Annotated in this window: 46 protein-coding genes, 1 tRNA gene and 1 pseudogene (2 of these 48 running past the window's edge); 15 read left to right on the top strand and 33 right to left on the bottom strand. The window is 31.9% G+C overall.

What is annotated here, in order from left to right:
- The 7 genes from topA to OIU83_RS03270 all read left to right on the top strand — a co-directional run.
- Nucleotides 1–448, top strand: partial view of a type I DNA topoisomerase gene (topA, locus tag OIU83_RS03300; protein ID WP_264204844.1) — the 3' portion only. It extends 2,072 nt beyond the left edge of the window; the window shows 448 of its 2,520 coding nt (coding positions 2,073–2,520); its start codon lies beyond the left edge, outside the window; it ends in the stop codon at nucleotides 446–448.
- A gap of 3 nt (nucleotides 449–451) precedes the next feature.
- A complete protein-coding gene (locus OIU83_RS03295) occupies nucleotides 452–1,603 on the top strand; it encodes a formimidoylglutamase (protein ID WP_264204843.1) in 1,152 nt (383 codons plus the stop codon).
- Nucleotides 1,604–1,867: 264 nt separating this feature from the next.
- Nucleotides 1,868–3,265 carry a T9SS ring complex lipoprotein PorK/GldK gene (gene porK, locus OIU83_RS03290; protein ID WP_264204842.1) on the top strand — a complete coding sequence of 466 codons (1,398 nt, stop codon included), beginning with the start codon at nucleotides 1,868–1,870 and terminating at the stop codon, nucleotides 3,263–3,265.
- A gap of 72 nt (nucleotides 3,266–3,337) precedes the next feature.
- Nucleotides 3,338–3,985 carry a type IX secretion system motor protein PorL/GldL gene (gene porL, locus OIU83_RS03285; RefSeq protein ID WP_264204841.1) on the top strand — a complete coding sequence of 216 codons (648 nt, stop codon included), beginning with the start codon at nucleotides 3,338–3,340 and terminating at the stop codon, nucleotides 3,983–3,985.
- A 48-nt stretch (nucleotides 3,986–4,033) separates the two neighbouring features.
- Complete coding sequence (gene porM / locus OIU83_RS03280; protein ID WP_264204840.1) at nucleotides 4,034–5,575, top strand: type IX secretion system motor protein PorM/GldM; 1,542 nt, start codon at nucleotides 4,034–4,036, stop codon at nucleotides 5,573–5,575.
- 50 nt (nucleotides 5,576–5,625) lie between these two features.
- Nucleotides 5,626–6,615: a type IX secretion system ring subunit PorN/GldN gene (gene porN, locus OIU83_RS03275; RefSeq protein WP_264204930.1), complete on the top strand. Its 990-nt coding sequence runs from the start codon at nucleotides 5,626–5,628 to the stop codon at nucleotides 6,613–6,615.
- Nucleotides 6,616–6,705: 90 nt separating this feature from the next.
- On the top strand, nucleotides 6,706–7,758 hold the full coding sequence (locus OIU83_RS03270; RefSeq protein WP_264204839.1) for an NAD(P)/FAD-dependent oxidoreductase: 1,053 nt from the start codon (nucleotides 6,706–6,708) through the stop codon (nucleotides 7,756–7,758).
- 271 nt (nucleotides 7,759–8,029) lie between these two features.
- Here OIU83_RS03270 and OIU83_RS03265 read toward each other — a convergent pair whose 3' ends face one another.
- Nucleotides 8,030–8,413: a DUF983 domain-containing protein gene (locus tag OIU83_RS03265; RefSeq protein WP_264204838.1), complete on the bottom strand. Its 384-nt coding sequence runs from the start codon at nucleotides 8,411–8,413 to the stop codon at nucleotides 8,030–8,032.
- 320 nt (nucleotides 8,414–8,733) lie between these two features.
- Between OIU83_RS03265 and OIU83_RS03260 the strand changes: the two genes are divergently transcribed.
- Nucleotides 8,734–10,644: an ABC-F family ATP-binding cassette domain-containing protein gene (locus tag OIU83_RS03260; RefSeq protein ID WP_264204837.1), complete on the top strand. Its 1,911-nt coding sequence runs from the start codon at nucleotides 8,734–8,736 to the stop codon at nucleotides 10,642–10,644.
- A 250-nt stretch (nucleotides 10,645–10,894) separates the two neighbouring features.
- Here the strand turns inward: OIU83_RS03260 and OIU83_RS03255 are convergent, their stop codons facing one another.
- Nucleotides 10,895–11,863, bottom strand: coding sequence for an App1 family protein (locus tag OIU83_RS03255; protein WP_264204836.1), 969 nt, complete (start codon nucleotides 11,861–11,863; stop codon nucleotides 10,895–10,897).
- Between the two features lie 61 nt (nucleotides 11,864–11,924).
- Here OIU83_RS03255 and OIU83_RS03250 point away from each other — a divergent pair, with 61 nt between their 5' ends.
- A complete protein-coding gene (locus OIU83_RS03250) occupies nucleotides 11,925–12,794 on the top strand; it encodes a diacylglycerol/lipid kinase family protein (RefSeq protein WP_264204835.1) in 870 nt (289 codons plus the stop codon).
- 44 nt (nucleotides 12,795–12,838) lie between these two features.
- Here OIU83_RS03250 and OIU83_RS03245 read toward each other — a convergent pair whose 3' ends face one another.
- Nucleotides 12,839–13,984, bottom strand: a complete 1,146-nt coding sequence (locus OIU83_RS03245) for a GNAT family N-acetyltransferase (RefSeq protein WP_264204834.1) — start codon at nucleotides 13,982–13,984, stop codon at nucleotides 12,839–12,841.
- A gap of 137 nt (nucleotides 13,985–14,121) precedes the next feature.
- Nucleotides 14,122–14,610, bottom strand: coding sequence for a DUF1761 domain-containing protein (locus OIU83_RS03240; RefSeq protein WP_264204833.1), 489 nt, complete (start codon nucleotides 14,608–14,610; stop codon nucleotides 14,122–14,124).
- A 304-nt stretch (nucleotides 14,611–14,914) separates the two neighbouring features.
- Here OIU83_RS03240 and OIU83_RS03235 point away from each other — a divergent pair, with 304 nt between their 5' ends.
- The gene (locus OIU83_RS03235) at nucleotides 14,915–15,220 is read left to right on the top strand and encodes a hypothetical protein (RefSeq protein WP_264204832.1); all 306 of its coding nucleotides are present in this window, start codon (nucleotides 14,915–14,917) and stop codon (nucleotides 15,218–15,220) included.
- Between the two features lie 243 nt (nucleotides 15,221–15,463).
- Here OIU83_RS03235 and OIU83_RS03230 read toward each other — a convergent pair whose 3' ends face one another.
- Nucleotides 15,464–16,990, bottom strand: a complete 1,527-nt coding sequence (locus tag OIU83_RS03230) for an ArnT family glycosyltransferase (RefSeq protein ID WP_264204831.1) — start codon at nucleotides 16,988–16,990, stop codon at nucleotides 15,464–15,466.
- Between the two features lie 200 nt (nucleotides 16,991–17,190).
- Nucleotides 17,191–17,895: a S24 family peptidase gene (locus OIU83_RS03225; protein WP_264204830.1), complete on the bottom strand. Its 705-nt coding sequence runs from the start codon at nucleotides 17,893–17,895 to the stop codon at nucleotides 17,191–17,193.
- Nucleotides 17,896–18,169: 274 nt separating this feature from the next.
- On the opposite strand from OIU83_RS03225, the gene OIU83_RS03220 reads away from it, so the two are divergent.
- The 3 genes from OIU83_RS03220 to OIU83_RS03210 all read left to right on the top strand — a co-directional run bounded on the left by OIU83_RS03220 (nucleotide 18,170) and on the right by OIU83_RS03210 (nucleotide 21,892).
- Nucleotides 18,170–19,861, top strand: a complete 1,692-nt coding sequence (locus OIU83_RS03220) for a hypothetical protein (RefSeq protein WP_264204829.1) — start codon at nucleotides 18,170–18,172, stop codon at nucleotides 19,859–19,861.
- Between the two features lie 294 nt (nucleotides 19,862–20,155).
- On the top strand, nucleotides 20,156–21,265 hold the full coding sequence (locus OIU83_RS03215; RefSeq protein ID WP_264204828.1) for an acyltransferase family protein: 1,110 nt from the start codon (nucleotides 20,156–20,158) through the stop codon (nucleotides 21,263–21,265).
- 480 nt (nucleotides 21,266–21,745) lie between these two features.
- Entirely contained in the window at nucleotides 21,746–21,892 is a 147-nt protein-coding gene (locus OIU83_RS03210) for a hypothetical protein (protein ID WP_264204827.1), read from the top strand.
- A gap of 330 nt (nucleotides 21,893–22,222) precedes the next feature.
- Here OIU83_RS03210 and OIU83_RS03205 read toward each other — a convergent pair.
- The 25 genes and pseudogenes from OIU83_RS03205 to OIU83_RS03085 form a co-directional block, all read right to left on the bottom strand.
- Nucleotides 22,223–22,294: transfer RNA gene (locus tag OIU83_RS03205), tRNA-Glu, on the bottom strand.
- Nucleotides 22,295–22,906: 612 nt separating this feature from the next.
- Nucleotides 22,907–23,359, bottom strand: a complete 453-nt coding sequence (locus OIU83_RS03200) for a JAB domain-containing protein (RefSeq protein ID WP_264204826.1) — start codon at nucleotides 23,357–23,359, stop codon at nucleotides 22,907–22,909.
- A gap of 527 nt (nucleotides 23,360–23,886) precedes the next feature.
- Nucleotides 23,887–24,597, bottom strand: a complete 711-nt coding sequence (locus tag OIU83_RS03195) for a M48 family metallopeptidase (protein WP_264204825.1) — start codon at nucleotides 24,595–24,597, stop codon at nucleotides 23,887–23,889.
- The gene (locus tag OIU83_RS03190) at nucleotides 24,597–27,821 is read right to left on the bottom strand and encodes a type I restriction endonuclease subunit R (RefSeq protein ID WP_264204824.1); all 3,225 of its coding nucleotides are present in this window, start codon (nucleotides 27,819–27,821) and stop codon (nucleotides 24,597–24,599) included. The genes OIU83_RS03195 and OIU83_RS03190 overlap by 1 nt, the downstream gene beginning before the upstream one ends.
- Nucleotides 27,821–29,023 carry a PDDEXK nuclease domain-containing protein gene (locus OIU83_RS03185; RefSeq protein WP_264204823.1) on the bottom strand — a complete coding sequence of 401 codons (1,203 nt, stop codon included), beginning with the start codon at nucleotides 29,021–29,023 and terminating at the stop codon, nucleotides 27,821–27,823. The genes OIU83_RS03190 and OIU83_RS03185 overlap by 1 nt, the downstream gene beginning before the upstream one ends.
- Before the next feature lie 68 nt (nucleotides 29,024–29,091).
- Complete coding sequence (locus tag OIU83_RS03180; protein ID WP_264204822.1) at nucleotides 29,092–30,696, bottom strand: DUF6119 family protein; 1,605 nt, start codon at nucleotides 30,694–30,696, stop codon at nucleotides 29,092–29,094.
- A 323-nt stretch (nucleotides 30,697–31,019) separates the two neighbouring features.
- Nucleotides 31,020–31,253: a hypothetical protein gene (locus OIU83_RS03175; protein ID WP_264204821.1), complete on the bottom strand. Its 234-nt coding sequence runs from the start codon at nucleotides 31,251–31,253 to the stop codon at nucleotides 31,020–31,022.
- Nucleotides 31,254–31,299: 46 nt separating this feature from the next.
- On the bottom strand, nucleotides 31,300–31,857 hold the full coding sequence (locus OIU83_RS03170; protein WP_264204820.1) for an SLATT domain-containing protein: 558 nt from the start codon (nucleotides 31,855–31,857) through the stop codon (nucleotides 31,300–31,302).
- 22 nt (nucleotides 31,858–31,879) lie between these two features.
- Nucleotides 31,880–33,184 carry a nucleotide-binding domain-containing protein gene (locus OIU83_RS03165; RefSeq protein ID WP_264204819.1) on the bottom strand — a complete coding sequence of 435 codons (1,305 nt, stop codon included), beginning with the start codon at nucleotides 33,182–33,184 and terminating at the stop codon, nucleotides 31,880–31,882.
- 3 nt (nucleotides 33,185–33,187) lie between these two features.
- Nucleotides 33,188–34,450 carry a restriction endonuclease subunit S gene (locus tag OIU83_RS03160; RefSeq protein WP_264204818.1) on the bottom strand — a complete coding sequence of 421 codons (1,263 nt, stop codon included), beginning with the start codon at nucleotides 34,448–34,450 and terminating at the stop codon, nucleotides 33,188–33,190.
- Nucleotide 34,451: 1 nt separating this feature from the next.
- Nucleotides 34,452–35,984 carry a type I restriction-modification system subunit M gene (locus OIU83_RS03155; RefSeq protein ID WP_264204817.1) on the bottom strand — a complete coding sequence of 511 codons (1,533 nt, stop codon included), beginning with the start codon at nucleotides 35,982–35,984 and terminating at the stop codon, nucleotides 34,452–34,454.
- Between the two features lie 21 nt (nucleotides 35,985–36,005).
- Entirely contained in the window at nucleotides 36,006–36,224 is a 219-nt protein-coding gene (locus OIU83_RS03150) for a hypothetical protein (protein ID WP_264204816.1), read from the bottom strand.
- 7 nt (nucleotides 36,225–36,231) lie between these two features.
- Nucleotides 36,232–36,789: a restriction endonuclease subunit S gene (locus OIU83_RS03145; RefSeq protein ID WP_264204815.1), complete on the bottom strand. Its 558-nt coding sequence runs from the start codon at nucleotides 36,787–36,789 to the stop codon at nucleotides 36,232–36,234.
- Nucleotides 36,790–37,072: 283 nt separating this feature from the next.
- Nucleotides 37,073–38,344, bottom strand: a complete 1,272-nt coding sequence (locus OIU83_RS03140; protein ID WP_264204814.1) for a relaxase/mobilization nuclease domain-containing protein — start codon at nucleotides 38,342–38,344, stop codon at nucleotides 37,073–37,075.
- Nucleotides 38,329–38,724, bottom strand: a complete 396-nt coding sequence (locus OIU83_RS03135; protein ID WP_264204813.1) for a plasmid mobilization protein — start codon at nucleotides 38,722–38,724, stop codon at nucleotides 38,329–38,331. Before OIU83_RS03135 ends, OIU83_RS03140 begins: the two co-directional genes overlap by 16 nt.
- Nucleotides 38,725–38,950: 226 nt before the next feature.
- Complete coding sequence (locus OIU83_RS03130) at nucleotides 38,951–39,850, bottom strand: toprim domain-containing protein (protein WP_264204812.1); 900 nt, start codon at nucleotides 39,848–39,850, stop codon at nucleotides 38,951–38,953.
- Nucleotides 39,851–40,080: 230 nt separating this feature from the next.
- The gene (locus OIU83_RS03125; protein ID WP_264204811.1) at nucleotides 40,081–40,914 is read right to left on the bottom strand and encodes a WG repeat-containing protein; all 834 of its coding nucleotides are present in this window, start codon (nucleotides 40,912–40,914) and stop codon (nucleotides 40,081–40,083) included.
- Between the two features lie 105 nt (nucleotides 40,915–41,019).
- Nucleotides 41,020–41,799 (bottom strand): DUF7738 domain-containing protein, encoded by a 780-nt coding sequence (locus OIU83_RS03120; RefSeq protein WP_264204810.1) that lies wholly within the window; start codon nucleotides 41,797–41,799, stop codon nucleotides 41,020–41,022.
- Nucleotides 41,796–44,210 carry a Het-C domain-containing protein gene (locus tag OIU83_RS03115; RefSeq protein ID WP_264204809.1) on the bottom strand — a complete coding sequence of 805 codons (2,415 nt, stop codon included), beginning with the start codon at nucleotides 44,208–44,210 and terminating at the stop codon, nucleotides 41,796–41,798. The genes OIU83_RS03120 and OIU83_RS03115 overlap by 4 nt, the downstream gene beginning before the upstream one ends.
- On the bottom strand, nucleotides 44,207–44,551 hold the full coding sequence (locus tag OIU83_RS03110; protein WP_264204808.1) for a hypothetical protein: 345 nt from the start codon (nucleotides 44,549–44,551) through the stop codon (nucleotides 44,207–44,209). Before OIU83_RS03110 ends, OIU83_RS03115 begins: the two co-directional genes overlap by 4 nt.
- A gap of 3 nt (nucleotides 44,552–44,554) precedes the next feature.
- A complete protein-coding gene (locus OIU83_RS03105; protein WP_264204807.1) occupies nucleotides 44,555–46,363 on the bottom strand; it encodes a type VI secretion system Vgr family protein in 1,809 nt (602 codons plus the stop codon).
- A 34-nt stretch (nucleotides 46,364–46,397) separates the two neighbouring features.
- A pseudogene (gene tssD / locus OIU83_RS03100) lies at nucleotides 46,398–46,808 on the bottom strand (type VI secretion system tube protein TssD).
- Between the two features lie 738 nt (nucleotides 46,809–47,546).
- Nucleotides 47,547–48,002: a hypothetical protein gene (locus OIU83_RS03095; protein WP_264204806.1), complete on the bottom strand. Its 456-nt coding sequence runs from the start codon at nucleotides 48,000–48,002 to the stop codon at nucleotides 47,547–47,549.
- Between the two features lies 1 nt (nucleotide 48,003).
- Nucleotides 48,004–54,654, bottom strand: a complete 6,651-nt coding sequence (locus OIU83_RS03090; RefSeq protein WP_264204805.1) for an FG-GAP-like repeat-containing protein — start codon at nucleotides 54,652–54,654, stop codon at nucleotides 48,004–48,006.
- Between the two features lie 3 nt (nucleotides 54,655–54,657).
- Nucleotides 54,658–55,116, bottom strand: coding sequence for a T9SS type A sorting domain-containing protein (locus OIU83_RS03085; RefSeq protein WP_264204804.1), 459 nt, complete (start codon nucleotides 55,114–55,116; stop codon nucleotides 54,658–54,660).
- Between the two features lie 258 nt (nucleotides 55,117–55,374).
- Here OIU83_RS03085 and OIU83_RS03080 point away from each other — a divergent pair, with 258 nt between their 5' ends.
- Nucleotides 55,375–55,551 carry a histone H1 gene (locus tag OIU83_RS03080; RefSeq protein WP_264204803.1) on the top strand — a complete coding sequence of 59 codons (177 nt, stop codon included), beginning with the start codon at nucleotides 55,375–55,377 and terminating at the stop codon, nucleotides 55,549–55,551.
- 203 nt (nucleotides 55,552–55,754) lie between these two features.
- Here OIU83_RS03080 and OIU83_RS03075 read toward each other — a convergent pair whose 3' ends face one another.
- Entirely contained in the window at nucleotides 55,755–55,982 is a 228-nt protein-coding gene (locus OIU83_RS03075; protein ID WP_264204802.1) for a DUF3781 domain-containing protein, read from the bottom strand.
- A 139-nt stretch (nucleotides 55,983–56,121) separates the two neighbouring features.
- Nucleotides 56,122–56,379, bottom strand: a complete 258-nt coding sequence (locus OIU83_RS03070; protein WP_264204801.1) for a helix-turn-helix transcriptional regulator — start codon at nucleotides 56,377–56,379, stop codon at nucleotides 56,122–56,124.
- A 550-nt stretch (nucleotides 56,380–56,929) separates the two neighbouring features.
- Here OIU83_RS03070 and OIU83_RS03065 point away from each other — a divergent pair.
- Nucleotides 56,930–57,671: the 5' end (the start) of a SusC/RagA family TonB-linked outer membrane protein gene (locus tag OIU83_RS03065; protein WP_264204800.1), read on the top strand. It continues 2,282 nt past the right edge of the window; only the first 742 of its 3,024 coding nucleotides appear in the window; its start codon is at nucleotides 56,930–56,932; its stop codon lies beyond the right edge, outside the window.

Raw genomic sequence — 57,671 nt, 5'->3', positions numbered from 1 at the left:
GGAGTTAATAGATGAGAAAGCACTTGCCGATGCGCCTATTGCTGTATATAAAGGAGAAGGAGTGCAAAAAGGTGTAGGTCGTTTTGGTCCTTTTATCAAATGGAACGGATTGTTTATTAACGTAAGCAAAAAATACAATTTTGATGATTTATCACAATCAGATATCGAAGCTTTGATTGAAGATAAACTTCAGAAAAATATTGATAAAGTACTTCATAATTGGGAAGAAGAAGGGATTCTTGTAGAGAAAGCTCGTTGGGGACGTTCGGTTATTACAAAAGGTAAGATCAAAATTGAATTAAGCAAAGATGTTGATGCAACAAAATTAACGTTGGCCGAAGTTCAGGAAATGATAGCTAAGAAAACGCCAGTAAAAAAGACAGCTGCCAAGAAAGCACCAGCTGCTAAGAAAGCTGTAGCTAAAAAACCAGTAGCAAAAAAGAAATAAGAAATGGAATTTGATTTTCTACAACCAGTTGCCGAAGAAATTCTAAACTACATTGATACATTGTCTTCTCAGGAATTGGGAAGTAAGATTGTTTTGCATACGAAAGAGCAATTTCCGGATTTAGCTAAAATTAATATTGCTATAATAGGAGTTTTGGAAAATCGCGGAAATACTTCTGCGATTAGTGATGTGAATCTGAATCCTGTTCGTAAGAAATTATACGGGATGTTTCCTGGAAACTGGGAAATGTCTATTGCAGATTTAGGGGATATATTGCCTGGAGATTCGGTAGATGATACTTACTATGTTTTAAAGAAAATAACTGCAGCTTTAATAAAAAATAGAGTTATTCCTATTGTCATTGGAGGTTCTCAGGATTTAACTTATTCTTTGTATCGTGCTTACGATGAGTTGGAGCAAATGGTAAATTTGGTAGCAGTTGATAATAAATTTGACTTCGGGAAAGAAAGCGAAGATTCTTCGTCGACTTCCTACTTGACTAAAATTATAGTAGATGCACCTAATAATCTATTTAATTATTGCAATATAGGTTATCAGACTTATTACAATTCACAAGAGGAAATTGATTTAATCGAAAAGTTGTTTTTTGATGCTTATCGATTGGGGGAAATGTCTAATAATATTGCTCTTGCTGAGCCAGTTTTTAGAGATGCCGATTTGGTGAGTTTTGATTTGAATTCAATAAAGTCTGCAGATTCAGGAAATATGATTTCATTTGAACCTAATGGTTTTAATGGTAAAGAAATTTGTTCACTTGCAAGATATGCTGGGATTAGTGATAAAGTAACTGCTTTTGGATTATTTAATCATGATAATACTTTGCAGGAAGCTCCGATTGTCGCGCAAATTATTTGGTATTTCATCGAGGGATATCATTATCGTTCGAATGAATATCCTTATGGTAGTCGAAAAAACTATTTAAAGTATATTGTTCCGTTGGAAGAGGAAGAGCTGGTTTTTTACAAAAGTGATAAAACAGATCGTTGGTGGATCGAAATACCGTTTATTTCAAATGGCAGTAATAAATTGAAGAGAAATACGTTATTATCATGTTCTTATGACGAATATTTAACGGCTTGTAATCAGGAATTACCTGAAAGATGGTGGAAAGCACAACGCAAAAATACAGTGTAATCGTTTTCGTAATAACACGCGTGTATTTACAGGGTTTTTGAAATGTTTGTTTTTGTTTTTATTAATGAGTTAAGTCGTACAAATATTAAAATTTAACGTTTTATGTCGATTTTAAGCGGTAGTTTATCGACTAAATATTTTTTTTTTATTTTTTTTAACTTTAATTTTGAACCGTGAAATAAATTACAAAAAAGCTATTGTTTTTTAGAAAAATAATAAATAGGTTTACGGACTTATAATAATGAATAGATAATCCAAATATATATGAAGAAGTTTATTGCATTTGCAGCATTTTTAACACTAATGATTAGTTGTGGTAGGTCAAGTGACAAAGGAGAATTGGTAGGTGTTAAAGGTGGGAAATGGTATCCTGAAAAGCCTTATGGAATGACTTTAGTTCCAGGTGGATCTTTTATTATGGGTAAGTCTGATGATGACTTGGCTCAAGTAGAAGATGCTCCAACTAAGACTGTTACTGTTCGTTCTTTTTATATGGATGAAACTGAAATAACAAATAGTGAGTACCGTCAATTTGTGGAGTGGGTAAAAGATTCTACAATGAGAGTTCGTTTGGCTATTATGGCAGATGAAATGGGACAAAAACCAGGTGCTGATGGTAAAGGTAAAAAAGGCGGAAGTATAGGTGATTATGCTTTTAATGATTCTGATCCAGAAAAGATGACAGCTTACGATAAATACATGTATGATAATTATTATAGTGTAGGTACAGCAGATGATCCTTATGCAGGAAGAAAATTAAACAAAAAAATTAAACTGGTAAAAGATACAAAAGGGTACCCAGATGAGTATTATACAGAAGTAATGGATTCTATGTATGTTCCTATTGCTGAGTCATATAATGGTTTGAGAACTGTAGATGTTAATAAATTGAAATTTAGATATTCTTGGATGGATATTCAAGCTGCAGCTAAAGCTAAAGTTGGAAAAAGAAAAGATTTTGTTAAGACTGAAGAAGTAGCGGTTTATCCTGATACAACAGTTTGGATTAAGGATTTTACTTATTCATATAATGAGCCAATGCATAATGATTATTTTTGGCATAAAGCATATGGGGATTATCCGGTTGTAGGTGTAAAATGGACTCAGGCAAAAGCTTTTTGTGCTTGGAGAACATTAAATAAAAACTCTTACATAAAAGCCAAAAAGAAAGGTCGTGATTTAGTGAACTCTTTCAGATTGCCTACAGAGGCAGAATGGGAGTATGCTGCAAGAGGTGGTCTAGAGTCTGGAACTTACCCTTGGGGAGGTCCTTATATTAGAAATGATAGAGGTTGTTTTATGGCTAACTTTAAGCCAAATAGAGGGGATTATGCTGCAGATAATGCTTTGTATACTGTAGAAGCAAAATCGTATGATCCAAATGGTTATAATTTGTATAATATGGCAGGTAACGTTGCCGAGTGGACAGATTCTTCATACAGTCCAAATGCTTACGAATATGTATCTACGATGAATCCTAATGTACAGGATGGTTCGAACAAACGTAAAGTTGTTCGAGGAGGTTCGTGGAAAGATGTTGCTTATTTCCTACAAGTAAGTACCAGAGATTTTGAATATGCAGATTCAGCAAGAAGTTTTATTGGTTTTAGAACGGTTCAAGATTATATGGGTACACAAGTAACCGGGAATAAAAAGAAATAATTAATTATTAGAGAGTAAATTAAAAACAATAACCAAATCCTTATTTTAAAACCTAAAACAAACAAACAAATTATGGCATTATTGAGTAAAAAAGCGATGAACTTCGCTTACGGTATGGGAGCAGCAGTAGTAATTATTGGAGCTTTATTCAAGATCACCCACTTTGAAATCGGACCTTTAACAGGTACATTGATGCTTTCAATTGGATTAGTAACAGAGGCATTAATTTTCGCGCTTTCTGCTTTTGAACCAGTTGATGATGAATTAGATTGGACATTAGTATATCCAGAATTGGCTAATGGACAAGCAAAAACTAAAACCGCAAAAGCAGATACCACAGCTGATGCACAAGGTTTATTATCTCAAAAATTAGATGTTATGCTTAAAGAAGCTAAAATCGACGGAGAGCTTATGTCAAGCTTAGGTAACAGTATCAAAAACTTTGAGTCTGCTGCTAAAGGTATTGCTCCAACAGTTGATTCAATTGCTTCTACTAAAAAATACAGCGAAGAGTTGTCTACAGCTGCTGCGCAAATGGAGTCATTAAATAGTTTATATAAAGTTCAATTAGAAAGTGCTTCAAGAAATGCAGAAGCTAACAAAGAAATTGCAGAAAACGCAACAAAATTAAAAGAGCAAATGCAATCAATGACTGCAAATATTGCTTCTTTAAACAATGTTTACGGTGGTATGCTTTCAGCTATGAATAATAAAGGATAATTAGTTAAAAACAATTATTATTAATAAAAAACTAATTATTTAGAAAATATGGCAGGAGGAAAATTAACCCCTAGACAGAAGATGATTAACCTGATGTATCTGGTTTTCATCGCAATGTTAGCAATGAATATGTCAAAAGAAGTATTATCTGCTTTTGGCTTAATGAATGAAAAATTTGAAAGCGCTAATTCTGCATCAACAGAAACCAATGCGCAAATGTTGTCTTCATTAGATCAGAAAGCTGCTGAAGCAAAAGGAGAGTTTGCAATGGCTGCAGGAACAGCTCACAAAGTAGAAACTATAACTAAAGAATTTTATGATTATATAGGTACTCTAAAAGGGGATGTATTAAAAGGATTTGAAGTTGATAAAGCAACAGGAAAATTACCTTACGAGTCTATGGACAAAGGTGATAATATAGATAATTGGTTTACTGGAGAAGGTTATACTGCAAAAGGTAACGAGATTATTGCTAAGATCGACAAATATAAAGCTGATATGAAAGCTGCATTGACTGATAAAAAGTATAGTGCAATTTTAGCTGAAATTGAGAATAAATTTAATACTTCTGACGTTAAAAATAAAGAAGGTTTAAAAGATAAGTATTTAGCTTATCACTTTAAAGGTTTTCCAGCAGTTGCTTCAGTTGCAAAACTGTCTGCTTGGCAAAATGACGTTCAAAAAGCAGAATCTGATGTTTATAGTGCTGCTTTAGGAAAAGCTGCGGTTGCTGCTGCATCTTACAGTAATTACCAAGCAATTGTAGTTCTTGATAAAAATGCTTATTTTCAAGGAGAAACTGTTACAGGTAAAGTTGTTTTAGGTCGTTATGACGAAAACACCAAACCTACTTCATTTTCAGGTCCAGGTAAAATTGATGCTAATGGTCAAGCCATTATATCTATGACAGCTGGTGGAATTGGAGAACAAAATATTAATGGTCAATTTACATTCTTGGAAGATGGAAAAACAATTCCACTTAAATTTTCTGGAAAATATGTTGTAGTACCTAAACCAAATTCTGCTACTATTTCTGCAGATAAAATGAATGTAGTTTACAGAGGAGTTGTTAACCCAATTTCAGTATCATTCGCAGGTGTTGCAGATAATAAAGTTGTTGCAAGTGCTCCGGGATTGTCTTCTGCGGGTAAAGCAGGAAAATACAATATGAGCCCAGGAACAGGAACTGAAACTACAATTTCTGTTACGGGTACATTACCAAATGGTTCTACTGTTTCTGATAAGAAAACTTTTAGAATTAAAGGTATTCCAGGACCTACAGGTACTATTAGAGGTGAAATGGGTGTTGTGAAAGGACCTAAATCAAATCTAGAAGTAGCTACAGTTGGTGCTAAATTAGTTGATTTTGATTTCGAAGTTGGATTAGATGTTGTTGGATTTAATTTAAAAGTTACAGGACAACCTACAGTTGTTGTTGCGGGTAATAAATTAAATGCACAATGTAAATCTGTACTTTCAAAAGCAGGTAGAGGAGACCAGGTTACTATTTCTGAGATTAAAACTAAACTTGTTGGAGCAGGTAGTTATTTATTACCAAGAACAGCTCCAGTAATTTTTGAAATACAATAATAAGTAGTTCTATAAAGTAAACTACTTCAATATCTTATACTGATACCATGATGAATGTAAGAAATTTTTTAATAGCTATTATCTCTGTTGCAGGGAGTTATTCTTCTTTTGCGCAATCGAATTTGCTTAATGCAAAAACACCTGCCGAAATTGGTTTAAAAACACCAGCACAACTTATTTCTGATAATGACAAACCATTAGCTTATGGTTATGTTCATGACAGAGATGTTTTGATGGGGAAAACAACTTGGGAGATCATTGATTTGAACGAGAAAATCAACTTTTCTATGTATTTTCCAATTGATACTGCAAATATCGGTTCAGACAGACGTTCTATGTACGATGTTTTGACAAAAGCGATTAAAAATGGTAAAATTACTGAGGTTTACACTGATAGTTATTTCAATACCAAAAAGTCTATGAAAGATATTCAGGCATCTTTATCACGTATCGATACAACAGATGCTGGTAGAGAGCAATTGAATCAGGATCCAGGTGCGTATGTTACACAAACGCTTCAAAAAAAGAAGACTACTGGTAAAGGAAAAAACAAAGTGACAACTACAGAAACTGTTACTGTTCCTCCATCTAAAACTATATCTTCTGAATATATCTTGAAAACTGATTTAACAGCTCAGGATGTTACAGAATATAAAATTAAAGGGTATTGGTATTTTGATAAACGTCAAAGTGAATTGAAGTATCGTTTATTAGGAATCTGTCCTGTTACTCCAGACGTTTATACGATTAATAGTGAAGAGAAAGATTATATTGAGTTGTTTTGGGTATTCTTCCCAGATGCTAGAAATGTTTTGCATGAAGCTAAAGCTTTTAATGACAAAAACTCTGCAATGCCAATTTCTTTTGATCAAATCTTAAACTCTAGACGTTTTAATAGTACAATCTATAAAGAAGAAAATATTTATGGAGACAGAGCTATCGAAGAATACATGAAGGATAACGCTCAGAATCAATTGTTAGAATCTGAGAGAGTGAAAGAGAAAATTAGAAATTTCGAATCAGATATGTGGAATTACTAAAATTAATTTCCTTCTTTAATATAAACTCTTACCATTTATGGTAAGAGTTTTTTTATTTACAATTAATGACCGCAGCTTAATTTATTTATAATGATTGATTATTTAATTATTGGTTCAGGATTAGCAGGGATTTCTTTTTCTGAAAAAGCATTGTCGCATAATAAATCTATTTTAGTGATAGATGATGAATCTCAAAATTCATCAAAAATTGCAGGAGGATTATATAATCCGGTTATTTTAAAACGCTTTAGTGAGGTTTGGCAATCACAATCACAACTTGTTTTAATGGATTCTTTTTATAAAGAAATCGAAGAAAAGCTTTCTTGTAAATTTAATTTTGAACTTCCAATTCTTAGAAAGTTTTTCTCAATTGAAGAACAGAATAATTGGTTTAGTGCTTCGGATAAGAAAAATTTAGCTCCTTTTTTATCTACTAAATTAATTACTAAAAAGTATAGTAGTATTGATTCTCCATATGATTATGGTGAAGTTTTACATACGGGTTATGTAGATACCGCTTTGTTATTGCAAAAGTATAGGGCTTATTTATTATCGAATGATTTGTTGCTGCAAGAATCATTTGATTATAATCAAATTGATTTTTTGGATGCGGGTATTCAGTATAAAAATATTCAGGCACGTCATATTGTTTTTGCAGAAGGTTTCGGGTTGCATAAAAATCCCTTTTTTAATGATTTGCCTTTGGATGGGACAAAAGGAGAATTGTTTATTATAAAAGCACCAAGCCTTAACCTTGATGTAATAGTTAATACAAGTGTATTTATATTGCCATTAGGGGATGATTTGTTCAAAGTAGGCGCAACATACAATTGGAAAGATAAAACAGATTTGCCTACAGAAGAAGGTAAACAGGAACTCTTAGATCGCATTCATGAAATTATTACCTGTGACTTTGAGATAGTGAAACATTTTGCAGGTGTTCGTCCTACTGTTAAAGATAGAAGACCTTTGGTAGGAACGCATAATATGCATAATTCACTTCATATTCTTAACGGATTAGGAACTCGAGGTGTGATGCTTGGACCTGCAATGGCAAAAGCTTTATTCGAAAGTATTGAAAATGAAATTCCTCTAGATGCGGAGATAAATATTGAGCGTTTTTACAAAAAGAAAAACAAGTAATTTGTTAAGTTACTCAATAGTTTTTTGCTAAAGGTTTTTTTGAACTATATAAGTCATTTTAGAAAATATAAATTTTACATATTTCTTAAATGACTTACATAAAACTTATATGGTTGTTGTTTTAATTATAAACTTTACTGTTTGAACCATGTAAGTTATTTAAGGAAATATAAGTTTAGGTATTTCTTAAATGAGCTTAGATAACTTATATGGTTAATCTTTGTAATCAATCAAAAAAATGGTGTGATTGCTTATCCTTTTAAAATCGTTATTATTTTATATTAGTAGTTGGATCGTAAGAAACAAACATATTAATGTAGATGTTCCTCGACCATCTCAATACAAAAGGAAATAACACAACAAGTGTTACTACAATTGCTATAAAAGAAGCTTCGATACTAGAGCTCAGGAAAACGTAGGATATGATAAAAGCTGCAATTCCTAATGCTACGTTTAATCCGTAACTTACATACATTGCTCCATAAAAAAAGGAAGGCTCAATCTGGTATTTAAGCCCACAATGGCTGCAAGATTCATTCATTTTTAAAACCTTGGTTAGATGTAGTGGGTTTTTATCAGAATACATGCTTTCATTTTGACATCTTGGGCAAGTTCCTTTTATAATACTATTTAGTTTAGATCCTTTTTTGAACATTTTGAATATTTTTTTGCAGTGTGTAGCTATTCTGTAGATACTATTAAAGTTTAGAATCTTTATAGGAGAATATCTACCAAAGATAATGATTGACCATGACATTAACAATTTTCACTTCTTAATATAATAAAAGCATTGCTATTTTAAGCTTATATTATGGATTGTAAAAACCGTATTTTATCTATATATAATAATACATTCCTTTTCACTACCTTTGCACTTTTAAAAATACAATGTAAGGCTACTATTTTTTTATTGATAAATGATAGCAGATTTTGCAAAAAAGATTACACAATCAATTAGTTATAAAATAACAATAAATGCTTAATATACATAATTTATCTGTTTCGTTTGGGGGTTCTTATTTGTTCGAGGAAGTTACTTTTCGATTAGGTGCGGGAGATCGAGTGGGTCTTGTTGGGAAAAATGGTGCTGGAAAATCGACAATGTTAAAAATTCTGGCAGGAGATTTTAAACCAGATTCAGGACAAATTGCGACCGAAAAAGAAGTAAGAATGGGGTTCTTGCGTCAGGATATTGATTTTGAACAAGGAAGAACAGTATTGGAAGAAGCCTACGAAGCTTTTACAGATATTAAAGTTGTAGAGAAAAAATTAGAGCAAATCAATCATCAATTGGTAACCAGAACCGATTATGAGAGCGAAGAATACAGTCAGATTATCGAAGATTTATCCGATTATACACACCGTTTCGAATTATTAGGTGGTTATAATTATGTAGGAGATACAGAAAAAATCCTTTTAGGGTTAGGTTTTAAGAGAGAAGTCTTTAATAATCAAACCGAAACTTTTTCTGGTGGATGGAGAATGCGTATCGAATTAGCAAAATTATTATTGCAAGCCAATGATATTTTATTGCTGGATGAGCCTACGAATCACTTGGATATCGAGAGTATCATTTGGTTAGAAAGTTTCTTGCGTAATTATCCCGGAGTTGTGGTAATTGTATCACACGATAAAATGTTCTTGGATAATGTAACCAATAGAACTATCGAGATTTCATTAGGTAAAGCGTATGATTTTAATAAACCATATTCTCAGTACCTAGAGTTACGTCATGAAATTCGTGAAAAACAATTGGCAACTCAGAAAAATCAAGCTAAGAAAATTGAAGAAACAGAGAAGTTAATTGAGAAATTCCGTGCCAAAGCTTCGAAAGCTTCTATGGCGCAGTCTCTTATCAAGAAACTGGATAAAGTAGAGCGAATTGAAGTTGATGAAGATGATAATTCGGTAATGAATATTACATTTCCAGTTTCAAAAGAACCAGGTAGAGTAGTAGTAGAAGCTGAAAATGTTACTAAAGCCTACGGAGATAAAGTTATTCTTAAAGATATAAACCTGTTGGTAGAACGTGGAAGCAAAATTGCTTTTGTGGGACAGAACGGGCAAGGTAAATCAACCTTTATTAAAGCAATTGTTGATGAATTCGAATATCAGGGAAGTATAAAATTAGGACACAATGTTCAGTTAGGATATTTTGCTCAAAATCAAGCCGAATATCTAGACGGTGAAATCACATTGTTGCAAACAATGGAAGACGCTGCAATGGATACGAACCGATCTAAAGTGCGCGATATGCTTGGATCATTTTTGTTTCGTGGAGATGATGTAGAGAAAAAGGTAAAAGTACTTTCTGGAGGAGAGAGAAACCGTTTGGCATTATGTAAGTTGTTGTTGCAACCTATAAACGTTTTGCTAATGGATGAGCCTACAAATCACTTGGATATTAAGTCTAAGAACGTATTAAAGGCTGCGCTTCAAAAATTTGGTGGGACTTTATTACTTGTTTCTCACGATAGAGATTTTCTTCAGGGAATGTCCAATTTAGTTTATGAATTCAAGGATCAAAAAATAAAAGAATATTTAGGTGACATCAACTATTTCTTAGAGCAACGTAATATGGAAAATATGCGTGAAGTAGAGAAAAAAGATGCTATAAAAGCTGCTGCACCTAAGGAAAGCAATAAAGCTTCTTACGAAGATCAAAAGAAAAATAAAACATTGCAAAATCGCTTGAGCAAGGTAGAAAGTCAGATTAAACAATTAGAAAAAGACATTCAGCATGACGATAAAATGTTGGCTTCTAATTATGACAAGCATATCGAAGATGCTTCTTTCTTTATGGCATACAATAAAAAGAAAGCCGAGCTGGATAAATTACTTTCAGAATGGGAAGTTGTTCAGGAAGAAATAGACAATCTAAAATAAAAAGAAAATAATCTGGAGCTAATCCAGCTTTTCGTTACAAGTCCTCACCAAAAAAACTGCATTTCCATTGTTATAAAAAGAGCTTCTAAAGTCGCTTTTTTAAAACAGGAAATGCGGTTTTTTTTGTTCCGGGCTTTCCACTACAATCTGGGCTAGTTACAGTATTTAGTGACAGTTTCAATGTTTATAATCGCAGCCCAAAGCCCAAAGCCCAAAGCCCAAAGCCCAAAGCCCAAAGCCCAAAGCCCAATTACTTTATAATCCCAATTTTTTTGGAGTGTTCTATTGCTTCGCTACTATTTTTAAAATAACAAACAGAAACTTCGAGGTTTTCTAAATTTTTCAGAATAGCTTTTGTTGCTTCTTTTTTGTGTTTACCGGTTTGCCTTATATAAACTGCTTTTACGGTTACAGGAAATATTTTGCAAATCCTCTCATATAATATTGGATCATGTTGAGAATCATCACCCAATAAAACATATTTAAGATTTGGGTAAAATTCTAATACATGTTTGATTTTTTCAAATTTATGATCGTGATTTCCTCTACCGCTCATAAAAAAATCGGTTAATCCAGTTTTAATATCTTTTAATAATATTACGGCTCTTGGTAATTCGTGTATTTTGGCAAATCGAACAATAAAACGGTATAAGTTCCACTCGCTACTTGAGATATAAAAAAAAGCATTTTTCTCATTTTTGTTATCTCTTCCAGCCGAACTTAATGCTTTATAATGTGGTACAACCTCATCGAATATCTTGCGATCATTTACGTTTCTAAATAGAAGAATATATAACTTCCTGAAAAAATTATGCGTGTGCGAAACCAGAAAAGTGTCATCGATATCCGAGATGATTCCGAGATCACCTTCGTGAGGTCTTATGAAAGTGCTGGCACAAGTTATTGTTTCATTTTTATGAGTAATGCTAACGTGGTAATCCATCCATCCAAATCCAGTTTGCTTCTTTAGCGGAATGCAGAATTTAAAAAAACCATCATCGAGAGTTTTGGTGTGAATTTGTCGATCTCCATGTTTTAAATAAACATCATGATTTGGGATTGTTTTTATCTGAAAAAGTTTAATTACTGAAGTTGCATTTTTAAAATGTTTCTTTTGGAAATCATAATCATTACTAGAGGAAGGTTTAAACACATGTCCCATAACAATTAGTTCCTGATCATTAGCATAACCGCGATATAATTTTAAAATTGGCTTCATTAATTGCGTACTTTTGGAATAACTAGTGTAATTACTTTTGAATAAATATAAAGATAAAAATTTGAAAAGGAATATCTTATTTGTTGTAAACCCCATTTCTGGAGATCTGGATAAGTCCGAACTTGTTTCGATAGTAAAATCGTATGCTGTAAGTTGTCATGTTGATTTAAAAGTCTATGAAACCACAGGAGCAAATGATATCACCGAAATAAGAGCATTGTATAATCAATATTTTCCATCCAGAATTATTGTTGCCGGCGGTGATGGAACAGTCAAGATGGTCGCCGAGGCAATGGAAAAGTATGATGTCATAGTCGGAATATTACCGGCTGGATCTGCCAATGGATTATCTGTGGATTTAAATTTGCCTAGAACACTCGATGAGAATTTAAGTATTGCTTTTCATAGTAACTATATCGAAATGGATATGATTTGCATCAATGGAAAAAAAAGTATTCATTTAAGCGATATTGGACTCAATGCCGACTTAATCAAGAATTATGAAGAAAGTAATCTAAGAGGATTTTGGGGTTACGCTTCGCAAGCCTACACTACGATAAAGGAATCTGGAGAGTCTTTTGTCGTTTCTATTACAGCGAATAACCAAACCGAAGAACACGAAGCAAGAATGGTTGTAATTGCAAATTCTCAAAAATATGGGACTGGTGTTGTAATTAATCCAAGCGGAGCAGTAAATGATGGCAGATTTGAATTGGTTGTTTTAAAAAATCTGGATCTAATAATTCTGGGCAAAATAATTACAGGGAATATGCCTATAGACTCGGATGATATTGTGATTATTTCGACAGACAAAGCTGTTATGAAAACGAATTATCCGGTTAGTTTTCAAATTGATGGAGAATATTGCGGAGCCCAAACAGAATTGGATATTCATATTTTGCATAAGCAAATGAAAATTGCCATTCCTTAAAAACAGTTGGCAAAATTCGAATCTTTATCAAAAATTATATGTAATTATTTAAAAGGATTCCGTTCCTGCCAATCTGATTTAGGCTCGAGATAATTGAACAATTTAGCAATATTATGGTTGATTAAAGCATTGCTATGTGTGATAAGTCCGTACATTTTAATAGGCTTTGCACCCACAGAACTTTTGATTTCAAGCGCAGTTCTGGCAAAAATAATTTCACTAAATCCTTTATTTATAGAATGTGCAATCATGTCGTACAGCATGTTTAAATATAACATTCTTTCGCGCTGAATACTTTCATCGTAACCTAAAAAATAAGTATCCATTGAAGTTCCATTCTTAATTAAAGTGTTGAAACCAATTAGTTTTTCATCAATAAAATAGCCGTAAAAAAGAAAGTTGCCTTGTAGTTTTTCTTTAAAAACCCTAAAATGATTTTTGGCTAGAAAAAAAGTATTGAAAGGGGCATTTTGGGCTACATGATGATATAATTCATAAATGGTATCTTCAAAAGCGATGATATCACTTAGTTTCATTTTTCTTTTTTCGATTCCAATAGCTTTCTTGCGGGTACGTTTATATTGGTCTCGGTATTTTTTGGATAGAGCATTAATATAATCTTCTTCACTTTTCCAGTTTTCATCGATTTTAAAAACCATATTAGGCTGAATCGAAAATGTATATCCTTTTTTAAATTCGGTCGAAAGCAGATCAATTTCTGTTGCCGAGAAATCTTTGATTGTAGTAATGTGAATTTTTTTACCCTTCGATTTAAAATCTTTTTTTAATGCATTAACTCCTTTATGCATTAACTTGATCGCTTTTGTTTTAATTATCTTATCAGAAAATGAAAAGGCATTTTGACCAGTTAGCATATTATTACCAACAAACAAAACGTGTGAAGCAAACTTTTTGAAAGTAAAATTACGAACAGAAGTTTTTAAACATTGATCTCGTTCTCCAAATGATTCCAATTTATTCGAATCCAAAAACTGGGTGAGTACTATGCCAACTAAATCGGAGTCTTTAAAAAGTCCGATATAATGACATATCATATTGGTTGGAGCCGATTTTTCTAGTACTTCGAGATATTCTCTGGATAAGAAAATATTATCTATAGCCAAGGTATCCCATGTTGCAGGAAGCGATGTTGTATTGTTATAAATCTGGAAGGAATAAGATATATTCAAGGTAAGGTACTATATTGTTCAAATTTACTTAATAATAACAGAATATTACAATTTAGACTCTGTTTTGCTATAGAAAGTTTTAAAAAAAGAAATCCGTTTGAAATTTCAACATCAAACGGATTTTTATGGTATTAATTTTATGCCCATCCGCAAATAATTGCTCCCATTATTGTGAGGGTAACAATCCAGTATCCAGCATGAATGAAAATGTATTTCCATGATTTTCTTTCGAATAAACCATTAATTGCTATCATTGGAAAAGCAAAAAATAATCCTGATATAAAGCCATGTAAAGCACCATGTTTAAATGTGCGATACGCAGTTCCGTAGTCGGCCATGAAAGCTGCAAAAGATGGTTTTGCACTTGCTATCATCGGTGGTCCGCCTACCATTCCTATTGCACCCGATTGATGGATTGTCAATGCCGAAACAACCATGGTAATCATTAATGAAAAGACATACGTTAATCCGAAAATTTTAAGCATACTTCCTTTCTTAAGATCTTCAGGATTAATTCTGGCTTCTCTCATCCAGATTGTTCCAAAAACTTTTGGGCTATACCAAATAAAGCCGATAACAAGTGTAAAAAGCGCAGCAATAAAAAATGCTAAAAAGTTCATTTCCATAAAATTAGGTTTAATATTAGTTGCCCAAATTTAATGAAATATTAAACGTTAATTACATCGATTTCGTAAGAGGGGAATTGCAGCTAACTCAGGAAACAAATTAATGACTTCGCAGTTGTATTGTTAATCTGTTATTATGAGTTTTCTTGAATAGGATAATGATGAGTTAAGTGTATTTATATTTTAAATATTTCAGAATTAATTAAGAATGAAAAAGATTTTTATTAGTAAATTTATGTTTTAAAAAAGAGCATTAGGCATCTTGTTATAACCGAAATCGTATTTAATTTAAACTGATAAAACTATGAGAGTACAATATCAAGGGGAACATAACGGAAAACCCACAACTTTCGAAATAAGAATAATAGGTAATAATCTTTCTAAATCCAGTTCCAATTATCAAATAGATTTATTGGTGGGAGATAATAAATTACCAATAACCTCATCAATGATACACCAGAGTTTATCCAATTGTTTAAAAGATATTTACTTATTCAGAAAAGTAAATAATATTAAATTCGATCCTACTTCCGAAAAAGTATTACCAAACTTGGTACCTTATGACTTGGTATTGTATAACTATAATAAGCATGCATTGTTTATGGCTTGAGGAAGGTACTGAGGTTTTGAGGGACAAAGGTTTAGTTTGAATATAATATTTTCATTATGAGCGGAGTAGAAGAATTCCGCGAATAGCTCCTCAAACTGTGTCGAGCTGCTTGCGGTCCTTCGACTCCGCTCAGGATGACAAGTTTGAGTATAATATTACGAGAGTTTTGAACCTTTAAAGTTTTGAGCCTTGTCTTCTGACAAACCAAAGAAACCTCAGAGCCTTTGTGCCTCAGAACCTTCCTCAAAACTTCTTAGATTCTTTAATCTCGGCAATAATTCTCTTATTGATATCTATTTTTGCACCAGTAAATACAAATATGGTTGTTTTGTATTCTCTGGCATTTTTATTTGTGATAGAATCTGCGACTACAGATGAATTAAAGAAAGGGCCAGTTTCTGCAAGTTCGTTGTCCTTTTCGTGGTATTCCTTAACTCGTATTAAATTGGTGTATTGTATTTTGAGATTAAACCAATTTACATAATCGGCATTAAAAGAAACTGCTTTGATTCCTTTTTTGGTATAATAATTAATAGCTCCTGCCTGACCGTAATTGTCGCAAAGAACCAGGGTTTTCTTCTTCTCTGGATTAGGAATAGTTGCATAAACAGAATCGGTTTTACGAGCTAGTTCCCTCCAACCAAGCATATCGGCATAATCCTGTGGCAAGTCATGATCTTTACCATCTTCCCATTGTAGCATACCTAGTTTTTTGTATTCTTCGGGATGTTTTATAATGTATTCTGGGCTTTTATTGGGGAATGACAAATTGTACATTGGAATAAAAAACAATAGCGGAATAATGATGAATACAGGTTGTAAATAGCGTTTCCAGCCTGTTTTTAAAATTTGAGAAAGATAAACTGCGCCAAAGGCAATATAAATAGGATATAAACCAATGGCATAATAAGCTTTGGCTTTGAAGTATATAAAAACAATAAGAGTGAAAATAATTGAGGCAAAAAAGAACTTATATTTCTCGAAAGGTTTGTGAAATAATAAGGCATATAAAGCTGCAAGAATTACAAAAAAGGAACCTATAAAATAAAGCAATTGGTTTTTCAAAAAATCAAAACGATCCATATTGACCAATTGTGTTTCGGCTAATTCTTTCATGTGATGAACAACTGGAAAATGGTTGTTGTATTGCCATAAAAGATTAGGTAGAATTAATATTAATCCCAAAGCCAAGGCGAAATAAAGCTTTTTCTCTGTAAGTATTTTTCTTTGTTTCGAAAGTAAAAGTGCAGGAAGTAAGCCTACAAGCAGGAAAAGAATATTGTATTTGTTGAGGAAACCAAGGGCAAATGCAATTGCTCCTATATAAAGCCATTTCGGTTTTTCGGTAGTGATGTATTGAATTATGATATAATAAAATCCTGTCCAGCACAATACATCCAAAGAGTTGGGTTGGTAAAGTATATTTATTCGTAACAATGACGAAAATATAATACATGTTGCACCTAGAGTTAAGGCATATAAATTTCCGTAGAGTTTCTCAATAGTTTTCCAGACGATTATAAGTGTTAAAACGCCAAAAAGTGCTGGGAAGAACTTAATCCAGAAAACGGAATTTCCAAGTAGCATTATAATATAAGAAATCCATGATGTTGCAGGTGGAACCGATAAATATCCCCAAGCTAGATGATGTGCCTGATCGAGATGTAGGTATTCGTCACGTTGTAAGTCGTATTCGGGGCTTATTAGGGTGTATTGTAAAACAAATTTTAGAATGATAAAGCCAAGTAAGATTATGGTTTTTTTGATCATGTGGTTTTGGTCTAAATAGCTAAGGTGATTGATGTTAATTGTTTAGCTAATATATAATTTATTTTGAGTCAGACTTAAATGAGAATGCTACAAAACAAACAAAGCTCCAGATTTCTCTGAAGCTTTGTTTGTTTTGTAAAAATACTAAGATGTAAAGAGAATAGCTCCTAAAACGGCATCTTTAAGACTTTGTAATAAGTTTAATATGTAGCGTTTATTCTCACTGTAGCTTTAATTAAGGCAAGTCCTTTGATATTCTTAAAATTAACATCCTTGGGTTGATGCTGAGGATTTTCACTTACCAATTTTATCCAATCATCACCTTTGTCAGATTTTTGCGCCCATTTTACCATGACAAATTCTTCAAGATCATCAGTCGTTAAAGAAACCAAATACATTTCTCCCCAAAAGATATTCTCTGCAGCGATATTTATTTTCTTATACATGATGATATCTCCACTCTTTAAAAGTGGATACATACTATCACCATTTACATAAATTGCACCATCGCACTTAGGTAAATTAGGAATCGATATATAATCTAATGCTGCTTGACTGGAATCCTTAAACAAAGAAACTATTCCTGCAGGAGCTTCTACATCGTATAGCGGTACTTGTTGTTTTTGTGTTTTTACTTTATAAATACTATTTGGTTCCTGAACCAAAGCATTTTCTATATCCAACTCTTCGCCAATAGGAAATGGCTTTATAATCATGTTTCCTCTTCCAGTAATTAACCATTCTGAATTAACATCTGGATAGGTATTGAGTATATGCTCTATTTTTGATACGCCAACATCCTTAACCTTATCTAAATAACCATTAGAAAGGCCTGTTTCAAGGTAAAATTTTCTCTTGTTAATCCCTTTGTATTTAATAAGTTGTAGTATTCTATTGACAATCATTGTATATTTTTATAGATTATTCACTCCTTTTATTACAATATGTAGAATATACTCTATATATTTGTAATATTATAAGAAAAGTATTAAGTATTAGACAAACGTACAAAAAAAAAGAAGAAATATGCCAAAGACCTAAGTATCATTAACGGTTTGGTCGAAAATATGGACAAGCAGCTTCATGTTTATTAATGTTTAAATGGTTATAGGGGGGAGTATAGATAACCATTAAAAAGAGGGTTGTTTTAACATGTAAAAATAAATTATGGATTATCCAATGAAAATAGCGCAAAGCAATCCCCATCGTGAAAGATTGGAAAAAGCAATCACAGACTTACTTCATTTTATCGAAGCTGGAGCTGTTTACATATCTTATAATGACAGCAATAATGCAGTTGTTGTAACTTTTATCTTGAAAGAAAATTGTAGTCAGGATGGGGATACATTGGCGGAGGCATCTTATAAGCTTACAAAATTATATCCCGATTTTGTTTTTAAGTTCATCAATTTCAATTGGGCTTCGTATGGATTTAAAAAAGGAAAACCATTTTTTATTCAGCATTGTACCCTTAAAGAGTTGGTTTATTTTGTGCCGGATAATAAAGTGTTCTATCCCCGTACAGATATTTCCAAAGAGTTAATAAAAAAGGCCAAGAAAAGATTCTATCTGGATCTTGAAGCTGCTGTGGTAACATTTCGTAACGTTCCTATTTATACAAGAAACAATAAGAATGTAGAAGCTGCCTTTATAATGCATCAAACCTTGCGTTATATTTATATCTGTGCTTCGGAATTTCTTACACCAGAATTTATCGGTTCTACATGTTTGCTAATGCACTATGATCATGTAATTGATTTTGCACCTACGTTTAAGAATATACTCAATAAAGATATCCAAGAAGATAAAGAAGTTTTCATAATGCTTAATGAAGCGTATTGCAGTATACAGCAAAATCATGAAATGGCTTATATCAATAGTACATTGATTAATGTGGCAAGAGTGAAAATTGAATCAATGCAAAGAGAAATCAACAGGTTATTTCTTGAATATATAAAATCATGCAAGGAAAAAGTGAGGGAACTCAATAACCAGACTTTTTTAGGAAAATCTATTTTCAATGGTAAAATTCGATCCAATTATATCATGGATGATGCATTCTCCAGGATAAGTGTTGTAATCACAGAATTCTTTAAAACACGAGCCATATATTGTTTTGGATATGCAACGATTCATGATCAGGATAGTACTGCCAAAAACAGTAATTATAGTAAAGTGCTTCCTGGTTATCATTTTTATTTACTAGTACTTAATCTAGAGCATATAGAAAATGCGATACCATTACTACAAGCACTAATACGAGAAAAATTTGAGGGCAAGTATAAAGTGACAATCCTTAACCACAGCGCCAATTATTTACGCAAGAAAAACCAAAACCAAAAGTATTTTTTTGACACTATTATGGCAAATGGATTTTTAGTCTATAACAATCCTTTGTACCTCGTTTACACTAAAAATTTTGATGTAGAGAGGGATATTGATTTCTCAAAAAAATATTCGGAGGATCGCATGCTGCTTGCCCAACAATTTCTTAGTCTTGCCCAAAACTGTTTCAATGAGGATTCGGCTCTTATTAAAAACGTATTCTTTCATAAGGCTCTGGAACAAATTTCGGTCGGGCTTATTAACTTATTTCTGGGTTACCATCCTATCAATTTCTCTATTAACTATTTGTTTTCTCTTTTGAAATATACACAAGAAGTTGAGCTTCCTTTTGATTTTACGAATGAAAAAGAAAAAACACTCTACCAATCACTGTTTGTAAATGAAGAGATTTCAAAGCAAGATAATGCAGAAGAAGACAATATAGAACATAGTAAACTCCTCGAAGTAAAATGTATTACATTCTTTAAGCAAGCAAAGCTAATAATCGAAAATGAATTTAAAAGATTAGAGAGTGAAAAGAAATAAAGGTTTATACTATTGTAGTTACGCTGGAGTTTCTGTTTTGTTTATGAACTATTTATATGGGAGATTCGACGAAAGTTATAGTTAGTTGGCTGTTTTATAATTATAGGAAATAGTTGTATTAATTCCTTGAAATAATTTATTATTTGTTGTGGAATTAGTTTTACATTAGTGATTATAATTACATAAAGCTACCCGCAGTAAGATAAGAGAAATCATTTTTAAAGTTCCTGTGAAAAAGGGCTGCGTTAGTTTATAAGAATCGAAAAATAGTAACCAATACAAGGAAAAGAAATAGTGACTCTTGAGAATAAAAATGCAGAAAGATTTTATGGTTTAGACCATTTGAGAGCATTAGCAATTTTTTTAGTATTCTTTTATCATTATCAAAATCCAATTTTTGAACATCCGGAATGGTTGTATGATTATGCTAAGTTTGGTTGGACAGGAGTTGATTTGTTTTTCGTGTTGAGCGGGTTTCTAATTTCGTCTCAATTATTCCTGAAAATTAAGCAAGGAAAAGAAATCTCATATAAGGATTTTTTTATAAAAAGAATTTTCAGAATTATTCCTGCGTACTTAGTAGTTGTTGGGATTTATTTTTTGATTCCATTTTTTCGAGAAAAAGAAAGTTTGCCGCCACTATGGAAATTCTTAACATTTACACAAAATTTTGGAACGAATCTAAAAGATTTTGGAACCTTCTCTCATGCCTGGTCATTGTGTGTAGAAGAGCATTTTTATTTCTTCTTACCAATCATTTTGATACTATTACAAGCTACAAATTTATTTAGAAAATCATACTGGCTATTAATAATTTTATTTCTTCTTGGGTTTATAGTAAGAATTTATAGTTGGGATAATCTTTATATTCCAAAACTAAACGATGAAAATTCTTGGATGTATTGGTACAAATTCATTTACTATCCAACTTATAATAGACTAGATGGCCTTTTGGTTGGAGTTTCAATTGCGGGAGTTTATCAATTCATGCCTAATTTATGGAACAGAATCTCAAAATCCGGAAATCTAATTATACTATTGAGTTTAATCATCTTGACTCTTGCTTATTTCCTGTGTTATCACGAACGAACATTTTATGCTTCGGTTTTTGGATTTACGTTGGTTTCTATCGGATATGGATTTTTGGTAATTGGTGCAATATCCCCAACAAGCTTCCTTTATAAATGGAAATCAAAAGCAACGATATTTATTGCGAGGTTGTCATTTGCTCTTTATCTAACTCACAAAGGAATAATTCATATAACACAACAGTTGCTTGAAGATGTAAAAATTGATAGCAATTTAATGATGCTCTTTTGTGTTTTAACCTGTTTGGTTGGTGCTTATATGCTTAATTTATTAATTGAGAAACCATTTATGAAATTACGAGATCGAGTGATTTAGAAGCGAAATAAAAAATTAGGAGATGATGTTTTTAGTAAATTAATCAAATCGTATACTTTGACCACTCGGATATAGCTAACGATTGCAAGGAAATTCTTTCTGTGCTCACAAACCAAGCTGTTTTTAATATTCATTTATTAAGCCCTCTTGTGTTTAATTGTAACGTACAGGGAAGAATTTCTGTGCTATCGAGTCGGGTTATATTGCTTATAATCCAGAATATTTGTGATGAATGCTTACTGTCACTTTCATTTTGATAGGTTAGCCATATCATTTTGATAGGTATATATAAGTTAAATTATATTGGTTGTTTTGTAATGTATTGATGTTTAGTGTTTTGTTTGTTTTTGATTGCTTTGGCATACCATTTGCCTTTATTGTGAGTAGATCAAAAAATAGTTTTTTTATATAAATCATTATGATAAAATTTGAAAACTACAATAACATTAACGCAAAACGTTGTGAATTAAAATAAAAAATATGAAAGCAAATAAAACAAGAAAAAAATATGTAACTAGTTTGGATGTATCAGGTAACTCTATGAAGAGAAAAGATAGAATCATCAACTCAATAGTGTTTGTTGTAGTTTCCTTTATTGCTATTTTGATGATTTCTCAAATAGTGTAGGTAATATTAATTAAGATATTATAAGAGCTAAAATTATTAAGCAATTGTGAGGTTTGTTTTTTATCCTTGTTTCCCGAAGTATATATCACTAGATGCTGTGTAAATGCGTTTGACTTTGCACATTTTTTTATAGTCCTTATAAATTATAAATCTTATAAAAGTTTCCTGATTTTTTGCGAAAAGGTCTTAGGTATTTTTTATTTGTATAAATATAATTTACTTATAGTGATTTCCTTTTCTTCATGAAGGCAAGATTGAGGATTAAGAGAATAGAAAAGAAAATTTTACGGTATAAAAAAAGCTCCAGAGAAATCTGGAGCTTTTTATTAGTAGCCCGTAGCGGAATCGAACCGCTCTTACATGGATGAAAACCATGCGTCCTAACCGATAGACGAACGGGCCTACTTTTCTAATGCGGGTGCAAAAGTGCAACTAATTTTAAAATACACAAAATATTTTTTTATTAGTTATTCTTAAAAATATCACATTTAGAAATAATCAATCATAAATAAATTGGGTTAATTGAGATGTATTTATTTGATTAATAATTGGTTGTTTTGTATGAAGAAATGGGATAAAGAAGATTTTTTTCTTCTTTTATTAAAAAGATAATTTTCAATTTTATTGATAAATATTTGTTTTGAAAGAATACTCTTGTGTTTTTTCTATTGATTTTTTTAAATGTCTGTTATTCGAAGAGTTTTAATGAGAGGTTGTACGGATGTCCCTGGCTTTATGCCAACAATTTTAGCCAAGTAAATAAGATAAACGGAGTAGTTTTTGTTTCATTAAACTAAATATATAAAATAAAAAAGCTCCAGATCTCTCTGAAGCTTTGTCTTAGTAGCGGGAACCATTCAAATATCTAACCATTTTTTAGATGACTATTATAAGATTTTTGCATCTGCTTCTTAATTTAATATTGCAAAACGTTTATAATTTTTTTGAAGATCTTTTAGATAATCTTCTTTTTAATTTAATAATCATTGGTTATGAAAGCGCTTACAAAGCGCCTTAATCTGCAAAGGAGTAATAAGATTCGGTAGTTATAATTAATGAATCTAGTAATATGATTTCAAGAAGTCTTCCAGCTTCTTTTACTTTTTGAGTTATTTGTTTATCGGCTTCGGAGGCTGCGAGGTTTCCTGAAGGATGATTGTGAATCATTATCAGAGATGTAGCATTTGCCTTAAGAGCTGCTGAGAATATTAATCTTGGATCTACAATAGTTCCTGTAATACCTCCAGATGAGATTTCGTAAATTCCAAGTACCTTGTGAGCTTGATTCATAAACAATACTTTGAATTGCTCGAAGAATTCTATTTTATTATAATCCCAAGCTGAAAGAGCTAGTTTGTATGCATCTTTGGAAGATTTGATTTGTGGTCTTTCAGAGTTTTTTACTTTCGTTTTGTAGATCAGTTCAATTTCAGATGCAGTCTGCCAGTTTTGATTTAAAGTTTCCATAATTTCTATATTTTAAATTAATTATGGAACATCCACCGGGAATTGCTTAGCAAGCGCAAAAAGCAACGCAATAAAGCAGGATTTTTTTCCTGCATTTATGGGGGAATTTTTTGCTAGCGCCCGCAAGCGATTCCCGAACTTTGTGAGGGAATTAAATAAGATATTAGAAGAATAAACAATCATTTGATAAATGCGTCTCAAAAAATACGAATCAAAAATTATTTAAATTAATAAGGTTTGAACCCACGCGGTCACTAAAAACAGAAAAGATTACAAAGTATTACTTTGGCTTACTTTGTTTTTGAATGTGACTTCGACGATATAGAATTCGAACCACTTCTTGGAAGATTTAAAGATTTTAAATGGTGCCTAGCATAAAGATTCGAAGTGCTTACCGCCCACTATTTTATTAGTTTTATCGTGGTCCTTGAGGACCTGTTTATAGACCTAAACAGTTATTTATATTCTACTACAATTTTAGCGAGAGACATAAAAACATGATTTCTGTTTAATTTAATCTAAAAAAATTAAGACAGTGTGTGTTCTAACTTTTCTTTCCATTTTTTCCAATCGGGATATAATATGTTTTGCAAATCATAGAATTCCCTGTTATGATTGTGATGTACTAAATGGCAAAGTTCGTGAATTACTACATATTCAATACTTCCTTTTGAGGCTTTTATCAATTCTGTATTTAGAATTATTTTGCCTGATTTAGTACAACTGCCCCAACGTTTTTGCATCAATCTTATATCTAAAACTGGTTTTTCAATTTTATATTTATTGAATTTTTCTATAGAACTATCAAGCACTTCTTCGAAGTGAAAGATTGCTTTTTCCTTGTACCATTCGTTTAGTTTTTTTTCTAAATATTCTGGATTTGATTTTTTAGTTTTCATAATCATTGCACCTCTATAAAGTTTAATTTCATTTATAATATCTTCAATGATTTGTAACTTATATTGTCTTCCTAAATACAAATGTGTTTCTCCATTAACGTATTTGCGCTCTGGTGTATTTGGTTTATAACTACAAAAAAAGGTTTGTTGTTTTAATATCCAATTGGCTTTTAATTTTACCCTTTTATTGATGTCTATTAAATTCGTATCATTTGGAGCAATAACTAATACCGATCCGTCAGGCAATACTTTTATGCCTAATGACTTTCTTTCAGCAAAAGACAATTTATATTCAATGCTTTTGCTGCCATACTTTACTTGTTGAATTGATTGTAGCATTAAACGTATTTTAGTTTAGCAATTTTAATTACTTCATCTATCAATTCATCTATTTTATCAAATGAGAATTGCGTATTGTATTGTTGCTGTTTTTCGAAAAGTAAATCATCGAGATTGTTTTTCAATTCTTTCTCAATTTCCGTATTGGTTTGCCAATCAATAATAAGTGTATTGTTTTCAAACACTATATTCTTAATACAATCTTCTATCTCTAATGCTGTACTGGCTTGTACTTCTTTTGGCTCTGGAGCATTACTAAAACTATTCTCTAAAACTGCATTTATCAGATTATAAAAAGCAATTGCATTATGTTTGTCTTGGATCGCATTTGGAACATTATTTTGTTTTCCTGTCAGGAATTGATTTTCGTATTCTTTAGCTTTTTGTAAATATAGTGCTTCATCAATTCGATGCTGATGATAATCGTTTATAGCTTCTCTTATCAATGCCGATAAACTTTTGTAGAAGATTGGATCTTCATTCATTTTAACATTAATTGCCTTAACCGTCCGAGTTGCAATATGATCGGCTTTTGCTGCTTTTCCTATTACTTTTTCTACTTCAGCTTCTCTTTTTTCTCTATCAAAAATATTTACGAGTTCGGTTATTTTTAATACTTCGCCTTCCGTCGTTATATGTTTATCTATTAATTTTTGAACTTGAGGTTCATAAGCTGCATAATCTAAATCATCAAAATACCTTCTCTTAACATCTACTCTTAATTGCAAGAAAAACTTACTGTCCTTTTTGTATTTATCAATGGCTTTCTCGTTTTTAATATCATTAAACTCTATTGATGCCATTGCTAATTTGAACAAACGGACAAAAGCAGAAAGTTTTTCATAAAAAGGATGTCTTATGCTTTCGTCATTTAATAATTCAGAATATGCTTCTGCATCGTATTTGTTTTTTATCGTTTTGAAAATATCCCATAATTCACTGTGTGCTTGTGGTAATTTTTCTATTTCCTTGTTGATGTTTATTATTGTTCCTGATAGTTCTTCTAACTCAAAATCATTTAAACCGCTGTATGTATTTAAAGCATTGTCCAGATTTTCTAAATTTCCGAAATAATCGATTATAAAACCATATTCTTTTCCTGGTGCTACTCTGTTTACCCTTGCTATAGCTTGAAGTAAAGTATGCTCTTTCAATGATCTGGTAATGTATAATACTTGATTGTTTGGCGCATCAAAACCAGTTAATAATTTATCTACTACGATAATTATTTCAGGTTGTTCTTGCTTTTTGAAAGCACTAATTACTGATTTTTCATAATCTAATTGTTTTCCATATTTACTAATCATTGCTTTGTGAAATTTCAAGATTACATCTTCGTTTTCCTCAAAAGCATCTTCGTAATTTTCTCTTGTATCCGGTGCAGAAATTAACACCTCACAACTTACTTTTCCAATTTCTTTTAAGTATTCACGATATTTTATGGCTGTGGTTTTGTTGGGCGCTACTAATTGTCCTTTGAAACCAGTACCTTGAATATTATCCTCGAAATGTTCACTAATATCCCAAGCTCTTGCATAAATAACCTGATCGGCTTTGTTTAGTTGATTTGCTGTACTGTATTTCCTTTTTAGTGCTGTTTTACCATAAGGAGTAAGTGGTTCGGAAACTTTATCAAAAAAAGTGTCTAGTGGTTTTTCATTTACTTCGATTAAATTATGCCTTCCTTCGTAAAGTAGTGGTACTACTGCCTTATCTTCAACAGCATCCGTTATAGAATAGACATCAATTAATCCGCCAAATTTATTTGCTGTACTTTTTTCTTTTTTCATTAAAGGTGTCCCTGTAAATGCTACAAAACAAGCATTCGGGAAAACTTTTTGCATTTTTACATTAAACGTACCGTACTGGCTTCGGTGTCCTTCGTCGATTAACACAAAAATATTGGGTGAAGTAAATCCTTCTTTTGATTGGTTTATAGCCGCTTCAAATTTGTGTATCAATGTGGTGATTACTGCATCCGTTGGGCTATTGATTAGTTCTACTAAATGTTTTCCAGTTTGTGCTTCTTCTACTTCAACGTGACATTTTTGAAATGTTTCTGTAATTTGTGTATTTAAATCTATTCTATCGGTAACGAGGATTATTTTTGGATTTTTTATTTCTTTTTGAGTTGCAATTAATTGCGCCAACATTACCATTGTCAATGATTTTCCGCTTCCTTGTGTGTGCCAAATTACACCACCAGTTCGCTTGCCATTTACATCCGTAACACTAATTTTTTTCAGTGTTTCTTTGATCGCAAAATATTGTTGGTATCGGGTTATTTTCTTAATACCATCATCATAAATTATGTAATTAAAAATCAAGTCTATTATTCTTGATTTCTGACATAAACTGAATACTAATTTATCTTGTTCGGTTACGATTACTTCTTCTTTTTCTAGTTCATTGAAATAATGTAATACACTGCTAAATCGTTGTTTGAAAATCGCTGTTCGCTCTGTATTAGGCAATTCGCTGTTTTTTAGTTGTCTAATTGCATCGCCATACTGTATTCCTTCTTCCTTGGTACGGAATACTTCTTTCCATACACTCCAAAACTCTTTTTGTGTGGCTGTCGTGGCATATCTTGCCTCGTTTACTGCTAATGATAACACTATATTAGAATATTGGTATAATCCTCTTATTCCGTCTTCTAATTGGTTTCTTAAATGTTGAGATATTCCTTGTGTTACAGGGTCTTTTATCACATTGCTTTTGCATTCAATTATTACCATTGGAATCCCATTGATGAATAAAACAATATCTGGGCGATAGGTGTCGTTTCTTTCGCTACGTAATACAGCATATTCTTCGGTAACGTGGAATGTATTGTTCTCTATATTTTTCCAATCGATATATTGAAAAGAGAAACTTTTTTTATCGTTTAGAATGGTTTGTTCTAAACTTTTACCCAAAGTTATTAAGTCATAAAATGCTTGATTTGCCTTTATAAAACCATCCTGTATTGGTAATTCCCGCAAAGCAATAATTGCTGCATTGATATTACTCTCTGAAAAGGAAAACTCTTTGTCTTTGTATTGAATACTATTTATTTTTTCGAGTTGTTTTTTCAAAATTGGTTCCAGCAATACATTACTGGTTCTACCGCCACGTAATTCCATTGCTTCATCTGGCGATACATATTGATATCCCATTTTTATGAGTAACTGCAATGCTGGAATTTGACTAATGTGGTCTTCTATATATGACGGAATACTCATTATGGCTCTATGTTTTTTGACTGATTATACAATTCTCCCAATTCGTGTAATTTAGCTTGGAGTAGTTTTTTATCAATTAATTTAGTGGTGTACTCTGCTACTTTTGTTGGAGATAGTGAGCGGCTCATTGCTATTTCTACAATCTCATCGTCTTTACTTTTACAAAGGATTATTCCGATGCTTGGATTTTCGTGTGGCTGTTTGTGATCCCTGTCAAGTGCTTCTAAATAGAAATTCATTTTACCTAAATACTCAGGTTTGAAATCGGTAATTTTTAATTCAAATGCAACCAAACATTGTAATACTCTATGATAAAACAAGAGATCTACTTCATAGTCTCTATTAGCTACTTGTACTCTGTATTCTTCGCCAACAAAAGAAAAATTGTTTCCTATTTCTAAAATGAATTTCTTTAGGTTTTTTATTATTGATTTTTGTAAATCGCTTTCGCTGAAATCATCGCCTAACTCTAAAAACTCTAATGAATAAATGTCTTTTAGGTGTTCGCTTATCTTGGCTGGTAATTGTGGCGCCAGTGGCGACATTTTTGTATTGCTCAAAGCATAGCGTTCAAAATAACCACTATCGATCTGTCTTCTCACTTCTAATTTACCCCATTTTTCTTTTGAAGCCATAATCAAATAAAATAGTTTCTCTTCTGGTAACTTACAAGCTGATAAAATCTCTAAATGAACTGACCAACTCAATTGTGTCTGCAATGCGGAGACAATTGTTTTTTCGTTATTATCGTCATTTCCTAATTGTGTCGCCAGTGGCGACACTTTTTCATTTTGTGGTTTTTGAATTTGTGTCAACGCTGTTGAGACAAATTCAAAACTTAAATGTGTCGGCGGTGCTGACACATTTTTATTGTTTTGATTTTCAATATTTAGACTGGCAATATTTTGAAATACAGCGTCAAATTCCGACCCTAAACAATAGGTTTCGTAAAACTGTTTCATACGGTATAAGCCCCTACGATTAAAGGACTTTAATGCAGGCATTTCAGCTTGAATATAATCGGCTAGTTGTTGTACTGTGCCTTGTCCCCACATACCTTGCGCTACCTTTTGGCTTACAGTTTTACCAATGTCAAAATATAATGTTACCAAAGCCGTATTAGTATATTGTCTTACTCTACTTTGTGCTTCTTGTATTAGTTTTACAATACTGCCAAATTCTGCATTTTGAATGTTGCTCATAAATTTACTATTTCTATACATTTTGCAAACTCTCTATTTGAATGTCTGATTTTTTATGTATTCATTATTTAATCTTCTTCTTGATTTAAATTTTTTCTATCAACATTATCAAAAATATAATATGCGGAAACAGGTATGTTCATTGTTCTTAGTGCGTTCACAGTTCTTAACAAACTTATACGAGAGAAAATAGGTAAGCTTTTAGACTTCTTTGCTTTGTCGTTTTTGGTAATAATTCCATAAGTTACACTATACTTTCCTTCATCAATAAAAGGTAATATTGTTACTTCATTTTCTACCAACTCTTTTAGCTTATCTTTTGCCTGATTATTACTTCTTAATAACTGTACAGAATTTACACCTTGATTAAAAAGATGACTCAAACTAGAAGAGCGTGTTGATATTTTAACGTGTGCAAGTTCTAAATAGTTATTATTAATATAAATTAAATCACAAGGTTCTACTTGATATTGACCGTTTGGCGATATACTTTTTTTATCTAAACAAATAATATTGGGATTTGAATTTTTGACGGAAATATTGTAATCATCTTCTCTTTTATCCTCACATTGAAGTAAAAAGGAATGATTGTCAATGAAAATTGAATCTAATTCTGTAGATAAATTTATAATAAAATCTGTTTCTATAAAATACCATTCGCCTTCACATAAATGATACGTTTTTCCTTCAACTTCACAATCAAATAAAAAACTTTTATAGATAGAATATTCTTTAATGAGGATTTCATTATCATCCAATATTCTTAATTTATGAGTATTGAATTTTTCAACATCTTCTACTTCTTCAATGCCTTTATCTAATAAATATTCTCTATATCCTTTAATATATACGTCTGTAAATTCTAAATTTGATCTTCCTTCGCCAGAAAATTTTATTTTATAATCAGTGGAATAATCAAATAATTCAGGAATACTCAATACTAATTCTACTGGAGCAGGATTACGATTAAAAGCTTCTATAAGATTTTTTTTCAATAAGTCTAAAAGTGCTGGATCTTTAACAGGTACAATATTTTGCAACTCAGGGAAAGTGGTTTTGTAATCATCTTTTTCATAAATCTCAACTAAATTTATACAAAGATCTGATATTCCATCAGCTTGTAGGTTTGAAGAAACTTTTAAGCTATTCCCTCCTGTAATATTTTTAAACAAATCTGCATATTCATCTTTTACAGCACCGGTCATTTTTTTTAATATTGTTTCATCACTTCTAAGATCGAAGAAATTTAACTCCGATGCGGTTGGACTTTGAACTCTTTGTCTTTTAGCATTTTCTGGTTGCAGAATATCTGTAGATTTTATTTTTGTAGGATCTAAGGCGTTTAAGGTAGTTCTCAATCCGAAATCATATTCATAACAATTATCATTTAATTGATGATAAGTCATTCCAAAAGTCAACACAACCCAACGATTATTTATTGGCAAAAATACTAAAGCTCCTTTTTGCATTTGATACAAATCTTTTTGTACTCCCCAATAATTTTTCCACCAAGGAACACTACTGGGTCTATCTGCTATATACATAAAAGCTCCATCAGGCAAATTGATTACTCCTTCAGATAACAATTCTAAACTATGATCTTCCTTAAGTGCATTTTCATTTGAAAATGTACTCTTCAATAAATAGATTGAAAACCCTCTGCTTTTTGCCATAATCGTCTAAATTAGTTGTTTGTTTTTACTCTAGTTTTTTGGTCAATAATTATTGCATTATCCTTTTTTCTGTAGCTGTAAATCTATTGGTATTTGTTGGTGTTGTTATATTCTGTTCATAGGATATATCCAATTATTGAAACCTTAATTTTTTTAATTGAATAATTTCATTTCCTCTTCAGTTGAAGGTCTTTTTATAAGTAATTACAATACCAGTATTTAACTGATGGGATCTTCTCTATATGATAGTTATTGTATTGTTTATCTAATTTCTGAAGCTATTGTTTTACTATTTTAATTCTTTTGTAAATTATTAATTAGCTCTATTTTTTATTTATCAACTCATCAATATCTCCATCTTTGACAATTGGATTGCTGTTCTTCCAGGTTTCTATTTCTTTATTTAATTCAATTAGTTGGTCTTTAGTAATGTCTGCCAGTTTTAATTTAATTTTTTGAAGCTTCAGATATGATTCAGTTGCCATCTCCATATCTGAAGCTTTTTCACATTTAACAGCATGTATCTTCGATGCTTTTCTAAAAATTGATAATCCCATAATTTTCTTTTAGTTTTATATAATAGTTGTTCAAAAAAGTAAATCCTTATATCGATCTTCTTAAACTTTCAGGTAAAAACTTATCAATTTCCTCAACCGAAAATGTAAATTCTTCATTTTTTTGTAAAGCTTTTGAAGCGATTTTATATGCTTTATTTATTGTTTTTGGAGCACCTCTGTATGTATTTACCAATTGATCATTAAGCTTATTTCTCTCTATTTGATAATCACCCACATCTTTATTGCCAATTCTAATATCAACTAATAATGATAATAACTTCTCTCTAACTTCTAGTATATCCAATGCAGCTTGTTTGTGTTTTTCAGCTAATGCCAATAAATTATAGTCTTTTGAGTATAAGGTTAAACATAACAACGTTGTTGAAAACAATGCCGCAAGAAATTGAAAAACAATTCCTTCTCCAAAGATCACTACTAATATACTTGTTGTTGTTAATGCTGATAGGATTACCTCTGTTATTTTTAAACAATCATTTCTTTCTTTTAAAACATCCGCACATTTTTCGTGCGTTTTGTGAGTATAAATTACTCTTCCGTATATTTCTCTAATTTGAGATTCTAATAATTTTTTTTGTTCGCTCATAGCTTGTTCTTTTTTTATAAAATTATGCTGAAATAGGTACGTCAATTGAATCTTTTGCTACTACTATGTTGTTCTTAATAATATAACACTCAACATAATGTTCACCATTAAAATTGGTAGTTTCAATTATTTGTTCACTTCCAAAATCGTTAGTAATTTGTCCTCTAATACAATTTCTTTTAATTGCTTCATTTCCTCTGTTTGTGACTTTCCATTTTACAATATATGGATGTGGTATATTTATTTCTGAAATGAAAAATCGAAGTGATTTGCCACTTAACAAAGGATACTTTTTTCTTAAATAATCTCTTAGGAGACCCTCCCTAAAACCATTTTGTTTAACTTCACAATCAATCTCAAGATTGTATCTGATTTCAATAGGATATAAATTTTCTATATATTCCTCATTACTTTTATACGATAGATTAAGAGCTCTTGCTTCGCTTTCTTCGTTTTGATATTTAGGGAAATCATTTCCGTAAATATCTCGCCATTTATTATGTTTAGTCTTATCCGAAGCAGCATCAATAGCTTTACAAGCAAGGTCATACGCTTTTTTAGATTTTCTTCTAAAAGATTTTCTCACTTTTACACGTTGTTTACTCCCTAAAGCTCCATACTCTTTCTGATCTTTAGGTTGATCGTATAAATATTCAAAAAAATCTCGACTCATTTCATCAAAATAAGCAAAGCTTTTAGTATCATAATTTGTAGTGGAATTTAAGAAATTATATGCTAAAGTATCGATTAACAATCCGCCCATGCAAACACCATGTTTATTCTTCCAAGACCTAGCCATCTTACAAAGTCTCCTGAGATTTCTATTCTTATTTGGTTCTGCTTCCAACATTGCATCCATTTCTTTTCTTGGTTTTGTAATCTTCCACGATCCATCGCCATAAGTATCTGGATATTTATAATCTTGATATTCTACTTCAAAAACAGGCTGAATATCTATGTGGCTACCATCTGAAAAACTTACCGTTACAACACATCTGTCCACTTTTATATCTGAAGCAGAATATGTTTTTTCAATTGCTTTTTTTGTATCTTGTAATAATTTTGATTGCCCACCACTTTTATTATAATCATTCCACTTAGAATTAGGCATAATATACAACATATCTAAATCTGAAATACCTTTAATTCCACTATATCTACCATAAGAGCCAACCTGTAAACTATTTGCAGTTGTTGATTCTGTATCACGAAAATATTGATTTAACCCCTTGGTTATTCGACCATATCTGCTAGATATTGTAGTCGCTTTATCATCTATAATTTTAATATTGCCTAGGAATTCTTGGAAGGTTTCAGATGTATTCATATTTTAATATTGGTTTGGTTGTTTTTTCTCTAGGGTTCTAATTTTACCAGTTAATAACTGTTGCATCAAGCCCTTTTTCTGTAACTGTAAAGCTTTTAATTTTTGTAGGTGTTGGTTGAGTTCTTCTGTCGCTTTGTCGAGAATGTTTGCTATTACTTTTTGTTCCTCAACATCAGGTATTTTAATTTCTAATTTTAGAAAATCTGTTTTACTCATTACTCTGTTTCGACCTGCACCACCTGGAGAAATTAATTCCAATAAAAATTTGAACCTTTTTTGTAAAATAAAATGTCTAAAATATTCAGGTATTGCATTTTTAAAATTGAATGTATAGGTTGGAAATCGATGTGAAACCAAACCTCCTTCATCTTTTTTACTAACTATTGCTACTGCGTGTTCCCAAGCGAATGTGATATTTATAATTAGATCATTTTCTTTTACTTCGTACATTGTTTCCATTGCAATAGAAGCTGGATCAAAATCCTTTTTATGAAAAATCCCTTTACCGTGACTTCTTAAACCTAGTGCCAAATAATTTTCAGTAGGTTTTAAAATAGGTCTGGGGGCAAAATTTAAACATTCATTCATAACTTTTACTTTCCATTTTTTATCAAAACCTTTCATCCTGATTTTTCCAGAAAGCAACTGCTGTGACAACCCATTATTTCTAATTTTTAGATTATCAACAATTCCTTTGCAATTGTCTATTGCTACGTCCCAAGTAGATAATATTGAAGAAATTTTTTGTTGTTCAGGAAGTGGAGGCATTGGGAGGTAGAGTTTTTGTAAATCTCCTTGACCTATATTTGTCCTTACTGCCCCTTGACCACTTTGAATAATTTGATTTCTAACTGTTTTTGAAAGAAAACAGAATTTTTTGAAATCTAAATTCAATTTGTTATTTTTTGAAACACCGCGAATAACAAAACCACCAAAAACTACTTTTTCATCACTCAAATAAACTGCTGATAATCCAACTTCAGATTGAGTTTCGGAAGTTCTATTAAATAAAACATCCCCTTTATTTACTGCGTAATTATCTAATTGTTTTTTTGTGATGATTACACTTCCTTTTATCATATCATTTGTTATGTAATTATTATAAATAACTTCCATAACATTGATAAATTTCACTCCTTCTCCATAGAATTCTTTTGACGCATTAATTCCGTTCTTGAAATCAAATAAATCACCAAATGAAATTACTTCCCAATCAGAAGGAATTAATCCGATTGTTGTTTCAATGTATTTAATATTTTTAGTCATATTAAATAAGATTTAACTCTTTCAAGTAGTTTTCCATCTGGTTTTCTACTTCGGTTAGTTGTTTCTTCAATTCAGTAATATTATTATGCGTGGCTTTAATATCTATTTCTTCCTCTTCTTCAAATGTATCTACATAACGAGGAATATTAAGGTTGTAATCGTTTTCTATAATGTCAGCAATAGTAGCACGGTAGCTATATTTATCTTCTACTATAGCTCCTTTTTCGGAAATTAAAGGAGTAACTGATTTAAATGTCTTGAATGCTGTTACAATATGCTCAATATCAATTTCTCTTAACTTATTTTGATTTTTACCATTCTCAAATTCTCGACTGGCATCAATAAATAAAATATCTTTATTACTTCCTTTTCCTCTATTGAAAATTAATATAGCTGCTGGAATTCCTGTGCCAAAAAATAGGTTGGCAGGTAAACCAATAACAGCTTCTAATAAATTTTCGTCAATTAGTTTTTTACGAATTTGTCCTTCGCTACTGCTACGAAACAACACACCATGTGGAACAATCACCCCCACTTTACCCACATCTTCATAGGTGGTTTCTATCATGTGACTTATAAAAGCATAATCTCCTTTGCTCTTTGGAGGAATTCCTCTATGGAAACGGTTAAACTGGTCGGAGGCAGCTGTATCGGCTCCCCATTTGTCAAGCGAAAAAGGCGGATTGGCACCCACAATATGGAATTTCATCAATTTGTCATTTTCCAATAGTTTTGGATTATTAATAGTATCTCCCCATTCTATAGTGGCACTGTCTTGTTCATGCAAAAACATATTCATACGGCATAATGCCCAAGTACTACCGTTATTTTCTTGTCCGTAAAGTGAATAATTTTTACCCTCAATTTCATCTGCCATTTTAATCAACAGAGAGCCTGATCCTGCGGTGGGATCACACATTCTGTTACCGGGTTGTGGATCTAGTAGTTTTGCTAATAGTGTACTGACTTCGCTTGGCGTGTAAAACTCTCCGGATTTTTTACCACTTTCTCCAGCAAATTTTGAGATTAAAAATTCATAACTATCTCCAATGACATCATTATTTTTTAAGTGTGATGGTTGCAAATCCAGTTCTGAAAAATCTACTAATAAGTTTTTCATAATAGCATTACGCTGTTTGGTTTGACCAAAAACGGTTTCAGAATTGAAAGAAATACTACGGAATACCATTGCTAATTTAGAACGGTTGGCATCCTCTAAAGCTGTTAATCCTATATCGATAATTTCTCCAATGTTAGGTTCGTTTCGGTTTTGGAATAGGTGATCAAAATTGCTTATTTCTGGTAATATAAAACGCTCTCTTTGTAATTGACGTTTTACCATTTCTTCATTATCTGGATACTTAATACGATATTGTTCTACCTTATCTTTCCAAACATCAGATAGATATTTTATAAACAATAGTGTAAGTATATAATCTTTGTATTGTTCACTTCCCATTACTGGACGTAAAGTATCACAAGCTTTCCAAACAATATTATTGATTTCCTTTTGAGTAATTTTATTCTCTGCCATAGTGGTTATTTTTTGGAGCTATTATTTTTTATTGTTATTTACTAAATCATTTAAAGAAGCAATATCGTTTTTTTCTAAATAAGTACCCAAATGCATATCGCTTCTTACATTCAGATCAATGTTATACTTTTGTTCGATAGTTCCTATGTGTGTATCACTTCTTTTTTGTCTTAATTCTTCGTTGTCATTTCTGCTTCTGTCCCCTCTCATTCCTGGAGCATCATTTTTTATTTTTGTCATCTTGTGATTATTTTATAATTGTTGAAATTGTTGTTTGAAATAATTTTTGTTTCTCTTTGACTAAGGCATTTGTAAGCTCAATATCTTTTAGATATAGTTCTTGTAATGCTACAACTTTTTGTTGTTCTTCTAATGGTATTAAATTAAAGCTAAAGTCTGCTAACTCGTTTTTACGAATTGAAGGAATAGAACTCCCAGCACCTGATTGCTGAAAGTGCAGTAAATTTTTTGGTAGATTAAGTACTGAAACCAAATAAGCTGGGATAATTCTAGTTTTATCAGTACGTAAAATAAAAAATATAGAAGACGCAACAGCTTTACCAAGTTCTTCTCTATACAATGATGCAAAAAAACGAAATCCTTTTGCTGCAAAAAGAATATCTTCATTTTGTAATAAATTTGTTATCGATTTTGAATCCTCTTCCAAAAAAGTATCATTATCTATGGTATATTGCCCAAATTCATTAAAATGTTTGGCTTGCAAATATGGAATAGTGCCATTTTTACTGGGTTGACCATAGTAACCAAACTGAATATTTGCTATTTCTTTTAACTTAATTTTCATTGCATTATTTTTGTAATGTTATTCATTTATAATGCAAATATACATAAATAAATCAAATAAGTAAATTTATTTTATTGTAGAACTATTCAAAAATATAAAATATTGAAAATTTCAATGTGTATTTAGTAATACTATTTCGTGTTTAGCAGTATTTTTTCAAGTTACTACTACTACGAGATTGTCCCCCCTATTTTAAAAAAAGATTACTAATAAAATTTAATTATTAATTGAGTTGTCTTGAAAAGCGTTGTCGTTTAGTTGATACTGTAAAAAAATCTATAACTTAATTAGATAATCCTCTTCTCATTTTCTTCTTTCTTTTGTTTTTCAATTGATTCGATAAATAATCAGACGAATATTCAGCCCTCATAATTATATCCAATGCTTTAACCAAATCAGGAATAGTAAGCGAATCTTTTTGATATTGAAGGTCATCAATCAATAATTTTTTAGAACGAGGCTTATCATAAATCTGATTTCTTTTTTCTTCACCCGCAACCTTTAATCCGCATCGTTCTTCAATAGCTTTTGCGCTGTATTGTTTACCCAAACTACTGCCGTTAAAAACATTTTTTGTAGTGTGGTCAACATAGGTAATACCATATAGCAAGCCCTCTGTGCTTTTTCTAAAAACGGTACTGATTCCTTCTTTTTGCAATCTTCTTGCTAGTTCAGTCAAGGGCAATATAGGTTCTCGTAACAATGCCATATCAATAACATTTTTCACCCTTGATTTATCGGACATATTTCTAATCTCATTGATCTTAAATTTCTCTTCTAAAAATTTTAAAGTTGGTTTAGTGTAAAAACTACTCGCTTTAATTGGAACACCAATTGGTTTGCCTTTTGCGTTCAATATATGATAAACCAATCCTCTAGCTAAAAACATTTTAGAATCTTCACCACCACGATCAGCCATTACATTGTATTGTTTAAGGGCTGCATTAAGTTCTGCAAGACTACCATATTTGTAATGGTTCACAACTGTATTAAGAACATTGAATATAGCTTTCTTTGATACAACCTTTCCGTATTGAATGCTTCCTATTGAAATAGGTTCTAAACCAAATTCTTCTTGCTTTTTTCTTCCCTCTGCTTTAACCAATCCAAAATATTCTTCAATCTCCTTTCTGGCAGGTTCTGATTTTCTCATGCCTATATTGTGTAAGTCTATTCGTTTTCCATCCTTTTCGATATTTACAGTAACCACATGTAAATGTTGGTGCTTCGTATCGTTATGTTGATATACCAAATAAGGCTGTTCACCAAAACCGATTTTCTCCATATAGCTGTCTGCAATAGTTATTAGCTTTTCTTTAGAATGATTTTCAGATGGGTCAAAATTCAACGAAATATGTAGCGTATTGCATTTTACATTTTCGTTTAATTCGGCTCGTTTTATAAAGCGATTAAGCTTCATAATATCTGTCATTTTATCGACGTAAGTAGGATAGTTTCCAGCTGCGATACACTCAGCTACACCTATTTTTACTTTGTTCTCATTGTAATAAAAAACACTTCTGATTGAATGTGTTGATTTTATGATTGCAACCATTTGTCTGTAATTTTGGAGGTGTGTCTTCCAATCAAATCTATCTTATCATTTATTATTTTTTTATCAATTTCAAAACTGATAATCCAGACTTTAAATTCGGGAATTTGTTGTAACGTGTGCAGTTTTTTCACTGTCTGATTTAAATTAATTCCAATAGCGTTTAACTCCTTACGAAGTACTATTGTTTCTTCTATAAAATCATCCAAAGATTGATTCCTGTAAGTAGTTGTAATACTCTTGTCGAATAGATGCTTACGCAAATAATCACTAAGCTTACGGCAAGTACTAATCTTCCATTTCTGCTCAATTTTCACATATTCTTCTGCTGTCAGTCGCAAAGTAATTTTGCGTGTTCTGTTTGAATTTTCTCTTTCCATCATCTTTCAATTTCATTGTTATCAAACTCTTTTTTATCCTTTTAGTTTCACTGCCCACGAGTTCCGAGTATGAGGCAGCAAGATCTGGTTGTCCGACAACCATACATCTTGCTGAGTGCAGGAACGTTGCACTGTTTTAACTTTTTTTACGTTCTTTAGTTTTTCAATTTTTCAGTGACTGCTCAAAAATTCACTGTCATTGAAACCGTAAATAAGTTGTGAGCGATTTTTATAATCTACGTCCTAAAGATTTTTTGGGAGCTTTAGCAGGATTCATAATCCAGTCGTTAAAATCATTGTGGTTTTTGTAAAGCATGCTTTCATCTTTGTATTTAGAACTCAAAGAAAGTGCACGCTCGGTGCAAGTAATTCCTGTTAAGTCCCTATCAAGATAAAGTCGAATATGTTTATGATATTCCATAAAAGGACGTGCTCTTTCAAAAAAAGAAACAGAATTTAAAACAACAAAATCCTGAGCGTTTTCGGGAAGGTTTTTGGTAGTCGTTTTATAGGATAGAAAGTCTATGAATCCTTCAAAGACTAACGCTTGTTCAGAACCATTATTTATGGTCGTAATATCTTTTGGAGAACTACTGTTTTTGAAATAAGGATTACGGATTTCATAACCTCCTGAATTGTTTTTAAAACCAATTCCGTAATAATTTGTATCATTTAGTTCATAACGAACTTCAATACAGAATTGTTCTGCAATTTCAATAGGTATTTTTCTTTCTTCAAGATATCTTAAAAGTACAGGAGAAGTAAGTGGAAAATTCTCTAGTATTTTGATTTTAGGATCTGTTCCAATATTTTTATTTGGATGTACAAATGCAGGCTGTTGAAGTGAAAAATTAATATTGACTTTTTCTAGAAATTCGCTAACAGTACAGTTATGATACAGTATACCAAAATCAATTAAATTACCACCTTTACCAAGACCATGGTCAAACCATAGATTCAGTTTTTGATTAACTTTGAAAGAGGGAGTGTTTTCGTCCCGTAGTGGAGAACTATACCAAAAATCTACATTTATGACTTTAGTAGGATTGTATCCCAATAAAGATAAATAATTGGTTATATCAATTTTTTTAGCTTCCTCAGTTGAGAGCCATTTTTTTCTAAAATCCATATCCATACATTTTTCAAATTTATTCTTCTGCCAACCTACAAAGTTAAACAAGAAAAAAATGTAAAACCTAACATGGATATATTATGTCCATGACAGGGTTATGGTTTGGAATTCATTTTTATCTTCCAGTAAGATACTAAGTTAATCAAGAAAAACATGTTTTTTTCGTCTGCATCCCAAACCGAAATCAGACTTGATAAAAGCTCATATATTTGGATTTTCTAATTTTATTAATCTATCAATGATTTTTTTTTATTTTCAAAACTATACTTCTTTATTAGTTTGCCGTCAAGTGTAAAATGATAATAATATTCATCTTTTTTAGCATGAAGATAGGCTTGTAATCTATAATGCTTTAAAGAATCATATACAATTGGTAAAATAGTCCGCATACTAAAATCTATCAAACCCCATTTATGGTTTTTTGTTACTATAATTGAATTATTAACTACCTCACTCATTTCTATTGTTTTGGTAGGTTTTATGAGATAGTTATTACTATCATCAATAACTCCATTTTTTCCATTAATTTCCACAACAGCATATCTTTTACCATTATTATGCACAGTAGAAAAATCAGAAATAAAGTCATATAAAAAAGGAACCAAAATATTATTTTTATAATCTAGAACTCCATATTTTTTATTTTGCATAGCAATAATAAATCCTTCACTCTCTAGCCTTATCTCATTATATTTTATTGGAACAATAATTTCATTATCATCATTAATTATCCCATAATAGTTGTTTTTTTTAACTACTATTTTTCCGTTTTTCACATAAAAAAAATCAAAACTATTTTCTAGATTAATAATATACTTTCCTTCTCTGTTTAGCAATGCATATCGAGTATTATTTAAGCTATCAATTTTGGATACGATATAATATCCATCGATATCATATGATGCTGAACTAAATTGTGGCTTTACTATTATAGTACCATTTTTAAGAGCATATCCTAGTCCTTTACCTCTATGACGAATAATATCTAATTCTGATTTATTCTGTGCACAAACAGAGTTAACTGTAAATGTTAGAATTAACAAATAAATGTATTTTATCATTACATTTTTTTTAAAATGCATAGTATTGCCATTTGCTATGCACAACTCCCATGAACTGCAAATTCCACTGCGTATCCCCGTAAAAATACTTCATCTATACCAAAATTAATACTTATAATATTCCTGTCCTTTATCATGTACAATGCGTATGTATTCTATTTCACCTTCGGTCTGACGATACATAATATTATAAAAATCAGCTTTTTCTTGTTCTTCAGGAGTTAAAAAACCATTAAAAGTTGTAAAATAACCATTAGACAAAGTAGTAGTAGAACCATCTTCTAGTTTTGCATTCAAATCTGCGTCATAATATTTAATTACAGGCAAATCTGCTGCTGCTCTTTTTTTATTAATATCTGACACTTTCATACCTGCTTTTACTTCTGTTCCTTCTATGTTTAGCGGTTTTGCATAAATTTTAAAAGGATAAATGAAATTCTTTGGAGCATCAGATCCTATGGTTAAATTTTTGTTTATTTCTTCAATAATGTTTTTATCATTATACAATTCACTGTAATCATTCCTTTTTCTTATTGATTCTAATGTTTCTCTACCTTTTGCCTGTTCTAATTTGCCCATTTGTCCCAAAGGACTATCAAGATTCATAAAGAAAATGTGGAGTTCATCAATTTCTGAATTCTTTTGTGTTGAATTTATTGATATTCCTAAAGAATCCCATACATATTGTTCATAAGGTATTTTTCTATCATATTTACCAAAAATTTTCTCCCATTCGGCTATGGGTTTGCCAAAAGGCAATTCTTGGTTTTTATAAGTAATAGCATGCTCGCTAATATAAAAATCGGTTTCTAGCATAGGTTCTTTTTTAAAATTTTGGCATTGCATAAAAAAACTACTCAATATTAATATTACTAATTGTTTCATTTAAAATAATTTAAAATTTCCTGCGTCTTTTTGTTACTTATAGTTCTTTGAGTTACCTGTTCAGCATGTTCATAGACCGTGGCACTTTGGAGTCTAAATATTAATTTTTCATTAGCAATTGCCCATTTATTAACTGCTTCATTAGCCCAATCCGTAACTTGGTAAACTGGATGCAACGTGTATTTTTCTATCACATATTTAGCAAGTATATCTCCTTGAGGGTCACTACCAGTCTCCCAAGCATCCAAAACTCTTGTGGCTACATCTTTCACTGCTATTTTAGCAAGTTCAGAAGCTAAAGGATTAAGTGGGTGATTAAGAGCATCTTTAGCTATTTGGGTATGAGTTGGATCGGTACCATAGTTTTTATTACTATTTTCTGTTTGTTCTATTTTTAAATCATCATCTATTGAGCCCAAAACTAAGTTGTATGCTATATTATTAAACGTTGCTAAGGAATCTCCCATAAAACTGAGTCCTCTATCTATTGTCCTTCCTAACCAACCAGAGAATTCTACAGCCTCTGCTTTAATATCAATCAGTTTTAAATAATTTTGATACATATTAAGTAACTCTGAACTCTTCATCCCCATATAAACAGGATCTTTTTCCAGACCATCGGTCTGTTGTCCAGTAGATAAATCTTCTAAAGTGGTCAATATAAAGGCATCCTGAAAAGTTCTGTCTCCAGGCTTTCTTTGCACATAATCTTGTATCCCAACAGGAAACATTTTGTCTCCTGCTTTGGGCAATACGCTTGCCATAGTATCATCTAGCAAAAATTTACCCGTTACTATAGGAATAGTATTATAATCTGCACCTTTCATGTCTTGTACCCATGGATACACGAGACTCAATTGTTTTCCTAACTCACTATTTTTATTTTGATCAAGAAGCAAACTTCCTGCTTTTATTAACGCCAATTCTACAAAATTAGTATGTGAAAAAAAATCTTCAAGCACATGAAAAGCAGCTCCTAAATGTCTAAAACCATCTTTATTTTTACCATATTGCACCGCAAGTTTAAGCTGTTGAAACATATAAACATCAGATGTTGGTCTTTGAGGATCAGGGACATCTTTTGTAGCTATATAATTTTTTAGGTTAAGTCCATTTACTACAAGTGTTTTAGCGTCTTCTCCTGCATATAATTTTTTCGTAGTAAAACTTCCTTTTGGATATTCATACTGAAAAGAAACACTAAGACTACTAAAATCTTTTAAACCTTTCGGATTGTCTATATGTTCTTCTGGTCGATATATACCCAAAATATCTTTAGTAAGTTCTCCATATTCTTTTTGAAAAGTCTTTACATGATTTTTATAATTAGGAGTAAATTTATCCGAACCAAATACGAATTCTTTGGCTGCTAATATTTCTAAAAGTTTTACCCAACCATCGTGAGACATCTTGTATGGATTCATTTTAAGCAAACTATTAAGATGCTCAATCTTGCTCTGTTTTATTTTGTCAATATCTGGTTTTTCTAGTCTTATAGTACTTTCTAATATAATTTGAGAATAATCACGAAGCCAATTCCCATAATAGATTTGCTTAAGTTCTAAAGGAGTAAATTTCAATCCTATTAATGCCTCTCTTTCAATTCCTCCGTGCATTCCAGCCTCAAAACCGGCACCAAAACCCTCTTCGTCTTCTTTTGGGTTGGCATCGTACTGCTTGTCTTCTCCTACATATTCTTTTACCTGCGTATGCAACTCAGAAAAATCTATTATCAAATCTCCTGTAAAGTTTGGGGTTTCTACTTTAGCAAAACAAAGCTGTGTTTCTTTAAAAATATCAAAATTAAATAAGGCATAAGCAAACTTAGCTCCTTCATCTATATAATCAGTATCTTCTATTCCGTTGGTCGCGAGCTCAGTTCTTAAAATATTATCGATATGATGACCATACTCTTCTACCAAAGCCGACATCAATTCTGCCCTTGCATCATTGTCTTTTACTGCCAAATCAACAAAATGTTCCCAAACTAATATCTTTTTTTTATGATTACTATAATTGGCTTTTCTTCCTCTGGCAGGAAATTTTGTAACCACAATCTCTGGAGGGGTAATAGATTTATCACTTAGCCCTCTATATAACTTACTCAAAGCACTTGCTTCAATTTCTTCACCAAAAACCCCAACCATAAAAAACATAAAAGGCAACTCATCTAATTGTTTTGCTAAAGCTGAAAGTTGTTCATGCGCGTAAGTACTTTCAAGTTTATATTTACTTTCGATGATTTCTTGTTTAGGAGGTCTTTTTGGCTCGCCGTATGTAATTCCGTTTTCAACACCAACTTCTGTAATTGTTTTAGCAGATGTAGTTACTATATTTCCTTTGGCATACATATTATAATTACCACCTGTGGTTTTAATTATTTTTCCTCCTACAATTCGTATTCTACTCATAATTTGATAGTAAATTTAAGATTCATAAAATCATAAATGTGCATTTGTTCATCTTCATAAAAGGTCTTTTCTGCAAGTTCCTGAATGTCTTTATCGCGCAAATAAGCTATCATGCTTCCATCATTTCTATTTATGGTTTGCCCTACATGAGTCAAGTTAAAAACTTCAAAATTAATTGAAATCGTAGCACTGTAGTTCTGAATTTTATTTTCATTCGAATCATCAAAACTCATTCTCTGAGTAATCAAATCATAATAAAAACGAGCTTTATTTTTATTGTTAATTAGAATTAAAGAATTAGTATTCAGAATAATGTTTATTTCGACTACTGTTTTTACCATTAATTAATTTGATTTAGATTTTTCTGCGCTGTTGTTCTGTATTTCTTTTTCAGAATGCTTATTTATTGTACCATTACTGGAGGATTCAATTCCTTTTTCGCTCATTTCTTGTCTTTCCTGCTCTGTATGTGATTTTAAATCTCCCATGATATGTTCTATGAAACTACCTGTTACATTTAACACATTATCACCGCCAACAGTTGTTGAGTGCATCATACCCACTACGGTTGATTTATCAACGCCTGCACTTTCACCTATATTCATTCCTGCAATGGTACTAATACTCTGTGAAGCATTAAAATTAATATTTTCAGCATTAACAGTAAAAGTTTTAATAGCATCAGTTGTAACATTACCTTGTCCGTCTTGAAAAACTTTACTTCCTGCTTTATCTTGTGTTAATATAGAACCATCGGCATCGTTGATTACGATTTTACATCCACTTCGGGTTTGAATTACTTTTATATCGTTTTGTGGTGAGCCATAGCCCGAAGATTCGTTACCATTATATTGAGTTCCCATAACATATGGATTTTGTGCATTTCCACCTTCAAAACCGACTAATACTTCTTCTTCAATTTCAGGGATAAAATAAAACCCTTTTCCTGCCCCCGAATGTGGCTGTATCATACGAATCCATTCGCTTGACTTAGTACTGCTAGCCCAATAAAACTCAACTTTTACACGTCCTAATCCTTCGGGATCGTTATTGTCTATTATTTTAGCAGGTTGCGTTTCTGCTTTTGCAAAAACATGCACATCTGTATAATGAGGAGCTACAACATCAGCAGGAATTGCTTTAAACTCACAAGAATAGTTCCCATGTACTTTTGAGTGATGTATGGCTTCTATAACAATAAGTTCATGTTCTACAGTTTGATTTATGATTGTAAATACTTGTCCAATTCCTAATGGAAGGTATGATATTCCGTTATAATACACACTATTAGCATCGCTGCCCGCAGTTTGTAATCTAACCATTTCCTCAATTTCATCTTTGCTTTTAGCATTGTTTGTATAAGCAGCAACGCTTAAATCACCTTGTGCAACAGTCCTTTGGTTAAAACCTACTATAGACGAAAAACTGTCTTTACTACCTGAAGAAGTCCTCGCAGCGGAATCTCGAATTCCCACGGCACTATTATAATTATAACCCGCTAAAGAAATTTTATGTGCAGCCATATTGGTCTGTATCTTAAAACTATGTAAAGATGCCCCGTTAATTAGTTTTGTTTTACTAGCTTTTGTTTGTCCAAATTGCATGCGCATTCCATCAAAATAAAACCATTGCCCATAACGTGCTGCCAATCGTTTTAGGAACTCAAAACTGGTTTCGTTGTATTGTGCCATGTATTTGAACTCTTTAAGGTATGTTGATCTTATAGCATCTCTTTGATAAAATTCACCCGGACCTTCGGCAAAAATACCCAGTGCGATATCGTCCATTCCTCGCTCCAAGTACGTTCTGGATTTCTTCATATCATCCAAAACAATAGTGTGGCTTATTCCTGTAACATGTAAACCAACTGGACTACCGTGTAGGTCAACTGAAGAAAGCTCTGTTACGATTCCTTTGCTCATTAGTCTAATTCCTGTAAGACTCTTAAAAGTAAAAATAACTTCATCTCCCAAATAACTTCTTAATGCTTTTGCTTGGTCAGCGGGCTTGATTATTGCCTTGCCAGTATATTGCCATATAAATGAAAAATGATGATGGTCTGCCATTTTTTGCGATAGCTTTAAATCGTAATAAACAACGTTTTGAGTAAAACTCCCTATAGTTATATGTACTTGTTCTGAGAAATGTGCCATAATAATATGTACTTGTTTTATTTAATTTTTAAATTTAATCTAGTGCAATCCAGTTGTTAAAAAATTTAGCATCGCCAAAAATCAATTCTTTAGAAACCAATTCCATTGTGATTTTCATTGGTACTTCGGTAGTACTGGTAAATTGCTTATCGTAGCTAATGCAAAAGGCTTTAACAAATGTTAGTTTTTTCATTTTGCTTAATGCATCCCTTCTATAAAAAATGATCTTCCCGTCTTTAGCCAAATCTCCATATAACATTCAAGATAAAAAACTACTACTTTGGTTGGCTTCTATTATCATTTTTATGATACCACCTTTGGCATTTCCAGTAGGTTTACTCGTTGTATCTATTTCTTGTTTAAAGCTAATATTGAATTCAAGGATATTGTACTCTCCCCCGTCAATATGTAATTTGGATAAAAACTTATTTGTGAACTTATTAATAAATTAAAATACGTAAAAATAATCTTTCAAAAATATAACATCATATAGATGAAAGCAATACCCACTTTTAGTGATATTTTAAAAGTTAACTAAAATAAAAAAACTGTTAACAGAACAATCTTAATGTAATATTACTTTTAATGATAATAAATTGTATGGTCAATTTGATTTTCCTTATTTTAGATAAAGTAAAGAAATAACTTATAATTAGTCGGCTATAATAAGTTATATAAATATAATATTAAGACTTTTATAACTTTCTTTATGAGTTAGTAGCTAAAATAAGAGATGATTTAAGTAAAACAGATATACCTGAGATGTAAACCTATCAAAATCTAAATAAAGATAAAGTTAAAAGCATAAGTATATTCTTTTAATCAATATACATTTTATATCCACAAAAAATTAGAGTGTTTTCATGAAGAACAATTGGAAAATCTAAACAATCTTTTATTTCTTTTTTCCATAATGGGTAGAGAACAAAATGAGGTCTATACTCTTCAGTTCGTGGAAGCTTTATCAATTCTATACCAAAAACAGATATTTCATGAAAGCAAAAAGCTACAACTTTTTATCGTTGTAGCTTTCTTGCCTTTATTGTTATTGTAAATTCTCCGCGGATAAGAATCGATGAAGTACTGGATCGTACAATCTTGCATTCATATTAATTAAGCCAATGCTTTGTAAGTGCTCATGTCCAGTATAGCCACAATCGAGGATAGTTAGTCCTGCTAGGTTCTATAAAAACTCAATTAAAACGTTTTTTACGTCAGCTTTTAACAACTCCATATTTGTATCTAATTTTTTCTTTTTTACTAGTTCCTCCAATAGATCCAGTTTTTGTAGAATTGACTCTCGTAAAAAATCATATCGTTCGGATTCATTTTTATTAAAGAAATTTTCATTATTTACAATTATAGGAATTCCGATAGATTTTTCCTTTTTTCTATAATTCTCTATTTCTTTTAAATGAAGAAGTTCTAATGATGAGGGATTTACGTTAAACTGAAACAATATTAGTATTAAATCTTTACCATAATTTTCATGTTTTAATTTTTTTAATGGATCACAAATTCCCTTTTCTCCCCATATATATGTTCTAAACATATCTGCTAAATCTATAAAATCTTGTTCACTTAAATTAGGATCAAACCCTACATTCAAGAAACATCCTAGAATATTATCTTTTATCATTTTAATGCATATTTTTATTTAATGTACCTCTTTTTATTACATTTTGCTGATACTCCCATTGATAAGCTTCAAGCCTATTAGGAAATTGCTTAATTCGTATCATTTGTTTATCCTCCATAAAAGCTTTAGTGTATCTCGAAAGAGGATTGGGTTTACTTGTAATTCCGTTTTTTAAAAACGTTCCATCACTCGAGTATAATTTATATCCCCACGTCGGTTTCAAGCTTTTTAATGAGTTTCCGTGAACAACTGCTTCTTTGGCAACAGCTTTTACCTCAGCAAAAAATGCCTGTCTTGCACCATTTGTTACAAGATTGGCAACAGTTGTCATCGGAACAGCGCTTACAATTTTTAGATTTGAATCAAACCCTGATAATTCATTTCCGTATCGATCACTTCCTGTAATATTTCCCTTTAATCCATCCCATAAGAGTGCCACTGGATTAAATTGATCTGTTTCATAGACAAATCTACTAAAATAATCCATAAAACTTCCGTTTCCAGTACCTCCATAAAATTGTCCACTACCTGTAGTAGCAATAGAACCACCATATGTATTAATATTAACATAGTTACTCATATTAGGTGGAGGTCCAGACTCATGACTTTTTATCCCAAATATGGACTTAAAGTTATCACTTACCCAATTACCTCCAGATTTAAATCCATCACTCCATTTATCGAAGTTTAAATTCCTGTTAGCCCAATCTTTAATCTTTAATTTATCCCAAATAGGATTAAGATCCGTACTTGTATAACTTCCATTACCATCTCCTGGATTGATTTGAATTCCTCCACATCCTTCACATATATCACCACTTGGGTCAGTATATCTCAAGGGGTTATTATATACGTAACCATATTGGTTAAAATTCTGTGTATTTCCAATATTCTGTACATAATTATCCGCGGATAGGAATCTATGAAGTACTGGGTCATACAATCTTGAATTCATATTTATTAAGCCAATGCTTTGTAAATGCTCATGACCAGTATAGCCACGATCGAGGATAGTTAGTCCCGCTAGCGTAGTACCAACTCCATCCTGTACTTTAAGTATTTTACCCCAAGCATCATACAGTCGTTTTTCGACTATCTGACCGCTTTCATCTGTGATTGCCATAATATTACCCTGATAATCACGATGTAAGTACAGATAATTTGCTTGATTAATTCCGTCACTTTTTGAAACCGCAGGGGCTAAATATCCATCACCACCAACATAAGTTACAAATTCTATTGCACCGGTAACTCGATTTTCTTTTATCTCCATTGTACCATCAGCAGAGTAATGTTTTCGAAGTGGTTGTGATTCCTTAACAGGAACGACACCACCATAAAACATAATACTTCTTTGTCCATCTCCATTATAAGTAAGGTATAATATGTCAATACCCTTTTCCTCTATACTTGAAGGACTATTAGATGCATTGTATTTAATATCTAGATCTAGTTTTGTAAGGGCATTCACTGAAGCTTTAGTTAATTTTACATCATCAAAACTTACAAAACCATTACCTATTTGTGTCCCAATAGCATCTGCGCGTATTTCTAATAGCTTGATGCTAGCAGGTACAAGTATTGTTTTCTCTAAAAATATCCATTCACCTCTAGTCTTTGTTGTTAGAATCTCACTTTTGAAAGGAGTGGTTTCATTTTTTCTATATTCTAGGAAAGTTAACTGTGCTTTTGGATTTGAAGTATAAACCCAAGCTGATATTTTGTATTCTGTATCGATTGTATTATCAATTTGAATTGTTTTATTCGCTGTAACATAGTTAATCATATTAGCTCCTGATGTATCTAAACGTAATCCATGTTTACCGTTATAATTAGAAAAAAGTCCAAAACTAATCTTTAGTGGATCATATGCATTTTTCGACCATCCCGTTTGTCCTTCCATATCATCAAAAAAAGCGATCCCTCTGTTTTTATAATAAAGTTCGGCTTCTGGAGATAGAGTTATCGACGTATTTTGATTAGGTTTGGTACTTGTGTCATAGTTATATGTTCCCAGCATATTGTCCTTTATCTTTCCGGATGCTTCATAGTTTTGATTTACCTGAGTTCCTAAACCATTAGTGAACTCTTTAAGCCTGTCTAAATCATCATATTTGAATATTTCTGCCCAATTACCAAATGTATTGTTACTGCGATTATCAAGGTTGTCTGTAGTCTTATTAAAATTAGTAGTTAAGGTCATAACATTCCCTGCGGGAGCTACAGTTCTATCATGTTGTATTTTTGTAAGGTATCCATCTGAGTCATATGTATTAGTCATTGTTATTCCATTACCAACAATATTTTCCACCATTTGACCCCTTGCATTTAAGATATTTGTTTGCCAGAGGATCTTATTAGTTAAATTATCTACTATCTGGAAAAGGTCACCGTTTTTGTATACATTTTTTATTACGACGGTACTCATTTTTGCACCAAGTTCAGCCTTCTTAGTTTCAATTTCGATTCTTCCTAGATCGTCGTATGCGAAAGTGTTTGTAAATTTACTAATCCCAGTTTTTTCTTCAACAATACTGATAATCCTTTTAAAAACAGGATCATATGCCATTCTTGTGTAAATGGTATTAGTTCCTGTTGGTTCTAGCTTATCTGTAAAAGTTGTTAGTATCGGTAACTTCGTTGTATTATCATATTCATAAATAGTTTCTGTATCGGTTAATGGACCTGTAATAGTTTTTTTTATTGGTTTTCCAACTTCATTTCTTGTAATAGTTGTTACAACACCTCGATTTTGAACAGTCTCCGATTTCAATTCTCCAAAATCATTATTTTCATATACATACGTTCCTGCTGTGGGATCAGTTAATTTAGTTTTACGTCCCCAACCGTCTTGCTCTATTTTTATGGAAGTTCCATTATAGTCAGTTTGTTTTAAATTTCCATTCGCGAAATACTTATAATTAATAATTCCTCCAATATTTTCCTGTTGAGAGATTATATTTCCAACAGCATTTATTGTTGTGGTTTTAGTTTTTGTTCCGTCAGTGAAAGTTGAAGTCATACCAGGAGGATAGCTCGAAGTAGTAACTTTTCCAGTATAAAAATTGTTTTGAACGGGTCTACTATAAATATCAAATAAGGTTTCATTCCACTGTGATGCAGAGCTTCCAAAATAGGGTTCACTTACTTTGAAATTTCTATCATAAATATCATATTGATAGTCAACATATGAAAAAGTGCCATTGATGTCTTTTGTGCCAGACTTTATTTTTCTGCTCAAATCGTCAAAAGTCTCTTCACTTGCACTTCCATCATCTCCTGTTTCAGTTATTATTGTTTTAAACAGATTTTTTGAATAAGAATACGCAGTACTTTTGTTTAAATTATCATTTTTTGCGGTAAGCTTTTTATACCATCTATCGTAGGTATAGGAGTTTGATAATCCATAAGCATTGGTTTCCTTTTTAAGGAGTCCATTATTTGTGTCGTATTCAAAATTTGTTTCCAGTCTTTCCAGATCTGTTACTTTTGTTATAAACCGACCTGACAGATCATATTCATAATCTGTTATCCGCGGAGTAAGAGCTGGTGCGGTTATAGTTTTCTTTGTAATATTACCAAAAATATCGTAACCATTCTCTTCTGTAATTATTCCTGTTCCTGTTCCCTTTTTTTCAACTTTATGGAGTAATTGTTGTCCATTATATGTATACGATTCTTGAGTAGTCATCGTATGATCAGCTATAGCAACACTTTCATCTTTAGTGAGAGGTCTGCCAACAATGAAAAGTGAAGTAGTTGTTGTAGGAGGTTCGTAAGTAATATCACTTATATTTGTTTGTATAATACTGGATCCTCCTTCTTTAATTAAAGTAGTTGACTTAATTGGATTGTTCAAAGCATCATATAAAGTGGTAGTTTCGCTACTACTCTGGTTCAAGCCATTGGTGTCGATCTTGGTCTTATTCTGTAGTTTAAAAACTTTATTTAATTGTAGTGCCTCTGTAGCCGTATTATAAGTAAGTACCGATTTTGATAAAAAACTTGGTGCAGTAAAACCTTCATATGGGTATGCCATATAATTCAAAGCGTAGTTTTCTGTGAGAGCGCCTCTTAAATAAATATCCTTTTTAGAAATATTTGATAAAGGTGCTGTAGTGTCATCATGCCAATTGGTCTGCATTACCGAACGGAACCCTATGAATCCTAATCCTTCATAATTAGTAACCGCGCCATAGTAGCCAAAAAGTTGTTTTTTATAAACCGTTGCACTTTGCTTTTCTAGTTTGGTAACTATTTGAAAGTCTGGGGAAGCTACAATATCATAATAAGGGTAGTTTTCCATTCCTCGACTAGAAGAGTAAATCGAGTTAAAACTATTCTTGTAAGTAGGATCAAGTGGTTGATAAGTAATTGTTTCTCTTACACCACTACCAGTAGTAATTGTTTTTAAGAGGCAATCTTTTTTGGAATCCTTTAATGAATTAAAAAAGTAAAGTTTGTCATTATTTAAAAAAGCAATTTCTAGCTTTGGTTTATTTTTGTCAACTGTAGGAAGAAAGACAGGAAGGGCACTGATGTCAACTCCGGCAAGTAGACCACTACTGGCTTGCATTAAATTAACAGCAATACCTCCCAAACGTGAATATGATTTAATAGATAATGTTCCTGCAGTGTTAGCTGTATTTCTTGAACTACTTACTACTAATAAGTCCGATTTACCATCGTTATCATAGTCAGTCGCTGTAAAATTATATGTATTATAGGGATCATTGGCTGGAAATGTAAAGGATCCGTAAGTTTTTGTTTCTTTTATTAAACCTACTCCTGTTGATGAGTACCTATACCATTCTCCAAATCCTGGACCTCTTGCAATCATGAAGTCTTCTTTTCCATCGCCATTATAATCCCCCATGAGAATTTCGGTGGAAAAAACAATGTTGACATCTGTTGTTTCATTTACTAAAACAAATTGTTTATTGTCATTTAAGGAGTAGATCCTTACTCGTCCTGTATCAAAAATATAAACATCTGATTTTCCGTCACCATCAAAATCAGCAACTTTTACTTTACTTGTTGATTGCACAGGTAATGGTCCCGAAGAATTCATGAAATTTGTAGTTAATCGTCGATCCATATTAATAAAATAGGAGCCTCCACCAAAACCACCTGTTAAACTTGGAAGTTCACCGTTCTGACAAGGTCCTAGGTAATTGTATGTACCTTTCTTTTCTATAGCAACAATATCTGTTAGACCGTCTCCGTTAAAGTCTCCACTTATGTACATTTTTGGTATAGATAAAGTTTCTTCAAGGGCAGGTCGCGGTTTTTCGCAACTTAAAGGGTCTTCAGTATAGTAAGTAAAAGTTGGAAAGCCAACATACTTCTCATATTGGGGGCATATTTGGAATGTGTCACAGTAGGAATAAGTAACTAATTTAGCACCATCGCCATTTTGATACGCGATGGTCCAGCCCTGCATTGGCATTAATTTATTATTCCAACTTAACCACGAGACTGGGAAAATTTCATCAAATGGATCGACAGTTCTTGATACTCCCCAGTTTGGTACAGATTGGTCAGTTCGATTGGGGTTAATACCAGTGAAAAGCCAAAATTTTGATTTCGTTTGAGGTCCTTTGGTTGGATATAGTATAAAATCCATACTTCCATCCCCATCAAAATCACCAGAAACTGTTTCGGCATTATCTGATGTAATTGATCCAACGCTTAATGATTGTGGGTTTGCGGAATAGTTGATAGAGTCTCCGGTTGTCTCATAAGTAAAAACAGTAGGGTTATAGCTTTTTGATCCATCACCACTTGTTTCAGTAATCCTTTCCAAACGCTCGTACTGAGCAGAAGTGTACATATATGCTAAAGTATAAGTTCGATAGCCAACACTATTTCCAAAAACTTTAATTTCTTTAAGTAAAGTATCTGTTATTAGATTTTGTCCTCCAATATAAGCTTGTTCAACTCTTGTTCTGGGAACATAACTAAATCTAATTTCATTTATGGGAGCTGTGGTTGTTCTTGTCCCATATTTAATGGATGCAAGGTTTAGCACGTTATTTGCAACGTTGTAACTATAACTCATTCTAACTCCTTGAAGATTTTCCGAATACGTGATCGCCCAGCTGGTAACGGATACTGAATCTGTTGAATTGCCATAATATGCCTTTGAACCATCGGGATATTCTACAATAAAATAGGCTGGTCCATACTTTACGCCACTAGAATGGACGCCATACGATGTAATCCTTAAATTAGAATAATTCTCCGTTTCGTAAACGGTTCCATTAGCTCCATAAGTTCCACTTTTAGCAATTAATCGCTGTCCGTCTAAAGCAAAGCGATCAAAACTATCAAAATTAACACCATTTATAGTACCATCGTGAAATTTAGTGGCGGCTATTCTTGTAATTGATGAGATACCCGAAATATTCCAGCCTAGTCCGGCAATGCCATAACCACTCTGGCTACTGTAAGATAAACTTATTTGTGGTACCACACCATTAATTCCCGGAGGTACATCAATAGGAATATTGTAATTTGCTGCACCTGTTAAAGAAACAGTTAACTGCCCATCTGTAATTCCAGTTTCAGTTGAAGAACCCGTAGGAGTAGTTTGAGCAATTGTAAATAGACTATATGTTATAAATAACAATGAAAAGTAGAATTGTTTCATAAGTTATTGTTTAATGATTTTAATTGTTTTTTGTTCCCCACTAGAATAAACTAAGGCTACTATATAAACGCCAGTTGGATAGTCCCGAAAAGAAATGTTCTGAGAATTTAACTCTTTACTTTTTGAATAAGACTTGATCGTTTGTCCATTTAATCCATAAATCTGTATAGAGCTAACATAATTTTCATCAATCAGTTGCCATTTAAGATAGAGTTCCTCTTTTACTGGGTTTGGGTAATATGAGATGACATCTTCAGTTGAAAATTTCTGTAGATCCTCTTCTGTTATTGCTTCGATTTCTTTGGGTGTTTCTGTCACGGGTTTAGAAGTTGGACAGTTTCCTAGGCAAAATTCTCTTAAAGTTTGATTTCCTGAACTATCATAACTGAAAGTCACTTTTGATGTTTGTGCATTTGAGGTGAGACAAATTCCAAATAACACGAATAGTAATTTTTTCTTCATAGTAGTTTTCTTTAAATCCCTTATATATCTAACTTAAATTATGTATCTAGCAGTATTTTAAGTGATTGCCAAATATTAGATTCATTTTTAAGAATCACAATACCCACTTTTAGTGATATTTAGATTTTTTTGAATGAAACCAAAACCATAGGAAGAAACAATCGATATCAACTTTATGTTGCGTTCTTTTTTGAGCAAAATTTGGTTTATGGAATGCAAACTTTTATTTTTACCTACCTAATTTAATAAAACACAATCATGAAAGATTTAATCGAAAAAATCAATACAGAAATCGAAACGTTTAAAGGAGAATCTGAATCACTAATTGAAAAAGGAGTTAAAGCAGCTGGAGCAAGAGCTCGTAAATCAAGCTTAGAACTTGAGAAACTTTTCAAAGAGTTTAGAAAAGTTTCTGTAGAGGCTGCTAAAAAATAGTTTCGCTTAAAAAAGCAAACCCCGCTTAGATTATTTAAGTGGGGTTATTTTTGTCTAATTTCTCTTTTTTTTTTAATTTAAAAAAAAGTTTGACAATCATTAGAATAATTGGGGTAGTGTTTATTTCAGATATTTTAAATCCATTTGTCTTTTTTAGGTAATTATTTTTTAATTTTAGTAATTCGGTCAACAGTGATAATTCTTTATGTGTATGAGTTTACCGTAATTCGGATGTCATTTTCGATATTTGAAACGTAATAGTTTTTGCCGTTTTTCTGAAAGAATTTTTTTTGAGTTTCTTTTATGATATCAAAAAGCATTGTTTCAATTTCAGATTTTGTAAAGTTACTATTTAGTTTTTTGTTTATTCTGTCATAAACTAGCTCAGTGTAACAAATGTTATTCAAAATTTCAATTTTGTTTATAATCATTTTGTCATTTGGTTTTTAGTTAAAACTTTAATAAACTTGTCTGTAACATCTGTATAAGTTTGTTTAGTTATTTATGACGAAGTAGAATATTTAAAAAATTACTATTCCTCACAGTTTAGTGCAGTATAAAAGAAGATACCTAAGCATCTTCTTTAAATTTTTCATCATCAAAAAAATCTTTCAGCGTTATATCTAACATTTTACAAAATTTTTGAATAGAATATATAGTTACTCCCCTTTTATCGTTTGTACTTTCCCAACGATTAATAATTTGGCGGTCTATATCATGTCTTTTAGCAAAGTCTGTTTGAGATGGACTTGTTTTTAATCTTAAAAACTTTATTCTCTCTGCAATTTTTTTTTGCAATACAATATCTTCTTTTGTTAATTCTGCCATACTGCAATTTTGATCTTTTTCTATAATATTCTGTAAGCCACTTGGATTACAAATAATATTTAGTATCTTTGAATAAGATTTGATACAATTATTATAGTAATAATTAGTATCCTTTATTAAATTTGCGATTCTTCATTAAAAATATTTGAAGCATTCGCTTTGAATCTCGTATCAAAAAACTGGCGTTTTAAATACCACGAGAGGATAAGTAAGATGCTCACGTCTATTTTGGCGTGGGCTCACTTATTTGTGGTAGGGCGCCGCCAGTGCCTTTGATACGATAAGCTGAGTACCTGCGCCATTTTTTATTTCTTTAGCAAATTCTCCGGCTTTCATTCATAGCACCAAATCTTCATTGTTTTTTAGGCTTGCAATTGATTTAATTAGTTTAATCTATTAAAATTCTTTGCCTATGATTCAACAAAACTGGTAGTCGATACCATAACCTACTCCACTTAACGCATAAAAAATGGCCCTCTACTTCGTCACCAAACTAGTATAGAGGACCGTAGCAAACAAAACAAACGTTTTACTTAACTAATCCAATATTATGAATAATTATTCATTTTACAAGGGTAGTAAGGCTCTTTATTACCTGATTTTTTTCGGGTGTTTCTTGTCTTTTACCCCTGTTTTAGCAAAAAGTGTACTGCGGCAACAGCAGTCCAACACGCAACAAAATCTGGTACATGGTACCATTACTGATGGTACTAATCCTTTACCAGGAGTAACTATTGCCTTAAAAGGCAAAGCCAATTCCGGTAGTATTTCCGATTACAATGGGCAGTATAGCATCGCTGCTGCTGTTTCAGATACTTTAATCGTTTCTTTTATAGGTTTCAAAACTGCAATGGTCCCCATAAAAGGGAGGCAAGCAATAAACATAGTATTAGAATACGATACCATGGCATTGCAGGAAGTCCGAGTCAACGCAGGTTATTATACCGTAAAGGAAAGCGAGCGTACGGGCAGTATTTCCAGAATTACAGCCAAGGATATCGAAACTCAACCCGTTACCAATGTCTTGGCAACCCTGCAAGGACGTATGGCAGGGGTAAACGTAACCCAAACCACAGGAGTCCCTGGAGGAGGATTTGAAATCCAGATACGGGGACAAAACAGCATCCGACCCGAAGGAAACAATCCATTATATATTATAGATGGTGTGCCTTATGCCTCAGACCCCATCGGTTACAACCAAACTTCCACAATCTTTCCTACGATTACCAGCCCACTAAACAGTATCAATCCAGATGCCATAGAAAGTATCGAAATACTAAAAGATGCCGATG

Origin of the sequence: Flavobacterium shii (genome assembly GCF_025847235.1) — a bacterium.
Classification (GTDB): Bacteria; Bacteroidota; Bacteroidia; order Flavobacteriales; family Flavobacteriaceae; genus Flavobacterium; species Flavobacterium shii.
The sequence above is the reverse complement of the archived record's forward strand: the minus strand, read 5'-3'. Positions and strand labels throughout refer to the sequence as shown.

Bases quoted from the DNA above. Each gene is read 5' to 3' on its own strand.
- OIU83_RS03155 (WP_264204817.1), bottom strand. From the start codon at position 35,984: ATGGCAGAGAATAAAATTACTCAAAAGGAAATCAATAATATTGTTTGG.
- OIU83_RS03140 (WP_264204814.1), bottom strand. From the start codon at position 38,344: ATGGTTGCAATCATAAAATCAACACATTCAATCAGAAGTGTTTTTTAT.
- OIU83_RS03080 (WP_264204803.1), top strand. From the start codon at position 55,375: ATGAAAGATTTAATCGAAAAAATCAATACAGAAATCGAAACGTTTAAA.
- OIU83_RS03145 (WP_264204815.1), bottom strand. From the start codon at position 36,789: ATGAAAATTAAGTTAAAAGAAATAGCAAATATTCAGTTTGGTTACTAT.
- porM (WP_264204840.1), top strand. From the start codon at position 4,034: ATGGCAGGAGGAAAATTAACCCCTAGACAGAAGATGATTAACCTGATG.
- OIU83_RS03090 (WP_264204805.1), bottom strand. From the start codon at position 54,654: ATGAAACAATTCTACTTTTCATTGTTATTTATAACATATAGTCTATTT.
- porL (WP_264204841.1), top strand. From the start codon at position 3,338: ATGGCATTATTGAGTAAAAAAGCGATGAACTTCGCTTACGGTATGGGA.
- OIU83_RS03175 (WP_264204821.1), bottom strand. From the start codon at position 31,253: ATGGGATTATCAATTTTTAGAAAAGCATCGAAGATACATGCTGTTAAA.
- porK (WP_264204842.1), top strand. From the start codon at position 1,868: ATGAAGAAGTTTATTGCATTTGCAGCATTTTTAACACTAATGATTAGT.
- OIU83_RS03105 (WP_264204807.1), bottom strand. From the start codon at position 46,363: ATGGCACATTTCTCAGAACAAGTACATATAACTATAGGGAGTTTTACT.
- OIU83_RS03210 (WP_264204827.1), top strand. From the start codon at position 21,746: ATGAAAGCAAATAAAACAAGAAAAAAATATGTAACTAGTTTGGATGTA.
- OIU83_RS03240 (WP_264204833.1), bottom strand. From the start codon at position 14,610: ATGGAAATGAACTTTTTAGCATTTTTTATTGCTGCGCTTTTTACACTT.
- OIU83_RS03270 (WP_264204839.1), top strand. From the start codon at position 6,706: ATGATTGATTATTTAATTATTGGTTCAGGATTAGCAGGGATTTCTTTT.
- OIU83_RS03265 (WP_264204838.1), bottom strand. From the start codon at position 8,413: ATGTTCAAAAAAGGATCTAAACTAAATAGTATTATAAAAGGAACTTGC.
- OIU83_RS03160 (WP_264204818.1), bottom strand. From the start codon at position 34,450: ATGACTAAAAATATTAAATACATTGAAACAACAATCGGATTAATTCCT.
- OIU83_RS03070 (WP_264204801.1), bottom strand. From the start codon at position 56,379: ATGGCAGAATTAACAAAAGAAGATATTGTATTGCAAAAAAAAATTGCA.
- OIU83_RS03125 (WP_264204811.1), bottom strand. From the start codon at position 40,914: ATGATAAAATACATTTATTTGTTAATTCTAACATTTACAGTTAACTCT.
- OIU83_RS03085 (WP_264204804.1), bottom strand. From the start codon at position 55,116: ATGAAGAAAAAATTACTATTCGTGTTATTTGGAATTTGTCTCACCTCA.
- OIU83_RS03135 (WP_264204813.1), bottom strand. From the start codon at position 38,724: ATGATGGAAAGAGAAAATTCAAACAGAACACGCAAAATTACTTTGCGA.
- OIU83_RS03095 (WP_264204806.1), bottom strand. From the start codon at position 48,002: ATGATAAAAGATAATATTCTAGGATGTTTCTTGAATGTAGGGTTTGAT.
- OIU83_RS03180 (WP_264204822.1), bottom strand. From the start codon at position 30,696: ATGGCAAAAAGCAGAGGGTTTTCAATCTATTTATTGAAGAGTACATTT.
- OIU83_RS03235 (WP_264204832.1), top strand. From the start codon at position 14,915: ATGAGAGTACAATATCAAGGGGAACATAACGGAAAACCCACAACTTTC.
- porN (WP_264204930.1), top strand. From the start codon at position 5,626: ATGAATGTAAGAAATTTTTTAATAGCTATTATCTCTGTTGCAGGGAGT.
- OIU83_RS03115 (WP_264204809.1), bottom strand. From the start codon at position 44,210: ATGAGTAGAATACGAATTGTAGGAGGAAAAATAATTAAAACCACAGGT.
- OIU83_RS03190 (WP_264204824.1), bottom strand. From the start codon at position 27,821: ATGAGTATTCCGTCATATATAGAAGACCACATTAGTCAAATTCCAGCA.
- OIU83_RS03170 (WP_264204820.1), bottom strand. From the start codon at position 31,857: ATGAGCGAACAAAAAAAATTATTAGAATCTCAAATTAGAGAAATATAC.
- OIU83_RS03255 (WP_264204836.1), bottom strand. From the start codon at position 11,863: ATGAAGCCAATTTTAAAATTATATCGCGGTTATGCTAATGATCAGGAA.
- OIU83_RS03130 (WP_264204812.1), bottom strand. From the start codon at position 39,850: ATGGATTTTAGAAAAAAATGGCTCTCAACTGAGGAAGCTAAAAAAATT.
- OIU83_RS03110 (WP_264204808.1), bottom strand. From the start codon at position 44,551: ATGGTAAAAACAGTAGTCGAAATAAACATTATTCTGAATACTAATTCT.
- OIU83_RS03075 (WP_264204802.1), bottom strand. From the start codon at position 55,982: ATGATTATAAACAAAATTGAAATTTTGAATAACATTTGTTACACTGAG.
- OIU83_RS03200 (WP_264204826.1), bottom strand. From the start codon at position 23,359: ATGGAAACTTTAAATCAAAACTGGCAGACTGCATCTGAAATTGAACTG.
- OIU83_RS03225 (WP_264204830.1), bottom strand. From the start codon at position 17,895: ATGATTGTCAATAGAATACTACAACTTATTAAATACAAAGGGATTAAC.
- OIU83_RS03150 (WP_264204816.1), bottom strand. From the start codon at position 36,224: ATGACAAAAATAAAAAATGATGCTCCAGGAATGAGAGGGGACAGAAGC.
- OIU83_RS03165 (WP_264204819.1), bottom strand. From the start codon at position 33,184: ATGAATACATCTGAAACCTTCCAAGAATTCCTAGGCAATATTAAAATT.
- OIU83_RS03230 (WP_264204831.1), bottom strand. From the start codon at position 16,990: ATGATCAAAAAAACCATAATCTTACTTGGCTTTATCATTCTAAAATTT.
- OIU83_RS03195 (WP_264204825.1), bottom strand. From the start codon at position 24,597: ATGCTACAATCAATTCAACAAGTAAAGTATGGCAGCAAAAGCATTGAA.
- OIU83_RS03120 (WP_264204810.1), bottom strand. From the start codon at position 41,799: ATGAAACAATTAGTAATATTAATATTGAGTAGTTTTTTTATGCAATGC.
- OIU83_RS03295 (WP_264204843.1), top strand. From the start codon at position 452: ATGGAATTTGATTTTCTACAACCAGTTGCCGAAGAAATTCTAAACTAC.
- OIU83_RS03260 (WP_264204837.1), top strand. From the start codon at position 8,734: ATGCTTAATATACATAATTTATCTGTTTCGTTTGGGGGTTCTTATTTG.
- OIU83_RS03185 (WP_264204823.1), bottom strand. From the start codon at position 29,023: ATGAGCAACATTCAAAATGCAGAATTTGGCAGTATTGTAAAACTAATA.
- OIU83_RS03220 (WP_264204829.1), top strand. From the start codon at position 18,170: ATGAAAATAGCGCAAAGCAATCCCCATCGTGAAAGATTGGAAAAAGCA.